The organism is Nitratireductor sp. PBL-C9 (genome assembly GCF_050877045.1).
GTDB classification, from domain to species: Bacteria; Pseudomonadota; Alphaproteobacteria; order Rhizobiales; family Rhizobiaceae; genus Nitratireductor; species Nitratireductor aquimarinus.
In genome coordinates this window covers 286,282-331,696 of the sequence record NZ_JBPAXW010000006.1, presented here as the reverse complement: position 1 = coordinate 331,696, position 45,415 = coordinate 286,282, and the positions used below count along the sequence as shown (strand labels likewise).

The 45,415-nt window shown below is 62.7% G+C and carries 48 protein-coding genes and 1 tRNA gene (1 of these 49 cut by a window edge); 23 read left to right on the top strand and 26 right to left on the bottom strand.

Annotated features, from left to right (window positions below; genetic code table 11):
* From ACRTG1_RS15125 to ACRTG1_RS15110, 4 genes are all read right to left on the bottom strand, one after another.
* On the bottom strand, positions 1–1,313 hold a 1,313-nt coding region (locus ACRTG1_RS15125), incomplete at its 3' end, for a pyruvate dehydrogenase complex dihydrolipoamide acetyltransferase (protein WP_432516494.1).
* 1 nt (position 1,314) lies between these two features.
* Positions 1,315–2,325, bottom strand: coding sequence for an alpha-ketoacid dehydrogenase subunit beta (locus ACRTG1_RS15120; RefSeq protein ID WP_113153517.1), 1,011 nt, complete (start codon positions 2,323–2,325; stop codon positions 1,315–1,317).
* The gene (locus ACRTG1_RS15115; RefSeq protein WP_113153518.1) at positions 2,325–3,359 is read right to left on the bottom strand and encodes a thiamine pyrophosphate-dependent dehydrogenase E1 component subunit alpha; all 1,035 of its coding nucleotides are present in this window, start codon (positions 3,357–3,359) and stop codon (positions 2,325–2,327) included. Before ACRTG1_RS15115 ends, ACRTG1_RS15120 begins: the two co-directional genes overlap by 1 nt.
* 111 nt (positions 3,360–3,470) lie before the next feature.
* Entirely contained in the window at positions 3,471–4,787 is a 1,317-nt protein-coding gene (locus ACRTG1_RS15110) for an NAD(P)H-dependent oxidoreductase (RefSeq protein WP_432516493.1), read from the bottom strand.
* A 339-nt stretch (positions 4,788–5,126) separates the two neighbouring features.
* On the opposite strand from ACRTG1_RS15110, the gene ACRTG1_RS15105 reads away from it, so the two are divergent.
* On the top strand, positions 5,127–5,372 hold the full coding sequence (locus ACRTG1_RS15105) for a hypothetical protein (RefSeq protein WP_113153520.1): 246 nt from the start codon (positions 5,127–5,129) through the stop codon (positions 5,370–5,372).
* Between the two features lie 83 nt (positions 5,373–5,455).
* On the opposite strand, the gene ACRTG1_RS15100 is transcribed toward ACRTG1_RS15105, so the two are convergent.
* Entirely contained in the window at positions 5,456–6,289 is an 834-nt protein-coding gene (locus ACRTG1_RS15100) for a lytic transglycosylase domain-containing protein (RefSeq protein ID WP_432516497.1), read from the bottom strand.
* Positions 6,290–6,469: 180 nt separating this feature from the next.
* Positions 6,470–6,545: transfer RNA gene (locus ACRTG1_RS15095), tRNA-Ala, on the bottom strand.
* 216 nt (positions 6,546–6,761) lie between these two features.
* Here ACRTG1_RS15095 and ACRTG1_RS15090 point away from each other — a divergent pair.
* From ACRTG1_RS15090 to ACRTG1_RS15080, 3 genes are all read left to right on the top strand, one after another.
* Positions 6,762–7,052, top strand: coding sequence for a YggT family protein (locus tag ACRTG1_RS15090; RefSeq protein ID WP_432516492.1), 291 nt, complete (start codon positions 6,762–6,764; stop codon positions 7,050–7,052).
* A gap of 3 nt (positions 7,053–7,055) precedes the next feature.
* The gene (locus ACRTG1_RS15085; RefSeq protein ID WP_113153521.1) at positions 7,056–7,382 is read left to right on the top strand and encodes a DUF167 family protein; all 327 of its coding nucleotides are present in this window, start codon (positions 7,056–7,058) and stop codon (positions 7,380–7,382) included.
* A 69-nt stretch (positions 7,383–7,451) separates the two neighbouring features.
* On the top strand, positions 7,452–8,066 hold the full coding sequence (locus ACRTG1_RS15080; RefSeq protein ID WP_206553258.1) for a hypothetical protein: 615 nt from the start codon (positions 7,452–7,454) through the stop codon (positions 8,064–8,066).
* A 115-nt stretch (positions 8,067–8,181) separates the two neighbouring features.
* Here ACRTG1_RS15080 and ppa read toward each other — a convergent pair whose 3' ends face one another.
* From ppa to ACRTG1_RS15055, 5 genes are all read right to left on the bottom strand, one after another.
* Positions 8,182–8,715 carry an inorganic diphosphatase gene (ppa, locus tag ACRTG1_RS15075; RefSeq protein WP_113153523.1) on the bottom strand — a complete coding sequence of 178 codons (534 nt, stop codon included), beginning with the start codon at positions 8,713–8,715 and terminating at the stop codon, positions 8,182–8,184.
* 204 nt (positions 8,716–8,919) lie between these two features.
* Positions 8,920–9,426 carry a GNAT family N-acetyltransferase gene (locus tag ACRTG1_RS15070; protein WP_206545645.1) on the bottom strand — a complete coding sequence of 169 codons (507 nt, stop codon included), beginning with the start codon at positions 9,424–9,426 and terminating at the stop codon, positions 8,920–8,922.
* Positions 9,427–9,513: 87 nt separating this feature from the next.
* Positions 9,514–10,158, bottom strand: a complete 645-nt coding sequence (locus ACRTG1_RS15065) for a TPM domain-containing protein (RefSeq protein WP_283800591.1) — start codon at positions 10,156–10,158, stop codon at positions 9,514–9,516.
* 1 nt (position 10,159) lies between these two features.
* The gene (locus ACRTG1_RS15060; RefSeq protein ID WP_299939322.1) at positions 10,160–10,999 is read right to left on the bottom strand and encodes a TPM domain-containing protein; all 840 of its coding nucleotides are present in this window, start codon (positions 10,997–10,999) and stop codon (positions 10,160–10,162) included.
* Between the two features lie 13 nt (positions 11,000–11,012).
* Positions 11,013–11,651, bottom strand: a complete 639-nt coding sequence (locus ACRTG1_RS15055) for a LemA family protein (RefSeq protein ID WP_113153527.1) — start codon at positions 11,649–11,651, stop codon at positions 11,013–11,015.
* Positions 11,652–11,835: 184 nt separating this feature from the next.
* On the opposite strand from ACRTG1_RS15055, the gene ACRTG1_RS15050 reads away from it, so the two are divergent.
* The 3 genes from ACRTG1_RS15050 (at position 11,836) to ACRTG1_RS15040 (ending at position 13,734) form a co-directional block, all read left to right on the top strand.
* Positions 11,836–12,129, top strand: coding sequence for a hypothetical protein (locus ACRTG1_RS15050; protein WP_222474045.1), 294 nt, complete (start codon positions 11,836–11,838; stop codon positions 12,127–12,129).
* An 8-nt stretch (positions 12,130–12,137) separates the two neighbouring features.
* Positions 12,138–13,016 (top strand): pyridoxal kinase PdxY, encoded by an 879-nt coding sequence (pdxY, locus tag ACRTG1_RS15045; RefSeq protein WP_206545641.1) that lies wholly within the window; start codon positions 12,138–12,140, stop codon positions 13,014–13,016.
* 73 nt (positions 13,017–13,089) lie between these two features.
* Positions 13,090–13,734, top strand: coding sequence for a carbonic anhydrase (locus ACRTG1_RS15040; RefSeq protein WP_113153529.1), 645 nt, complete (start codon positions 13,090–13,092; stop codon positions 13,732–13,734).
* A gap of 63 nt (positions 13,735–13,797) precedes the next feature.
* Here ACRTG1_RS15040 and ACRTG1_RS15035 read toward each other — a convergent pair whose 3' ends face one another.
* A complete protein-coding gene (locus ACRTG1_RS15035; RefSeq protein ID WP_432516491.1) occupies positions 13,798–15,063 on the bottom strand; it encodes a multidrug effflux MFS transporter in 1,266 nt (421 codons plus the stop codon).
* Entirely contained in the window at positions 15,060–15,539 is a 480-nt protein-coding gene (locus tag ACRTG1_RS15030) for a MarR family winged helix-turn-helix transcriptional regulator (protein WP_206548035.1), read from the bottom strand. The genes ACRTG1_RS15035 and ACRTG1_RS15030 overlap by 4 nt, the downstream gene beginning before the upstream one ends.
* 143 nt (positions 15,540–15,682) lie before the next feature.
* On the opposite strand from ACRTG1_RS15030, the gene ACRTG1_RS15025 reads away from it, so the two are divergent.
* The 7 genes from ACRTG1_RS15025 (at position 15,683) to ACRTG1_RS14995 (ending at position 24,966) form a co-directional block, all read left to right on the top strand.
* Positions 15,683–17,737: a M3 family metallopeptidase gene (locus ACRTG1_RS15025; protein WP_206545638.1), complete on the top strand. Its 2,055-nt coding sequence runs from the start codon at positions 15,683–15,685 to the stop codon at positions 17,735–17,737.
* Between the two features lie 138 nt (positions 17,738–17,875).
* Positions 17,876–19,444: an alkaline phosphatase D family protein gene (locus tag ACRTG1_RS15020; protein WP_432516490.1), complete on the top strand. Its 1,569-nt coding sequence runs from the start codon at positions 17,876–17,878 to the stop codon at positions 19,442–19,444.
* A 201-nt stretch (positions 19,445–19,645) separates the two neighbouring features.
* Entirely contained in the window at positions 19,646–20,575 is a 930-nt protein-coding gene (locus tag ACRTG1_RS15015; RefSeq protein ID WP_432516489.1) for an MBL fold metallo-hydrolase, read from the top strand.
* 243 nt (positions 20,576–20,818) lie between these two features.
* Positions 20,819–22,642 (top strand): translational GTPase TypA, encoded by a 1,824-nt coding sequence (gene typA / locus ACRTG1_RS15010; protein ID WP_113153534.1) that lies wholly within the window; start codon positions 20,819–20,821, stop codon positions 22,640–22,642.
* A 31-nt stretch (positions 22,643–22,673) separates the two neighbouring features.
* Positions 22,674–23,426, top strand: coding sequence for a class I SAM-dependent methyltransferase (locus ACRTG1_RS15005; protein ID WP_432516488.1), 753 nt, complete (start codon positions 22,674–22,676; stop codon positions 23,424–23,426).
* A gap of 312 nt (positions 23,427–23,738) precedes the next feature.
* A complete protein-coding gene (locus tag ACRTG1_RS15000) occupies positions 23,739–24,350 on the top strand; it encodes a LysE family translocator (RefSeq protein ID WP_113153535.1) in 612 nt (203 codons plus the stop codon).
* 4 nt (positions 24,351–24,354) lie between these two features.
* Entirely contained in the window at positions 24,355–24,966 is a 612-nt protein-coding gene (locus tag ACRTG1_RS14995) for a LysE family translocator (RefSeq protein ID WP_432516487.1), read from the top strand.
* A 68-nt stretch (positions 24,967–25,034) separates the two neighbouring features.
* Here ACRTG1_RS14995 and ACRTG1_RS14990 read toward each other — a convergent pair whose 3' ends face one another.
* The 6 genes from ACRTG1_RS14990 to ccmA form a co-directional block, all read right to left on the bottom strand.
* Positions 25,035–26,078 carry a DUF2332 domain-containing protein gene (locus ACRTG1_RS14990; RefSeq protein WP_432516486.1) on the bottom strand — a complete coding sequence of 348 codons (1,044 nt, stop codon included), beginning with the start codon at positions 26,076–26,078 and terminating at the stop codon, positions 25,035–25,037.
* Between the two features lie 102 nt (positions 26,079–26,180).
* The gene (locus ACRTG1_RS14985; RefSeq protein ID WP_113153538.1) at positions 26,181–26,765 is read right to left on the bottom strand and encodes a DsbE family thiol:disulfide interchange protein; all 585 of its coding nucleotides are present in this window, start codon (positions 26,763–26,765) and stop codon (positions 26,181–26,183) included.
* A complete protein-coding gene (gene ccmD, locus ACRTG1_RS14980; RefSeq protein WP_206545631.1) occupies positions 26,762–26,929 on the bottom strand; it encodes a heme exporter protein CcmD in 168 nt (55 codons plus the stop codon). The genes ACRTG1_RS14985 and ccmD overlap by 4 nt, the downstream gene beginning before the upstream one ends.
* Positions 26,926–27,714, bottom strand: a complete 789-nt coding sequence (locus ACRTG1_RS14975) for a heme ABC transporter permease (protein WP_113153540.1) — start codon at positions 27,712–27,714, stop codon at positions 26,926–26,928. Before ACRTG1_RS14975 ends, ccmD begins: the two co-directional genes overlap by 4 nt.
* Positions 27,715–27,757: 43 nt before the next feature.
* Positions 27,758–28,423, bottom strand: a complete 666-nt coding sequence (ccmB, locus tag ACRTG1_RS14970; protein ID WP_113153541.1) for a heme exporter protein CcmB — start codon at positions 28,421–28,423, stop codon at positions 27,758–27,760.
* A gap of 67 nt (positions 28,424–28,490) precedes the next feature.
* On the bottom strand, positions 28,491–29,102 hold the full coding sequence (gene ccmA, locus ACRTG1_RS14965; protein ID WP_432516496.1) for a heme ABC exporter ATP-binding protein CcmA: 612 nt from the start codon (positions 29,100–29,102) through the stop codon (positions 28,491–28,493).
* Positions 29,103–29,385: 283 nt separating this feature from the next.
* Here ccmA and acnA point away from each other — a divergent pair, with 283 nt between their 5' ends.
* The 3 genes from acnA (at position 29,386) to ACRTG1_RS14950 (ending at position 34,018) form a co-directional block, all read left to right on the top strand.
* The gene (gene acnA / locus ACRTG1_RS14960; RefSeq protein WP_206545629.1) at positions 29,386–32,079 is read left to right on the top strand and encodes an aconitate hydratase AcnA; all 2,694 of its coding nucleotides are present in this window, start codon (positions 29,386–29,388) and stop codon (positions 32,077–32,079) included.
* A gap of 163 nt (positions 32,080–32,242) precedes the next feature.
* Positions 32,243–33,007 carry a DUF1223 domain-containing protein gene (locus tag ACRTG1_RS14955; protein WP_113153543.1) on the top strand — a complete coding sequence of 255 codons (765 nt, stop codon included), beginning with the start codon at positions 32,243–32,245 and terminating at the stop codon, positions 33,005–33,007.
* Between the two features lie 627 nt (positions 33,008–33,634).
* A complete protein-coding gene (locus tag ACRTG1_RS14950) occupies positions 33,635–34,018 on the top strand; it encodes a DUF2794 domain-containing protein (RefSeq protein WP_113153544.1) in 384 nt (127 codons plus the stop codon).
* A gap of 122 nt (positions 34,019–34,140) precedes the next feature.
* Here the strand turns inward: ACRTG1_RS14950 and ACRTG1_RS14945 are convergent, their stop codons facing one another.
* The 4 genes from ACRTG1_RS14945 to ACRTG1_RS14930 form a co-directional block, all read right to left on the bottom strand.
* Positions 34,141–34,713 (bottom strand): GNAT family N-acetyltransferase, encoded by a 573-nt coding sequence (locus ACRTG1_RS14945; protein WP_432516485.1) that lies wholly within the window; start codon positions 34,711–34,713, stop codon positions 34,141–34,143.
* Between the two features lie 90 nt (positions 34,714–34,803).
* Entirely contained in the window at positions 34,804–35,544 is a 741-nt protein-coding gene (locus ACRTG1_RS14940; protein WP_113153546.1) for a Bax inhibitor-1/YccA family protein, read from the bottom strand.
* Between the two features lie 257 nt (positions 35,545–35,801).
* The gene (locus tag ACRTG1_RS14935) at positions 35,802–38,351 is read right to left on the bottom strand and encodes an ABC transporter permease (RefSeq protein WP_432516484.1); all 2,550 of its coding nucleotides are present in this window, start codon (positions 38,349–38,351) and stop codon (positions 35,802–35,804) included.
* Between the two features lie 11 nt (positions 38,352–38,362).
* Positions 38,363–39,064 carry an ABC transporter ATP-binding protein gene (locus ACRTG1_RS14930; RefSeq protein WP_113153547.1) on the bottom strand — a complete coding sequence of 234 codons (702 nt, stop codon included), beginning with the start codon at positions 39,062–39,064 and terminating at the stop codon, positions 38,363–38,365.
* A gap of 80 nt (positions 39,065–39,144) precedes the next feature.
* Between ACRTG1_RS14930 and ACRTG1_RS14925 the strand changes: the two genes are divergently transcribed.
* Positions 39,145–39,816, top strand: a complete 672-nt coding sequence (locus ACRTG1_RS14925) for an arylesterase (RefSeq protein ID WP_432516483.1) — start codon at positions 39,145–39,147, stop codon at positions 39,814–39,816.
* Positions 39,817–39,895: 79 nt separating this feature from the next.
* Positions 39,896–40,495, top strand: coding sequence for an RNA 2',3'-cyclic phosphodiesterase (gene thpR, locus ACRTG1_RS14920; RefSeq protein ID WP_432516482.1), 600 nt, complete (start codon positions 39,896–39,898; stop codon positions 40,493–40,495).
* On the opposite strand, the gene ACRTG1_RS14915 is transcribed toward thpR, so the two are convergent.
* On the bottom strand, positions 40,435–40,917 hold the full coding sequence (locus ACRTG1_RS14915) for a low molecular weight protein-tyrosine-phosphatase (protein WP_432516495.1): 483 nt from the start codon (positions 40,915–40,917) through the stop codon (positions 40,435–40,437). The genes thpR and ACRTG1_RS14915 overlap by 61 nt on opposite strands.
* Before the next feature lie 60 nt (positions 40,918–40,977).
* On the opposite strand from ACRTG1_RS14915, the gene ACRTG1_RS14910 reads away from it, so the two are divergent.
* From ACRTG1_RS14910 to rlmN, 4 genes are all read left to right on the top strand, one after another.
* Positions 40,978–41,274: a 4a-hydroxytetrahydrobiopterin dehydratase gene (locus ACRTG1_RS14910; protein ID WP_113153549.1), complete on the top strand. Its 297-nt coding sequence runs from the start codon at positions 40,978–40,980 to the stop codon at positions 41,272–41,274.
* 79 nt (positions 41,275–41,353) lie between these two features.
* Positions 41,354–41,734 carry a YkvA family protein gene (locus tag ACRTG1_RS14905; RefSeq protein WP_113153550.1) on the top strand — a complete coding sequence of 127 codons (381 nt, stop codon included), beginning with the start codon at positions 41,354–41,356 and terminating at the stop codon, positions 41,732–41,734.
* A 215-nt stretch (positions 41,735–41,949) separates the two neighbouring features.
* Positions 41,950–42,450, top strand: coding sequence for an invasion associated locus B family protein (locus ACRTG1_RS14900; protein WP_113153551.1), 501 nt, complete (start codon positions 41,950–41,952; stop codon positions 42,448–42,450).
* Between the two features lie 132 nt (positions 42,451–42,582).
* On the top strand, positions 42,583–43,803 hold the full coding sequence (gene rlmN / locus ACRTG1_RS14895) for a 23S rRNA (adenine(2503)-C(2))-methyltransferase RlmN (protein WP_432516481.1): 1,221 nt from the start codon (positions 42,583–42,585) through the stop codon (positions 43,801–43,803).
* Between the two features lie 75 nt (positions 43,804–43,878).
* Here the strand turns inward: rlmN and ACRTG1_RS14890 are convergent, their stop codons facing one another.
* A complete protein-coding gene (locus ACRTG1_RS14890) occupies positions 43,879–44,520 on the bottom strand; it encodes a LysE family translocator (protein ID WP_113153552.1) in 642 nt (213 codons plus the stop codon).
* Between the two features lie 105 nt (positions 44,521–44,625).
* A protein-coding gene (locus ACRTG1_RS14885; RefSeq protein WP_432516480.1) for an SIS domain-containing protein crosses the window boundary here: on the bottom strand, positions 44,626–45,415 show its 3' portion. It continues 242 nt past the right edge of the window; only the last 790 of its 1,032 coding nucleotides appear in the window; its start codon lies beyond the right edge, outside the window — the gene reads right to left on this strand; its stop codon occupies positions 44,626–44,628.

Here is a 45,415-nt window from a genome sequence, read left to right as displayed (position 1 = left end):
AGCATCGCCATCGGGTTTTCGATGACCTGCTTGAAGGCGGCGAGGAGTTCTGCGCCGAGCGCGCCGTCGACTGCACGGTGGTCGGTCGAAAGCGTCACCGACATCACGGTCGCCACCTTCACTTCGCCATCCTTCACCACGGCCCGCTGCTCGCCCGCGCCGACCGCAAGGATCGTCGCATGCGGCGGGTTGATGACGGCGGCGAAGTCCTTGATGCCGAACATGCCCAGATTGGACACGGCCGTGTTGCCGCCCTGGAACTCTTCCGTCTTCAGCTTGCGCGAACGCGCCCGCGCGGCCAGATCCTTCATCTCGTTGGAGATGGCAGACAGCGTCTTCTCGTCGGCGCGGCGCACGATCGGCGTGATCAGACCGCCGGGGATCGACACGGCAACGCCCACATCGGCGTTTTTGTGCTTCACCATGGCGTTCTCGGTCCACGACACATTTGCGTCCGGCACCATGGCCAGCGCCTTCGCGTGGGCCTTGATGACCATGTCGTTGACCGACAGTTTGTAGGCCGGCTTCTCGCCATCCCCGGTCTTCACCTTCGGCGCGGCATCGTTGAGCTGCTTGCGCAGCGCCAGAAGCGCGTCGATCTCGCAATCGAGCGTCAGGTAGAAATGCGGGATGGTGGACTTGGCCTCGACCAGACGACGGGCGATGGTCTTGCGCATGCTGTCATGCGGGACGAGCTCGTAGGAGCCTTCCTCGAACAGTTTCAGCACCTGATCGTCGGACATGGCCTGCGGCGCGGACGCAGCGGCGGAAGCTGCTGCTGCCGGTGCGGCTGCTGCTTTCGCACCGCCATCCTTGCCTGCTGCTTCCACATCGGCCTTGACGATCCGGCCCTTCGGCCCCGAACCGGCGATGGCGGACAGGTCGAGACCGGCTTCCTTCGCCAGACGGCGGGCAAGCGGAGAAGCGCGGACGCCGGAGGATGCCTCCGCAGTCGCTGCCGGAGCAGCGGCGACGGGTGCGGCGGCCTCAACGGGGGCTGGCGCTTCCGCCTTTGCAGGCGCTTCGGCTGCGGTTTCGGCGGGCGCAGAAGCCGGCGCATCGGCCACGGCCTCGCCTTCTTCATAGATCCACGCCACAACCTGACCGACCGGAATGTCGATGCCTTCCTTGCCGGTGATGTTGCGCACGATGCCGGCGGCAGGAGAATCGATCTCCATGGCCGCCTTGTCGGTCTCGATCTCGAACAGAAGATCGCCCTTCTTCACGGTCGCACCTTCCTCGACAAGCCAGGAAGAAATGCGGCCGGTCGACATGTCCATGTCGACCTTGGGCAGGATGACTTCAACAGCCATGTCAGCGCGCTCCCGTAACCAGATCGCGGGCCGCCTTGACGATGCCGTCGACCTGCGGAACCGTCGCCTTTTCCAGCTCCGGATTGTAGGGGATCGGCGTTTCCGCGCCGCCCAGACGGACGACCGGTGCGTCGAGATAATCGAAGGCCTCGCTCTCGGCGATCATCGCCGAAATCTCTGCGCCGACGCCGAGCGTCTTAACGCCCTCATAGACGCACATCAGGCGGGACGTCTTGCACACGCTGTCGATGATCGTCTGGCGATCCATCGGGCGGATGCTGCGCAGGTCGATGACCTCGACGTCGATGCCTTCTTCGGCAAGCTGCTTTGCAGCGTCGAGCGACTTGTGCACCATGATCGACGTGGCGACGATGGTGAGATCAGCGCCCTCGCGACGAACGGCAGCCTTGCCGATCGGCACGGTGTAATAGCCTTCCGGCACTTCGCCCTTCATCTTGTAGAGGAGCTTGTGCTCGTAGATCATCACCGGATCGGGATCCTCGATGGCCGCAAGCAGCATGCCCTTCACATCGTGCGGGGTGGACGGCTGGATGACCTTCAGACCGGGCACATGGCCGAGCCACGCTTCGAGGCTCTGGCTGTGCTGCGCGGCAGCGCCCGTGCCGGAACCGGCCGGGAAGCGCATGACGACCGGTACCGAAACGGCGCCGCCCAGCATGTAGCGCATCTTGGCGGCCTGGTTGACGATCTGCTCCATGGCGAGCGTCGCGAAATCGGAGAACTGGAACTCGAAGATCGGACGCATGCCGGTCACGGCTGCACCGACTGCGACGCCAGCGCCGCCCAGCTCCGAGATCGGCGTGTCCATCACGCGCTCGGGGCCGAAGCGTTCCACCAGATCGCCGGTGACCTGGAATGCGCCACCATAGACGCCGATGTCCTCGCCCATGAGGAACACGCGCTCATCGCGCTCCATGGCAATGGCCATGGCTTCCTGGATGGCCTGCGCGTAGCTCAGTTCACGCGTGGCTGTCTCGACTTGCGCGTCCATCAGGCCTGCTCCGTGTAGACGTATTTCTCAAGATTGGCGACTTCGGGCATCGGGCTTTCCTTGGCGAACTCGATGCCTGCTTCGATTTCCTTGCGGACCCCTTCGCGGATCGCTTCGATCCCGGCGGCGTCGATGACGCCGAACTCGACGAGCTCTGCCTCGAACGCCTCGATGGGATCACGCTCGGTCATCCACTCTTCGATCTCTTCCTTGGTGCGGTAGCGATTGCGGTCGCTCTTGGAGTGGCCGCGATAGCGATAGGTCTTGCACTCGATGAGCGTCGGTCCCTCGCCATTGCGTGCGCGCTCGGTCGCCTCGTGCATGGCCTCGGCCACATCCGACACGACATTGCCATTCACGATCACGCCCGGCATCGCATAGGCGGCGGCACGGTCGGCAATGTTGGGAACCGCCGTCGCGCGGGCAACGGAGGTGGACATGCCGTAGCCATTGTTCTCGCAGACGAAGACGACCGGGAGCTTCCAGATGGCGGCCATGTTGAGCGCCTCGTGGAACGCGCCCTCATTGTTTGCGCCGTCGCCGAAGAAGCAGACAACGACATTGCCGGTCTTCATCTTCTTGGCGGTCAGGGCAGCGCCAACGGCAATCGGGAGACCGCCGCCGACAATGCCGTTTGCGCCGAGGTTGCCCGTCGACACATCGGCGATGTGCATGGAGCCGCCACGGCCACGGCAATAGCCGGTGGTCTTGCCGAAGAACTCGGCGAACATGCGCGAGACATCCGCACCCTTGGCGATGCAGTGGCCGTGGCCACGGTGCGTGGAGGTGATCTGGTCTTCATCAGAAAGACCGAGGCAGATGCCGACAGCGCTTGCTTCCTGTCCGATGGACAGATGCATCGTGCCGTGGATCAGGCCACGCATGTAGCTTTCTTCTGCGCCTTCCTCGAACTGGCGGATCAGATACATCTTGCGCAGCGCATCGCGCAGCTTTTCCTGATCGAACTGCCTGTAGATGAAAGGCTGGTTGGCGCCATCGGTTTTCGAGGCGCTCTTTTTGGCCGTGGCCGACATTTTTACGCTCCTGTCTAGAGCATCGGACCGAAAAGCGGGAACCGGCTTCCGGTCCGATGTTCCATCAATAAATCAGATCGTCCGTGTGCGCCCGAACGGGCGTATGGCGATCTAGCCGTAAACGAGCTTGTCCTGACGCGCGCGCAGCTCGGCGATCTTGGAACCGACCGGCGGGGCAGCGTTGTCGGACGTGATCAGTTCACCCTTCTTGATGGGCTTGGTGACCGTGCCGCCCTGAAGCAGACCGCAGGGGATGGCCCTGGAGGCGCGGGCCTCGGGCACCGTCATGATCCATGCGCGGTAGCAATATTCACCGATTGCATCGAGCGTCTCGCCCGGCTGCATGTCCTTCTTGGCGACGGCGCAGACTTCCGCAACCGGCTTGTCCAGCGGCACCATGTCCGGCTTGCCGTAGAGAACGACGCGGGCGCAGGTGAGCGGCACTTCAAGCGAGGTGAGGTGATAGGGACGGTGGAAGGTGAAGTAAGGGCCCTTGCCCATCTTCAGGTCTTCCATGCGCTCCGAGATGCGCGGATGCGACATGTCGGCGACAACGAAGACTCCGGGCGCCACGCCCTTGCCGATGGAGTAATCCACCACGCCAACGCGCGACAGCACACCGCCATCCTTTTCCGGCACCAGTACGGAGGACAGCTCGTCCAGCGTCGCCTTGGGGCCATGCATGCCCGGCTTGTCCGGCACGAGACCGGTGGCGTTGGCGATGGCCGCCATCTCGACCATGGTTTTGGAACCGTCGACGAACTCGACCAGCATGCGCACATTCATGTTTCGGCGCGCTGCTTCCTCGGCATAGTCGTCCGGGATCGCATCGATGTTGAGCGGGTTGTTCTTGCCCTTGCCGGCGGCGACGATGGGATGCCCCATGGCCGAAACGAACTCGATCAGCTCCATGCAGGAGGACGGCTCGTCGCCAGCGCCCAGCGAATAGGTAACGCCCAGGCGGTCGGCTTCGCTCTTCAGATAAGCGCCGATGGTGACGTCAGCCTCGACATTCATCATGACGAGGTGCTTGCCGTGCTCCATGGCCCGGAGGCCGATTTCAGCACCGACAGCGGGAACACCGGTCGCGTCGATCACGACGTCGATGAGATCGTTCTCGAGAAGCAGATCGGCATTGTTGGTGACGGCCACTTTGCCGGCTTCCATCGCCGCGGTCATTGCGGATTGCGTGTCCGCTTCCTTGGCGTGCCCTTCTTCCTGATAGGCGATATCCACGGCGCGGCTTGCCGCAGGCAGATTCAGCTCCGAAATGGCGCCGATTTCAATGCCGGGCATATGTGCGACGCGGGTGACGATATCGGTACCCATTTCGCCCGACCCCACAAGGCCGATGCGGATCGGCTTGCCGGATTTGGCCCGATCCTCGAGATCCCGGGCAAGGCCGGTAAGCGCAACGTTGGCAGACATTTCTGACCACTCTCCCAGATGGCGTTTCCTCAGATTGAGGCTTATTGAACATATGTTTAGGTGTCAATACGAATGTCCATTGACGCGACAACAACGCCCGGCTCTCCCCAGAACCGTCAGCAGCAAAAGCCCGCACAGCAGACATGACGCCAGGGAAAGAGAAAATCGTAACATTCCAGCTTTTGTGAACGCTCTGTTTCAGTTTTCCGATCTGAACGAACGCAAATGGGCTCCCTAAATGAAGAACCAGCCAGGGAAGACGCCTCGGCTTCGAAGTAATAACACACTTCCCTGACGGAAATGTGAAACGCTTGTTGATAGCTAACTGGAGTAATGAAAATGAAAACTGCTCTCTCCGCTCTCGTTATTTCCACCTTTATTGCAGCTCCCGCATTCGCCATTGAGCCGATCAAGGGAAGCATCACCTATGACGGTCCTTCTCAGTCGACGCTGAGCAAAACGCCGGTCGGTTCTGTTCTTCAGCACCAGTTCAACGCGAACGGCAATGAATATCGCGAGATCTATGTTGTCGGTGACGACGGCCGTCCGGTGCTCGTAAATCGTACGATCGTAGACAACAGCTAATGTTCAAATGAATATTGCAAGAAAGGCCCGGACATCGATCCGGGCCTTCTCTGCATCACGGGGAACTCTACTTCGAAACGCGATTACCTGTTTCGCAATACAACACAGGGCAGCCCGCCACTGCGAAAACGGCGACAGACACGCACCGCATCCGGCCGACTGTCAGCGCCGATGCGGACCGCATAGATGCCGCGCCATCCGCGCGGCGAGCGCACCCGGGTAATGACCGGCTCGTAATCCTTCAGAAGCGCTGCATGCCGGCGCAACACCATCTGCCAAAGCCTTATCGCCACATCGCGGCGAAAATGCCCTGCCACCTGCACGCCCCAGGGCTGGGTGTGAACACTGGCCATCGCCATGACGGCGCGGGCGGAAACAGGCAGAGCAAGACAGGCCTCATCGAACGGCTTGTCGGGATGCAATGGCTGAACCTTTGCAGCGCGCGTGCGCTCGGAGAACGTATCGACCGGCTCCCCCAGGATCGCCATGACGTAATTCTCGGTTTCGAGCGGCAGGAAACCGCCCTTCGAGAGCCAGCGTGAGACACGCCCCTCTCCCGCATTGTAAGCGGCAGCAGCGAGACCAAGATTGCCGTACTTCTCTTTCAGCTCCGCCAGATAGGCAGCCGAGGCCGGTATCGCCTTTTCAATGTCGAACGCATCGTCGAGCCCGCGCATCGCCGCCGTGCCCGGCATGAACTGCGCCACGCCCTCCGCCCCCTTGGGACTGACGGCATTGGGATTGAAGCGACTTTCCTTCCAGAGGAGCCGGGCAAGGAAGGCGGGCTCCATGCGATTGTCCCGCGCCTCAGCCTCCACGATCCGGCAGATGGAGGCGATGAGCGTCGCCTTCTCCGTTTCATCCTTCTTCTGGTCGCCCTGTTCTGCGTGAACGGAAGAAAGGCCCGACAGAAGCATGACGAGCATGGCAATATGCAAGATCAGCCAGCGGGAACGGACATGCTGCATCGGGCACCCTTTCGCTCTCGCCGAAGCGTAGGGCCAGCCCCGACGACAGGCAAGCCGCAGGAGAGAAGCCGCAATGGCAAAAGAGCCGTTTGCCGCATCAAAAAGCCGTCGATCATTCCGAAGGAGGCATGGTGGAGCTGAGGGGAATCGAACCCCTGACCTCGTCATTGCGAACGACGCGCTCTCCCATCTGAGCTACAGCCCCGTTCCACCGATTGCACGCATTTAGGTATGCGGAAGCGGGCCTGTCAAGAAGTGCGCGCGCAAGAAGAGAGCGCATGGAAACTGCACCCTGCGCCGTGCAAAAATTCCCTCCAGACTTGCCGCATCCACCGCCAATGGCTACATGTCGCAAAATTGCCGGCATGCAATGCAGGAACCGCCTGTGCGTGCCGCGCTTAACACGGCCCAGGAGACCGGCATGCTCGCGCTTATCCAGACCATCATCATGGCGCTCGACATCTATTGGTGGCTGATCATCGCCTCCGCCATCTTTTCCTGGCTGTATGCCTTTAACGTGGTCAACCCGCGCAACCAGTTCGTCGGGTCCATCGGCAACTTTCTCTACCGCGTGACGGAGCCGGCGCTGCGCCCCATCCGCAAGATCCTTCCGGACCTCGGCGGCATCGACATTTCGCCGATCATCCTGCTTCTGGCGCTGTTCTTCATTCGCCAGTTCATCCTGACCACCGTCGCCCCGGCGCTTCTCTGATCCATGTCGGAACTGCCCGCCTTCTGCCGACAGGCCGATGACGGGCTGGTGCTGTTTGTGCGCCTGACGCCGAAATCGTCGCGCGACGCCATTGAAGGCCCGGCGGAAACGGCGGATGGTCGCTGCCATCTGAAAGCGCGGGTGCGCGCCGTGCCGGAAAACGGCAAGGCCAATGCCGCGCTTGAAAAACTGCTCGCCAAGCAGCTTCGCGTGCCCGCAGGCAGCGTTTCGGTGACCGGCGGAAGCACTTCGCGCCTCAAGACCGTGACAGTGGCGAACACCGACAAGGACGTGCTCGACCGGCTCTCAGGCTTCGCTGCAGAAAAATAAGGTTCCCCTGTCGAAACAGGCTATGCTCCGCCCCCAAGGGGGATGAGGGTGATGAAGAGGAGCCTGCCCATGAGAATGGCACTGACCAGACTTGCGATAGCGGGACTTGCGATGGCGGCGATGGCCGGCACGGCGCGAGCGGTCGACATTGAAAGCGCATATACAGAGCTGAACACCGAAAAGAACTGCGCGCCCTTTGCCGCGCCGGGCGGCGACGAACCGGGCGACTGGGTCAACCTCGTATGCTCGGGCTGGAAGGGCTATCCCGTTCTTGTCTACTACAGCGATGCACGGGAATCGCTGTTCTATGGCTTCCCGCCGGCCGGCGATCTGGCGCCTGAGTGGGAAAGCTTCTCCGCGTTCAATTCCACCGGCCCCACCATCGAATGGCGCATCATGAAGGATGGCGACCGCGAATGGCCCGTCGCGACGATCCATCGCTGGTTCGTGGATGACGATTTCGGCGACAAGATCGAAGTGCTGGTGGTGGAGAAGGTCGGGCAGCTTCTGGAACGGCAGGGCTGCGTCGTTGGCTATGTGGTTGCGACAGGCAACGAAAACGCCAATGAAAAAGCCCGCCGCATTGCTGATCGGCAGGCCTATGACTTTGCTTGCGGGGCCGACCAGCCGGTCGTTGACGCCGGCGAGGTGCCAGCCCCGATGAGCGCGGGTGGCGGCGGCTAGAACACGGGACCGAAAACTGGAATCGGCTTTCGGTCCGATGTTCAGGTGATCGTCTGGATCGCCCGTGGTGCGCCCTGATGGACGCAGGCCGATCCAGACGCCGCCAGCGCCATGCTTACTTGCTGGTCTTGGCCCGCTCGATGGCCTCGACGATCAGCCTGCGCGCTTCGCCGGCATCCAGCCAATCGCCGATCTTGACCCACTTGCCGGGCTCGAGATCCTTGTAGTGTTCGAAGAAGTGCTGGATCTGCTGGAGGGTGATCTCGGGCAGGTCCTTGTAGTTGTGCACGTTCTCGTAGCGGCGCGTCAGGTGAGCCGACGGCACGGCGATGATCTTCTCGTCCTGGCCGGAATTGTCTTCCATGACCAGAACGCCGATCGGGCGCACATTGATGACGCAGCCGGGAATGAGCTGGCGCGTGTTGCAGACCAGAACGTCGATGGGGTCGCCGTCATCCGACAGGGTGTGCGGCACGAAGCCGTAATTGCCCGGATAGGTCATCGGCGTGTAGAGGAAGCGGTCGACGACCAGCGTTCCCGAATTCTTGTCCATCTCGTATTTGATCGGCTGACCGCCGACCGGGACCTCGATGATGACGTTCACGTCTTCCGGCGGATTATCACCGGTGGAGATGGCGTCTATGCGCATGGAGAAGCAACCTTTGTTCTGGCAGGTGATGGCTGCCGGAGACCGGCGCGGCGACCGATAAGGTCCGCCGGACGAGGCAACCCGGAAATGGATGGCTGCCGCTTTATCGCGTCACAGGCCGCATGGCAATGCAGCGAATGGTGCAGTGCGAAATTTTGATGGTGCGCGCGCGGACCGGAAAGACATGCGCAGCAGGGTCGAAGCTCAGTCCCAGACGAAGGCCAGCTTGCGCAGCGCCCGGCTGTGAAACACCTCGACGCCCTCGGCAATGTCGCGCCCGCCGGCGCCGGCATAGAACGCCAGCGCTGCCTCATTGTCTTCCAGAGCCCACACGACAAGACCGTTCAGACCATGGGCCGACAGCATGTCGCGCGCGGCCTGGAAGAGCCGCGTGCCAAGACCGACGCCCTGATATTCAGGCCGCAGGTAGAGCTCGTAGATCTCGCCTTCCTGCGTCAGCTCACGGGCGCGGTTGCGCCCGAGCGTTGCGTAGCCGGCAATCTCTCCGCCGATCTCGATGACGAGAACGGTGGCGGACCGACGAATCGCATTGGCCCACCAGCGCGGACCACGACGACCGATCATGCGCCCCAGCGCCTGATAGGGGATGATGCCGGTATAGGCCCCGCGCCACGCGCTATCGTGGACTGCGGCCACCGCCTCGGCGTCTTCCGGCTCTGCTCGTCTGATGTCGATCGTCAGCGTGTTCATAGTTTCTTAACCATAGCTGCGTCGGGTCGACATGCGCAAGCATTAGAGCGCTCATCTTTGCGGTCGCGCACAGGCAGCCGAAAGCGCTCAGATTTCCGTCAAACGGTCTTCGATTTCATTGGGATTAAGCCGGCCGGCGGGGAAATGCTGTGCAAGCACCTCTCCGGCGTAGCCAACGGTTTCGACAAACCCGTCGGCCAGCGTGCCGCGGCGCGCGTGCTCCAGCATCATGGCGACGCCCTCGTTCCAGACACGCTGTTCGACACAGGCGTCGATCTCGCGGTCAGCCACGATTTCCACGTAGCGTTCCGCCAGCGAAACGAAAATCAGAACGCCGGTCCGCCCCTCGGTCACATGGATGTTGTGGGCGAAAAACTGGTTCTGCGCTTTCTCGTGGGCGCGCCGGTATTTCAGCGCCTTGGGCACAAGCGCTACGCGCAGCCCCCGAAAAGCGATCAGAAGAGCGCCGGCCGCGGCAAATGCCGCGAGCTGCGCAGCGGCGAAAACCACGGGATCGACGGAAATCCACCAATGCCTGAGCGCCAGCGCCAGAAACGGCCCGAGAATGAGGATTGCCAGCGCGACGATGAGGCCGGCGGGATAGAGGTAGGGATCGCTGGAACGCGCGAGCACGCAGTAGATTTCGCCCGCAGTGCTGCGCTCGGCATCACGGATCGCCTTTGCGATGCGGGCGTGTTCTTCGTCCGTCAGTGTCCTGATCTTTCGCAACATCCTACCAGCTCCCCGAAGCACCGCCGCCGCCGGACGAACCGCCGCCGCCGGAAAAGCCCCCGCCACTGCTGCCGCCGGAAGACCATCCGCCGGAGGAGCTGCGTCCGGAGCGCCCGCTGGACTTCTTGTAATTCACCTTCATGCCGAGCCACTCATACTGGCCCGGCCCGATCTTGCGCCCGAAGATGGGCGGCAGAAGCGCCATGGCGAAACCGCCGAAGAAGAAGGTGCCCCAGACGATGAAGAACAGGATCGTCGGCCAGGGAATGCTGTCATCTTGCTGCTGGCTGCGCCGGGCGCGGGCCTCGAGCTCCGCCGCATTGCCCTCCAGCACCATGATGATGTCATCCACCGCGCCATCGATGCCGGCGTCGTAATCGCCAGCGCGGAAGGCCGGCACCATGGTGTTTTCGATGATGAGTTTGGAGTGCAGGTCCGTCAGCGTGCCTTCGAGACCATAGCCGACCTCGATCCGCATCTTGCGGTCATCGAGCGCGACCAGAAGCAGGACGCCATTGTCCTCACCCGCCTGCCCCAGCCCCCATGCGCGGAAGAGACGGTTGGCGAAGGGCTCCAGCGCCTCGCCATCGAGGCTGCGAATGGTGGCGACGACAATCTGGTCGGAGGATTTCTGCTCGAAAGCTTCGAGTTTTCCGGTCAGGCGTGCCGTGGTTTCCGCATTGAGGATGCCGGCGTCATCGACCACCCGCCCGGTGAGCCGGGGCAGTTCCGCAGCGGCCAGCGCCGATGCCAGAAACAGAGCGACAAGGCCAGCCGCAAGGGCAAGCCAAAGGCGCTGGCGATCACGTGCGGCGGGAAACCGCCGGACTGCCTCCCCCATCGATCAGTCTCCGTCAGCCGCCGCTGTTCGTGCCGAAATTGACCGACGGCGCATCCATCTGCTCCTGCGAGATGGTGAAGGTCTCATAAGGCTCGTTGCCCGTGAACCAGAACATCGCCCACAGCATGGAGGGCAGTGTCTTCAGCGACGTGTTGTAGAGGCGAACCGCCTCGATATAGTCGCGCCGGGCGACGGCGATGCGGTTTTCCGTGCCCTCAAGCTGGGCCTGCAGCGCCAGGAAGTTCTGGCTCGCCTTCAGATCCGGATAGTTCTCGACGACAGCCAGAAGGCGCGACAGCGCGCCGGTCAGGCCGGCCTGGCTCTCCTGAAACGCCTTGAAGGCTTCCGGGTCGGTGAGCATGTCCGTCGACACCTGAACCTGGGTGGCCTTTGCGCGCGCCTCGACGAGGCCTTCCAGAACCTCGCGCTCGTGGGAGGCATAGCCCTTCACCGTTTCGACCAGGTTCGGGATGAGGTCGGCGCGGCGCTGATACTGGTTCAGCACTTCGCTCCAGGCGGCCTTGGCCTGTTCCTCACGGGTGGGGATGGTGTTGAACCCGCAGGCAGAAAGCAGCGGCAACATCACGAAGAGCGCCAGAAGAGAAAGAAGGCCGCGCTGAGAGACAGCGGCGAGCGGCTTGGCAATCGGCATGAAGGAGCGCCTCCGAAACATTGGTTCTGGGAACATTAGAGCATCGGACCGAAAAGTGGAAACCGGTTTTCGGTTATTCCGATGCTCCATCAATCGCTTAGATCGTCCTTTGTGCGCCGGAATGGGCGCACGGCGATCTAGAACATGGGCCACTGACAGGAAACCAATTCCGATCAGGCTGCCCATGCTGTACGGTTATCGCAAATCCACTGCAACGGGTTTTCAGATGGGGTCGGGAAACAAACAGGATCAGGAAGCCGAAGCGGAGTCGCGCCGGATTCTCGACCGGGTTGGCCGAGAGAGCGAAGGCAGCTCCATGATGACGCGCGTGCGCGATCACGTGGCGGCTACCGATGCAGAGCAGAACGACCCGATTGAACTCTGGGGCACCCGCATCGGCAGGGCCATCGCCGTGACCACGCTGACGGCCCTGATCCTCTGGCTCCTCCTCTACGTCTTCGGCATAATCGGCGGATAACGGACAGCATGACCAATCAGGACAACCGGGGCGAGGCGCGCGCCGTTATCGTCATTTCAAGCCATGTGGCGCGCGGCAGCGTTGGCAACAGGGCGGCCGTTTTCACGCTTGAGGCACTGGGCTTTCCGGTCTGGGCGGTGCCGACGGTCATTCTGCCCTGGCACCCCGGCCATGGGCCGGCGACGCGCATCGTGCCGGAAGCAGATCAGTTCGCGCGCTTCATTCACGATCTGGAAAACGCCCCCTGGCTGGGTGAAGTGTCGGCCGTGCTAACGGGTTATCTGGGCGGGCCGGAACAGGCGACGGCGATTGCCGGGCTGGTGAAAACCCTGAAGGCACATAACCCGCAGGCGCGCTATGTCTGCGACCCCGTTCTGGGCGACAAGGGCGGGCTTTACGTGCCGGAGGCGACGGCAACGGCGATCCGTGATCAGCTGCTGCCACTGGCCGACATCACCACGCCGAACCGCTATGAGCTGGCGTGGCTGACGGGGATGGAGATTTCCGGCACGGAAAGCGCCATTCGCGCGGCGCGGCAGGCCCCGCCGGCGGATGTGATGGTGACGTCAGCGCCGGCCAGCAGCCCCGACCGGCTCGCCAATCTTCTGGTGAGCGAGACGGACGTTCTGCGCGCCGTGCATGACAGCATTCCAAGCGCGCCGAACGGGACGGGCGATCTGACGGCAGCGCTCTATCTCGCCCGGCTGCTCGCAGGCGAGACGCGTGAAGAAGCGCTTGCAAAGACGACGGGCTCGGTTGTGGCGATCCTCAACAAGGCGGCAGAACGCGGCTCGAACGAACTGATGCTCGAAACCGACCGGCAGATCCTGACGCGCCCGGAAATGAGCATCGAGATCGAGCATGTGGCGGAAACCGCGGAGGCATGACGGCGGTCTGAGCCTGCGGGCAAACGCATAAACCGGATTGCCCGAAGAACGGTTTACCGTTATTCGGAATTCCATGACCCATCTGCCAGACCGTCTTATCGCCGGCTACCGCAACTTCATGGCGGGCCGTTACAGCTCCGAGAGCGATCGCTATCGCGCATTGGCCAAGGATGGCCAATCCCCGAAAACCATGGTCATCGCCTGCTGTGATTCACGCGCGGCGCCGGAAACGATTTTCGACTGCGGCCCCGGCGAGCTTTTCGTCGTGCGCAACGTGGCCAACCTCGTGCCGCCCTATGCGCCGGACGGGCAGCATCACGGCACGTCCGCAGCCCTGGAATTCGCGGTGCAGAGCCTCAAGGTGAAGCACATCGTCGTGATGGGGCATGGACGCTGCGGCGGCATTGGCGCGGCGCTGAACCGCTCGGCCGAGCCGCTTTCGCCCGGCGACTTCATCGGCAAATGGATGGGGCTGGTCAAGCCGGCCGCAGAAGCCCTGGCCGAGAACGAGATGATGACAAAGGCCGAGCGCCAGACAGCGCTTGAGCGCATCTCGATCCGCTACCAGGTGGAAAACCTGCGCAGCTTTCCCTGCGTCAAAATCCTCGAAGACAAGGGCAGGCTCACCCTGCACGGCGCGTGGTTCGACATTTCGAGCGGCGAGCTGTGGGTGATGGACCCCAAGACCGGCGATTTCGAACGGCCGGACTTCGAGTAGACCCGATGCTGTCAGGCGGGATCGCCTGACTTTTCACAAAAAGCGAAACGCGATGGCCCCGTATCAGACGGGGCCTGTCGGGCCATGGCGCAAAGCCGTTGCCAGCGTTGGCTCCGGCAGCCTGTTCCAGATGATCCATGAAACGATTGCCACCGTTCCGAGCGTCGGGATGATGATCACCATGGCCAGAACGGGATCGCCGATGAGTGCGGCGATGGTTCCGCCGGCGAGCCCTGTTGTCATCTGAAGAAAGCCCGTCAGCGACGATGCGGAGCCCGCAATGCGGGGGAATGGGGCAAGGCCTGCCGTCATCATGGCCGGCATCACGAAAGCGATGCCGAAGGCATAAACGCCGACCGGCCCCATCACGCCGATGAAGCTTGGCTCGAACAGGGTGAGCGCAAAAATCAGAAGCAGGCTGCCCGCCCCGATGGCCGTGAGGCCGATGGGCACGAGCCTGTAAGCGCCGAGCGACTTCATCAACTGCCGCGCGGCGACAGCGCCGACGAAATACATGCCCGATTGCGCCAGCATGCCGAGGCCAAACTCGGCGGGTGTCATGCCGACATTGTCCATCAGAATGAAAGGCAGAACGGTTGCCTGCGTATAGAGCGCGCCGACCGCACCGGCGATGACGAAGCTCGACAGCATGAAGTAGCCATTGCTCAGAAGCAGGCCATAGGAGTGGACCAGCGCCTTCGGGCTGATGCGAGAGAGATCGCGCTCGACGGTTTCGCGCATGCAAAAATGGATGATGAGCGCGATCACCAGCCCCGCCACCAGCATGAGAATGAAAATGGCGTGCCAGCCGGCTACCTGCATCGTCAGACCGCCGAGCGTCGGCGCAAAGGCCGGCCCCACGGCCAGGATGATGCCGACCAGGTTCATGATCCGGGCGGAACTTTCATTCGTGAAAAGATCGCGCACGATGGCGCGCGAAACGGCCACGCCGACGGCCGCGCCAAAGCCCTGTAGAAAGCGGGCGGCGATCAGCGTTTCAATGTTGGGTGAGATCAGCGCGATGAAGCTCGCCACCACATAGATCGCGATGAAGGCGAAGGTGACGGGCTTGCGCCCGAGGCCATCCGACAGGGGTCCGCAGAACAGCTGCGCCACTGCAAAGCCGGCAAAGTATAGCGAGATGGTCATCTTGACCGCCGCTTCGGTGGTGCCGAAAGCCTCGACGATCTCCGGCAGCGCAGGCGTGAAAAGCGCCATTGAAACGGGCCCGAGCGCCACCAGCAGCGCACCGATGATGCTGACCCGCCGTTCGCTCATCAGCGGCGGTGGCGGGGTTTCGGCATCCGGTGCTTCTGCGCGCATGTTCATAAAGGCTCCCCCTGCCGTGGCGCGGCAGGCTTTTGCGACAGGCCCGCCAGATTGGCCCGCACCACTTTCAGTTTCTCGAGCATTTCGTCCCACTCGGCTTCGCTGAGCGTGCCGGCAGCGCTGCGCCGCATCTCGGTGCCCACCCGGCCAATGGCCTCAAGCACCGCATCGGCCTTGTCCGTCAACTCGACGAGCTTTGCCCGACGGTCGGACGGGTCGTTCGCACGGCGCACGAGATCGCGCGCCTCAAGCCGGTCGAGATAGCCGCTCAGCGTCATCGCCTCGACGCCCATGCGCTCGGCGAGAACATTCTGGCGAACTGCGCCGGCGCGCGCGGCATGAACCAGCGTGCGCGCCTCACCGGGCGTCACGCCGATACCGGCATTGGAAATCGCCCGATCCATCGTGTTTCTGATCAGACGATAAACGTCTGCGATGAGGAAACCGAAGGACTCCGGATTCACGTGCTGCGTCATCAAAAAGACCCTTATTATAAGGCAAACTTAATATAAGCCATACATATAGTCAGCCCCTATCATCGTCAACTCCGGCCATTGCGCCGTCAGCCGCCAGCGCTTACATCGCAAGGGCTCTGTTCCTCCAACGAACCGGAAACGCCATGCAGAAATCCGCTCCCATCGATCTTGCAACGCACCCGCTGACGAACTGGACCGGGCCGCACGGCCTGCCGGATTTCACCGCATTCGACGATGCCGCGTTTGCGCCCGCTTTCGAGGTAGCCATCGCTGCCCATGAGGCGGAGATCGAGCAGATCGCCAACAATCCGGACGCGCCGGACATCGAAAACACGCTGGCGGCGATGGAACTCGCCGGTGAAGCGCTCTCGCGGGTCTCGGCCATCTTCTGGTGCCGCGCAGGCGCACACACCAATGAGACGATCCAGGCGCTGGAACGGGAGATCTCGCCGCGCATGGCCCGGCACATCTCGTCCGTTCTCATGAACGCGGCGCTGTTTGAGCGCATCGACCGGCTTTATCAGGCGCGCGACACGCTCGACCTTGATGCAGAGACCGACCGCGTTCTTGAAAAGGTCTGGAAGCGCTTTGTGCGCGGTGGCGCGCAGCTCGACGCAGACGACAAGGCGCGGCTTGCCGTGATCAATGAGGAACTGGCCGGGCTTGGCGCGAAATTTGGCCAGAACGTGCTTGCAGACGAAAGCGGCTGGTCACTGTTTCTGGAGGAAAACGACCTGGCCGGTCTCTCCGACGCGCTGAAGAGCGCGATGGCAGAAGCCGCCGAAGCGCGCGGCGAGCAGGGCCGCTATGCGGCAACGCTCTCACGCTCCATCGTGGAACCGTTCCTTGCCTCCTCCGAACGGCGCGACCTGCGCGAGAAGGTGTTCAACGCATTCGCCAAACGCGGCGAGAATGGCGGCGACACGGACAACGCCGACATTATTGCGAGCACGCTGAAGCTTCGCGCAGAAAAGGCGCGATTGCTCGGCTATGAAACCTATGCCGCGCTGAAGCTGGACGACACGATGGCGAAAACGCCGGAGGCCGTGCAGGAGCTTTTGCAGCCGGTCTGGCGAAAGGCGCGCGAGAAAGCCGCCGAAGACGAAAAGGAACTGGCGAGGCTGGCAGCCGAAGACGGCCAGAACCACGCCATCGCCCCCTGGGACTGGCGCTATTATGCGGAGAAGCGGCGCGCCGAGCGCTTTGCCTTCGATGAAAGCGCGCTGAAACCCTATCTCGCACTCGAAAACGTGATCGCCGCCTCCTTCGACGTCGCCAACCGGCTGTTCGGCCTGACCTTCGAGGAGCAGAAGGGCGTTCCGGCCTGGCATGAAGACGTGCGCACCTTCATCGTGCGCAATGCCGACGGCTCGCAACGCGGCCTTTTCCTGGCCGACTATTTCAATCGCCCGTCCAAGCGCTCCGGCGCATGGATGAGCGGGTTGCAGTCGGGCTATCGGCTGGGTGCCGGCAAGACGCCGATCATCTACAATGTGATGAACTTCGCAAAGCCGCCCAAGGGCACCCCTGCCCTTCTCTCGGTCGATGAAGCACGCACATTGTTTCACGAATTCGGCCATGCGCTGCACGGGCTTCTGAGCGACGTGACCTGGCCGTCGATTTCCGGCACCTCGGTCTCCCGCGACTTCGTGGAGCTGCCCTCGCAGCTCTATGAGCACTGGTTCACCGTGCCGGAGGTGCTGCAGAAATTCGCCCTGCACCACGAAACCGGCCAGCCCATGCCGCAGGAACTGCTTGAGAAGATGCGCGCGGCGCGCACCTTCGACGCCGGCTTTGCAACGGTGGAGTTCACCGCCTCGGCACTGATGGACATGGCGTTCCACAGCCAGGCCGAAGCACCCGAAGCGCCGCTGGACTTCGAGGCGGAAACGCTGAAGCAGATGGAAATGCCGGACGCCATCGTGATGCGCCACCGAACGCCGCATTTCCTGCATGTGTTTGCGGGCGATGGTTATTCAGCCGGCTATTATTCCTATATGTGGTCGGAAGTGCTCGACGCAGACGCCTTCCGCGCCTTCGAGGAAACGGGCGATCCGTTCGATCCGGAAACCGCGAAGAAACTGCTCCGGCACATCTATGCGGCCGGCGGGTCGGCTGATCCCGAAGAGCTTTACAAGGCGTTCCGCGGGCGCATGCCGACGCCGGAAGCCATGATGGAAAAGAAGGGGCTCGCCTAGGCCCGAGAACCTGACGATGACGGCCTGCCTGTGGGCCGTCATTCAATGGTCAGATAGATGTCACGCCGTCGATAACCGGTTGCCACACTAAACGGTGAAATTGCCTCCCACGACCCAACCAGATCGAGGGAGACTGTCATGAAGTCCTTTGGAGTGAGCACCCGCCGCAAATTCCTGATCGGAAGCGGCGCAACCGCACTTGCCACCACGCTTGGCGGGCTGGCCATGCCCGCCATTTCGCGCGCCTCGTCGCGCCCCGTCTTCACCCATGGCGTCCAGTCCGGCGACGTGGACACCACGACCGGCATGATCTGGACCCGCACGGATCGCCCGGCGCGGGTGGAGTTTGAAGTCTCGACCACCGAGAGCTTCGCCAACCCGACCCGGCTGCCGAGCCTCGACGCCCTGCCCGACAGCGATCTCGCCGTCAAAAGGCTGCTGGAGAACCTGACGCCCGATCAGGATATTTTCTACCGTATGACCGCCGTTGATCTCTCCGACGTTTCGGCGCGCTCGGAGCCGATTGTCGGACGCTTCCGCACCGCACCCTCCGCACGCCGCGACATCCGTTTCGCCTGGTCGGGCGACACCGCCGGCCAGGGCTGGGGCATCGATGAGACCGGCATGAAGACCTATGCCACCATGTCGAAGCACGAGCCCGACTTCTTCCTGCATTCCGGCGACACGATCTATGCCGATGGCCCGATCCAGGACGAGGTGGAGCTGAAGGACGGCTCCAAATGGGTCAACAAGGTGGTGATCGACGAGAAGCGCAAGGTCGCTGAAACGCTGGACGAGTTCCGCGGCCAGTGGAAGTACAACATGATGGATGACCATGTGCGTGCGCTGAACGCCGTGTGCCCGACCTTCTTCCAGTGGGATGACCATGAAGTGGTCAACAACTGGTCGGCCTCCAAGGACCTCACCGAAGACGACCGCTACACCGAGAAGTCGGTGGCGCTTCTGCAGGCGCGCGCTGCCCGCGCGTTCCACGAGATGTCGCCGATCCGCTTCACCCCGGCAGAGCCCGGCCGCGTCTACCGCAAGATCGCCTACGGGCCGATGCTGGACGTGTTCTTCCTCGACCTGCGCTCCTACCGCGGCCCCAACACCGCTTCCATACAGGATGAGCTGAGCGATGAGGCGCGCATTCTGGGCGATGCGCAGATGCAGTGGCTGAAGCGCGAACTGTCGAACTCGCGCGCCACCTGGAAGGTGATCGCCTGCGACATGCCGATCGGCCTTGTGGTGCGTGACGGCGAGAAGATCGAAGCGATTGCAAATGGCGACGATGGCGCTGCCAAAGGCCGCGAGCTGGAAATCGCCGAGCTGCTGCGCTTCATCAAGAATGCGGGCATCGAGAACACGGTGTGGCTGACTGCCGACGTGCACTACACGGCTGCCCACTACTACAATCCCGACAAGGCGCAGTTCCAGGACTTCAACCCGTTCTGGGAATTCGTGTCCGGCCCGCTGCACGCCGGCACGTTCGGCCCCAACGATCTGGACCAGACCTTCGGCCCGGAACTGAAATATGTGAAGGCGCCGAGCAAGGAGCAGGGCGTGAACCTGCCGCCTTCGGACGGCTTCCAGTTCTTCGGCCTGGTCGACATCGACGCCGACACACAGCAGCTGACGGTGCGCCTGATGGATCGCGATGACAACGAGCTCTACAAAATGACGCTCGATCCCGTGCGCTCGGCCTGACACTGAGCGCATGCACTCGAACCGGGGCCTTTGCGCCCCGGTTTTTTGTTTCGCGCGAGCGCATGTGCCACGCAAATGACTGGAGGTAATCCGGTTACTCTTAGAAAATCATGCCCAATTGGTCGCAGTCTGCGAAATTGCATCTTTCCGCAACGCACACTAACTAAACCCGGAAAGCTGTCGAAAACCGTGGAGAGCAAGATGCATCAGACAGGCGCGACCCAGGGAGCCGAGATGGCCGCAGACGCAGGTCCTGCCCGGCCAGACGTGACCGTCTTCTTCGACAGGCGCACCTTCTCGGCACAGTATGTCGTCGCAGATCCGGCGACCGGCAAATGCGCAATCATCGATCCCGTTCTCGATTTCGACGAGAAATCCGGCGCAACCTCCACGGAAAACGCCGGCCGGCTCCTCGCCTTCATCGAGGAGAAGGGGCTCGAGCTCGAGTGGATTCTCGACACCCATCCCCATGCCGATCATTTTTCAGCCGCGAGCTATCTGAAAACCAGAACCGGAAAGCCGATCGCCATCGGCGAGAAGGTGGTCGAGGTGCAGAAGCTCTGGAAAGGCATCTACAACTGGCCGGAGTTCCAGGCAGACGGATCGCAGTGGGACAGGCTTTTCGCTGACGGCGAGACTTTCACCATCGGCTCTTTGCCGGCAAAGGTCATGTTCTCGCCCGGTCACACGCTGGCCTCGATCACCTATGTGGTCGGCGATGCGGCCTTCGTGCACGACACGCTGTTCATGCCCGATTCCGGCACGGCGCGCTGCGACTTTCCCGGCGGCAGCGCGGAGCGGCTCTGGAAGTCCATTCAGGACATTCTCAGCCTGCCGGACGAGACCCGCATCTTCGTCGGCCATGACTATCAGCCGGGCGGACGCGAGCCGCGCTTCGAAAGCACGGTTGCCGAGCAGAAGGCCACCAACAGCCACATGTCGAAATGCGCGACAGAGGCGGAATTCGTTGCCGTGCGCGAGGCGCGCGACAGGACGCTGCCCATGCCGAAGCTCATTCTGCATGCGCTTCAGGTGAACATGAATGCGGGCCAGCTTCCCGCGCCGGAAGCCAATGGCGAGCGCTATCTGAAGTTTCCGCTCAACGCGCTTGAAGGCGCGTCCTGGGGCTAGAACGCCGTGCATCGTGCTTTCCGAAAATCGATCCCGATTTTCGGGCCGATGCGCTAGACAATTCCAGGAAAAGCGGGAACCGGTTTTCCGTCCGGAATTGCGCAAAAACAATGATTTGAGCGGTCCCGGGGTCGACAACGGGCACTGCGGACTTTCGCAATTGCGAAAAAACCTGTAAGAGCGCGGCAACGCAACAGGGCCGCGCCTTGCCTTTCGCGCGCCTACCGACCCCAAAGAGCACATATGAAACTGCGCAACATTGCGATTATCGCCCACGTTGACCATGGGAAAACGACACTCGTCGACGAGCTTATGAAGCAGTCCGGCGCGTTCCGCGAGAACCAGCGCGTCGCCGAACGCGTCATGGACTCCAACGAGATCGAAAAAGAACGCGGCATCACCATTCTCGCCAAGGCCACCTCGGTGGAATGGAACGACACCCGCATCAACATCGTCGATACGCCCGGACACGCCGACTTTGGTGGTGAGGTGGAGCGCATCCTCTCCATGGTGGATGGCGCAGTTCTTCTGGTGGACGCGGCCGAAGGCCCGATGCCGCAGACCAAGTTCGTTGTCGGCAAGGCGCTGAAGGTTGGCCTGAAGCCGATCGTCGCCATCAACAAGATCGACCGCCCGGACGCACGCGCCGACGAGGTGATCAACGAGGTGTTCGACCTGTTCGCAGCACTCGACGCCACCGACGAGCAGCTCGACTTCCCGATCCTTTACGGTTCGGGCCGCGACGGCTGGATGAACTACAGCCCGGAAGGTCCGAAGGATGAGGGCCTCACCCCGCTCTTCGATCTGGTGCTGAAGCATGTGCCGGAGCCAAGCACGGAGCCCGGTCCGTTCCGCATGATCGGCACGATCCTGGAAGCCAACCCGTTCCTCGGCCGCATCATCACCGGCCGCGTGGCAGCCGGCTCCATCAAGCCGAACCAGGCGGTGAAGGTGCTGCATCACGACGGCACGCTGCTTGAGACCGGCCGTATTTCCAAGATCCTCGCCTTCCGCGGGCTCGAGCGCCAGCCCATCGAGGAAGCGCAGGCAGGCGATATCGTCGCCATTGCCGGCCTCTCCAAGGGCACGGTGGCCGACACGTTCTGCGATCCCTCCGTCAACCAGCCGATGGAAGCACAGCCCATCGATCCGCCGACGGTGACCATGAGCTTCATCGTCAATGACTCGCCGCTTGCCGGCACCGAGGGCGACAAGGTGACGAGCCGCGTGATCCGCGACCGCCTCCTGAAGGAGGCCGAGGGCAATGTCGCGCTGAAGATCGAGGAAGCCGACGACAAGGATTCCTTCTACGTCTCCGGCCGTGGCGAGCTTCAGCTTGCCGTTCTGATCGAGACCATGCGCCGCGAGGGCTTCGAGCTTGCCGTTTCGCGTCCGCGCGTGGTGATGCAGAAGGACGAGAACGGCAATCTTCTCGAGCCAATCGAAGAAGTCGTGATCGACGTGGACGAGGAGCATTCCGGCATCGTCGTGCAGAAGATGTCGGAGCGCAAAGCCGAGATGATCGAGCTGCGCCCCTCCGGCGGCGACCGCCAGCGCCTTGTCTTCCACGCACCGACGCGCGGCCTGATCGGCTACCAGTCGGAGCTCCTGACCGACACGCGCGGCACGGCCATCATGAACCGGCTGTTCCACGATTATCAGCCCTACAAGGGCGAGATCGGCGGCCGCATCAACGGCGTGCTCATCTCCAACGATGACGGCGAGGCGGCAGCCTACGCGCTGTTCAACCTGGAAGACCGCGGCCCGATGGTGATCGACGCCGGCGTGAAGGTCTATCAGGGCATGATCATCGGCATTCACTCCCGCGACAACGATCTGGAAGTGAACGTGCTGAAGGGCAAGAAGCTCACCAACGTCCGCGCCTCCGGCAAGGACGAAGCCGTGAAGCTGACCCCGCCGATCCGCATGACGCTGGAGCGCGCGCTTTCCTGGATTCAGGACGATGAGCTGGTGGAAGTGACGCCGAAGTCGATCCGCCTGCGCAAGCTCTACCTAGACCCGCACGAGCGCAAGCGCTTCGAGAAAAGCCGCGCCGGCGCGGCTTGAGGTCTGACTGCTTTCCGGCCAGGTTGTTCACATGAGCAACCTGGCCGAAACACTTTATGCCGACCCTGATGTCGCGCAGTTCTATGATTATCGCGGGGCAGCGCGCCCCGACCTCGCATTCTGCAGGAAACTCGCCAGCGATGCCCACTCGGTTCTCGATCTTGGCTGCGGAACAGGCGAGCTGGCCACTCAGCTGGCCGACAACCATCGTTTTGTAGGAATTGATCCCGCAGGGGCAATGCTCGACATTGCACGCGGTCGCCGTAATGATCCGTTGGTGGAGTGGATCGAGGGCGATGCCCGCACAATCCGGCTGGCCGAACGTTTCGATCTGATTGTCCTGACCGGCCATACGTTTCAGGTTTTCCTTACCGAGGCCGATCAGCGAGCGGTCATTGAGACCATCGCCAAACACCTGAAACCCGGTGGCCGCTTTATCTTCGACAGTCGCAATCCGGACTTCCCGGGTGGGAAAACCCGCACGAAGGAAGAGACACTGCGCCGTTTCACACATCCCAAGCATGGTGAGGTCGAGGCGTGGAACGAGTCCGTTTTCGATGATGAGACACAGATACTCAGCTATCGAAACAGCTACCGGGTGCTGAAGAGTGGCGAGGTCCACACGGCAACGGCGCGCATTCGCTATACGCCGAAGAACACTCTTGCGGCACTGCTGGATGACTGCGGGCTAACGGTCGACCGCTGGCTTGGGGACTGGACCGGCAGGCCGCTCGAGCCAGCGTCGAGAGAGATCATCCCGCTTGGGCGCAACACGGCATCGTAGCCCGTTGAGGGCGCTGCGGGATGGTCCGGGCTCAACGCCGCGCCGGGCACCCTCGCCCTTCGACAGGCTCAGGATGAGGGTTACTGCGGTGTCGGGTGCCAATCCAGCGGCTAATGCATCCGGCGGATCAGTGTTTGGCAGACGTCCCAATAACCCTCATCCTGAGCCTGTCGAAGGGCGAGGGTGCCTGGCGCGGACTGAGACGCCGCCTATCCCTTACACCACCTCCCATGGCAGCAGCCTTTCGCAGCCGGGTTGACAGCACCCGAACATCCCGCGCTAATCGCCACAAGGTTGTGGAGGACGTTTCAGATGGATCCGGCATTCCTGCTCACGGCGCTTGTCGTTGTGCTGATTCCCGGCACCGGCGTGATTTACACGCTGGCGATTGCGCTTGGTCGAGGCAGCCCCGCTTCGGTTTCGGCGGCATTCGGGTGCACGCTCGGCATCCTGCCGCACATCGCAGCCGCAATTCTCGGCATCGCCGCGCTGCTGCATGCCAGCGCCATGCTTTTCCAGATCGTCAAATTCGCCGGCGTGCTCTACCTGCTCTGGATGGCATGGGGCGCGCTGAAGGAAAACGGCATGCTTGATGCAGAGCCAGACCGCACGGCGATTGCACATCGCGCCATCATCCGGCGCGGTTTTCTCATCAACATTCTGAATCCGAAACTGTCGATCTTCTTTCTGGCGTTCCTGCCCCAGTTCATCCCTGCTGAAAGCACCCTTCCCGCGCTCGACATGGCGTGGCTCGGCTTTGTCTTCATGGTCATGACGTTCGTGGTCTTCGTGCTCTATGGGCAGATGGCGTCGCTGGTGCGCGGCAGGGTTCTGTCGAGCCCGACGATCATGAAATGGCTGCGCCGCTCCTTCGCGGCAGCCTTTGCGGCGCTGGGACTGCGCCTCGCCCTTTCGACAAGGTAGACAGATGGAACTCTCCGCTCTCGTCATCTTCGCCGGCGCGCTTCTGGTTGCTGCCGGCACGCCCGGCCCCAGCATCGCCGCCCTCGTGGCCCGTGTGATCACGCGCGGCTGGGGCGATGTCCTGCCCTTCATGGTGGCGATGTGGATCGGCGAAGCGGTGTGGCTTTCCTTCGCGATTTTCGGCCTCGCGGTTCTCGCCGAAAGCTTCCACCTGGCGTTCTCGGTCATCAAATATGCGGGCGCGGCCTATCTGCTTTATCTCGCATGGAAGATGTGGACCGCGCCGGTGACGAACCCGGACGACGCCGTACCCGACGCGCAATCGGGCGGGCGGCTGTTCTTCGCCGGTCTGGCGGTCACGCTTGGCAACCCCAAGATCATGATGTTCTACGTCTCGCTGCTGCCCACGATCATTGATCTGGCTTCGGTGACCCTGATGGGCTGGGCAGAGCTGACACTGACCATGCTGCTCGTGCTGCTGGTGGTGGACGCGGGCTGGATCGTCGCGGCGGCGCAGGCCCGAAAGCTGCTCAGGAGCCCGCGCGCCATGCGCATCGCCAACCGTACAAGCGCATCGCTGATGGCAAGTGCAGCAGCAGCCATCGCGGCGCGGTAGGGCGTTCGGCGCTCAGACATTCAGGGCCGCGTTTCCCTGCAACGGTGAACCGTTCTAGGGTCAGGACCCTAGACGTCAGCGCCAATCCACTCGATCCAGCGGCCATGGAAGTCGCAGCGCGCCAGATCGCGGCGCGTTCCTTCCGGCCACAGGGTGAGCGAAACGCGCGCGAAGGGCTCCTTCATGTCGGACGGCTCCATGCGCAGCCAGGCGATGGGCGCCCCGCCGGCGTGCCCCGCTTTTTCCAGCGCGCCCTCGATGCGGGACTGCGTTTCGAACGGCAGATATTGCCACATGATCGAGTGAAACAGCACCAGCACCCGGTCGGGTTTGCGCATGGCAAGCGCCGCCTCGACAAAATCGGCCGCATCCGCCTTTTCCAGCGAGAGAGAAGCGCCATCCGCAAGGCTGATCGCCGCGACCAGACGTTCGAGCCGCGCCGCCTGATCGGCCCAGACATAGGAGGTGAGGCGCAGGCGCTCGCTCTCCAGCGAAACATCGATGGGGGCGATGTCACTGCCCCCGCGCGAGGCGATTTCGAGCCTGCCGGAAAGGTCGGGCGCAGCGCCCCGCATTTCCGGCGCGAGCTTTATCGGTGAGGCGGCATCGCCCCAGATGCTCTCGCCGTAACAATAGTGGAACCGGTCGAACAGAAGGTTCAATCCCGCGCTCGATCCGATCTCACGAAGGTCAAGCGGAAGGCCGGTTTCGCGGGCAATCGTGAGGAAGCCCGGCAGGAGCATGGCCGAGCGGGCGATCTCATTGGTCTGCGGCGCGCTGTCCAGAGTGGCGCAGAGCCGTGCATCATGGCGTGCAATGGTGCCGGCGACAGCCGCGCCAACGGCATCACGCGAGGCCGTTCCGGGTGGATAGACGCCGGCTAACTCCGCGTCCTCTCCCGCCAGAACCAGCGCATGAAGCCCGCCGCAAAGCCGCAGCGCCAGCGCATCTTCGCCGGGCGCTCCGGACCAGTCGAGCACGCGCGCGCCGGTTCTCGTGTTGCGATCCAGAATTTCAGGCAGGAGCCGGCACAGCTGGGCGGTGAAGGGGGAGCCCATACGGTCGCAGGCCTCGGCCTGCTTTTCGAAATGTGCGCTGATCCGGCTTTCCATGCAGTTCTCCTTCAAAGTTTGAAGGAGAGGCTAGCATGCGTCGTCCGAGAGTTTTGTTGCAGCGCAGCATTTTTTCTGGACCAGCCAACTGGCACAGAAAAATCAGCCTGCCGGGCGCTCCGCCAGAAGCTTTTCGATCTCGGGCATCAGGTCGTTCTGCACGCTTTCGGGCGTGAAGGGGCCGACATGCTTGTAGCGGATCCTGCCTTCCGGCCCGACGAGAAAGGTTTCCGGCACGCCATAGACACCCCAGTCGATGGCCGCGCGGCCATTCTGGTCCACGCCGATTGCATCATAGGGATTGCCGAGATCACCGAGAAAGCGGCGGGCGTTTTCCGGCTTGTCCTTGTAGTTCAAACCGGCGATGACGAAACGCCCGTCTCTGGCCAGCTCCATCAACAGCGGATGCTCCTGCCGGCAGGGCAGGCACCAGGAGCCCCAGACATTCACCAGCGTGATCTTGCCTGCAAAGGCGTTAGAGGAAAGTCCCGGCAGGGACATGCCCTCAAGCGGCGGCAGATCCGTCTGCGGCGCATCGCGGCCGATCAGCGCCGAAGGCACGAGCGAGGTGTCCCGCCCGGAAAAAAGCTGCATGAGGAAAACGGCGGCCAGCGCCAGGAAGACCAGAAGCGGCAGCAGAAACAGCAACCGCCGCGAACGGTTGGACTTTTCGCCGGTAACGCTCATTTCTTCTCTGCCTTGCGCTCGGAACGGCGGCGAACGCCGCGCTCTTCGAGTTCCCTGAGTTCGCGCTTGCGGCCTGCCTGATCGATCAGGATCCAGAGGCAGAGCCCCGCAATCACCAGTGCCGAAATACCATAAGCGGCGAACACATAACCTGCGTGGGTCATCGCGCTGCCCTTTCTGCCGCGCGCGCCGAAAGCCTGCGCATGGCGATCACACGCCGACGCCAGATCTCCGCACGCATGGCCATCAGGTGAAGCGTGAGAAGCACGAGCGTGAAACCAAGCGCGCAGACGAGCAGCGGCCAAAGAAGCGACGTGTGGATGGTGGGACCATCGAGACGGAACACGGATGCCGGCTGATGCAGCGTGTTCCACCAGTCCACCGAGAACTTGATGATCGGGATGTTGACGAAGCCGACAAGCGTGAGGATCGCGGCGGCCCGCGCCGAACGGCCGGGATCGTCCATCGCCCGCGTCAGGGCGATGATGCCGAGATACATCAGGAACAGGATGAAAACGGAGGTTAGCCGCGCGTCCCAGACCCACCACGTGCCCCACATGGGCTTGCCCCAGACGGAGCCGGTGAACAGCGCCAGCGCAGTGAAGGCCGCGCCGATGGGAGCGGCGGACTTGAGCGCCACATCCGCGAGCGGATGCTTCCACACAAGCGTGCCAAGCGCGGACGCCGCCATGAGCGAGTAGCAGAACATGGCGAGCCAGGCGAATGGCACATGGATGTACATGATCCGCACCGTGATGCCCTGCTGATAATCCTCGGGCGCGGTGAAGGCCATGTAGAAGCCTGCCGCAAGCACCGCCAGCGCCGTGCCGCCAAGCCAGGGCACGAGCGTGTCTGCCAGCGCGAGAAAGCGCGTGGGATTGGCGAGCGCCGTCAGGCGACCGGAGAGCGTGGAGGCTTGCGGGGTGGCGTTTGTCATGCCTGAACCCATAGCGTCGAGTGTCCTGTTCCGCAATCGAATCGATTGCCGCACATCAATCGCCGCCCCACCGCAGTGCGAGCGAGGCGGCCAGCGGCCCGATGACCGCAAAAAACAGCATCAGCGCGGCAAGAATGAGGAAGGGCGGCAAAAACGGGTCCGGATCGGCAACCGCGCCGCGCGCCGCCGCCACGCCGAAGATCAGAACCGGGATGGTGAGCGGCAGAACCAGAACCGAGACCAGAAGCCCGCCCCGTGGCAGCGCCACGGCAAGGGCCGCGCCCACCGCGCCGATGAAGGTGATGGCGGGCGTGCCGACGGCCAGCGTCGCGGTCGCGGCCAGAATGCCCACCGGTTCGACATTCATGAAGAGGCCGAGCAGCGGCGTCACCACCACCAGCGGCAGGACGTTCACCGTCCAGTGCGCGAGGCACTTCACGAACACGGTCAGCGCCGTCATGTGGCGGTTGTCGGCGAGAAGCATGAGATCAAGCGAGCCGTCTTCGCGATCAGCCTGGAACAGGCGCTCAAGCCCGAGCAGGCCCGCAAGCAGCGCGCCGATCCACAGGATGGCCGGGCCGATCCGCGCCAGAAGGTTGAGGTCCGGTCCCACGCCGAAGGGGATGACGGCTACCACGGCGAGGAAGAAAAGGACACCGGTGAGCGCCCCGTTTCCGGTGCGCACGCCGATCTGCAGCTCGCGGCGGAAAAGCGCTAGCATGACTGGAAAAGCTCCTGACCGGGTGTGGGGCCGAGAGCGCCTGACAGCCGCGCGGCGTCAAACGTCCTCATGCCTGAACCTGCCCCATGCGCAATTCGCGCGCGCCGGTCAAGCCGAGCGGCAGATGGGTGGCGGCCACGATCAGCCCGCCATCTTCCAGATGCACGCCCATCAGTTCGGCAAATTGGGCTTCAGACGCCTTGTCGAGGCCGGAAGTGGGTTCATCCAGAAGCCAGACCGGCCGGTAGCTGACGAGAAGCCGGGCAATGGAGGCGCGCCGGCGCTGGCCGGTGGAGAGATAGCCGAAGGGCAGATGGCCGATATCACCGAGCCCGACCATTTCCAGCGCTTCGAAGGGCGAAAGATGCGGATGCCCCAGAAAGTCCTGCCAGAAGCGCAGATTCTCTTCGACGCCAAGTTCCGCCTTCATGGCATTGCGGTGACCGAGATAGTGGCAGGCCGCACCGGCATCGGGAAATTCGTCGCCACCGCAGGAAAACGACACCGCGCCCTCCGCCATGGGCAAAAGGCCGCAGAGCACCCGGAGTAATGTCGACTTTCCCGCGCCGTTCGGCCCGGTCACCGTCAGCGCCTCGCCGGCTTCGAGTACGAAGGATATGCCGGAGAACACGGTTTCACCGCCCCGCTCGCCACTCACGTTTTCGGCGACGAGCCGCATCATGTCTTCATCCTTCAGCAAGGGTGTATTCCTGATTTTTTCACGACGCGGCAGATTTGCCGTTTCCCACTCTAGAACTCTTCTACAAAATTCTCTATATCCGCCTCAACCACGCCAGCGGTCGGCGTGTAACTCTTTGTGCCGATACCCCGCGCGCGCGCCGCCTTGAACGGCCGGGACGCTTGGGGGCGGACAGCGGAAATGACCGTACCCGCACCTTTTGCGCGTGATGCCTCGAGGAGTCCGTTCCCGTTTCGGATAGCAGAACAGGATAGGATCGCCCGTGACCAAATCACTTGACAGTTTCAATTGCCGCCGCACCCTCCAGGTTGGGGATGCAGAGTATGTTTATTTCGACCTCAAAGAGGCCGAAAAGAACGGTCTTGAAGGCATTTCTCGCCTGCCCTTCTCGATGAAGGTGCTGCTCGAGAACCTGCTGCGCAACGAGGACGGACGCTCGGTCACCAAGTCCGACATCGAAGCAGTCGCAGCATGGCTCGACGACCGCGGCACGGCCGGCCACGAGATCGCCTACCGCCCGGCCCGCGTGCTGATGCAGGACTTCACCGGCGTTCCCGCCGTGGTCGATCTGGCAGCCATGCGCGACGCCATGGTGTCGCTCGGCGGCGACCCGCAGAAGATCAACCCGCTGGTGCCCGTCGATCTGGTCATCGACCACTCGGTCATCGTCGACGAGTTCGGTACGCCGAAGGCATTCGACCGCAACGTGGAACTCGAGTATGCGCGCAATGGCGAGCGTTACCGCTTCCTCAAATGGGGTCAGAACGCGTTCAAGAACTTCCGCGTCGTTCCGCCCGGCACCGGCATCTGCCACCAGGTGAACCTCGAATATCTCGGCCAGACCGTCTGGACGAAGGAAGAGGACGGCAAGACGATTGCCTATCCGGACACCTGCGTGGGCACCGATTCGCACACCACGATGATCAACGGCCTGGGCGTCCTCGGCTGGGGCGTGGGCGGCATCGAGGCAGAGGCGGCCATGCTCGGCCAGCCGGTCTCCATGCTCCTGCCGGAAGTCATCGGCTTCAAGCTGACCGGCAAGCTGAAAGAAGGCGTGACGGCAACCGACCTGGTGCTGACCGTCGTGCAGATGCTCCGCAAGAAGGGCGTTGTCGGCAAGTTCGTCGAGTTCTTCGGCGAAGGCCTCGACCACCTCACGCTGGCGGACGCCGCAACCATCGGCAATATGGGCCCGGAATACGGCGCGACCTGCGGCTTCTTCCCGGTTGATTCGGAAACGCTGAACTACCTCAACGTCTCCGGCCGCTCCAAGGAGCGTATCGCGCTCGTGGAAGCATACTCCAAGGCGCAGGGCATGTTCCGCGAGACGGGCACCGAGCATCCGGTGTTCACCGACACGCTCGAGCTCGACCTCGGCGAAGTCGTGCCGTCCATGGCCGGCCCGAAGCGTCCGGAAGGCCGCATTCCGCTCGAGAACATCGCATCCGGCTTCGCCGAATCGCTCGAGAAGGAATACAAGAAAGACCCGTCCACGCTGGAACAGCGCTGGCAGGTTGAAGGCGAGGATTACGACCTCGGCCATGGTGACGTGGCGATTGCCGCCATCACCTCCTGCACCAACACCTCGAACCCGAGCGTGCTGATCGGCGCCGGCCTTCTGGCCCGCAACGCCAACCGCCTGGGCCTCAAGCAGAAGCCCTGGGTGAAGACGTCGCTCGCCCCCGGCTCGCAGGTGGTTGCCGAGTATCTGGAGAATGCCGGCCTGCAGAAGGAGCTCGACCAGATCGGCTTCAACCTCGTCGGCTTCGGCTGCACGACCTGCATCGGCAACTCCGGCCCGCTTCCGGCCCCGGTCTCCAAGACCATCAACGACAAGGGCCTGATCGCTGCTGGCGTTCTCTCCGGCAACCGCAACTTCGAAGGCCGTATTTCGCCTGACGTGCAGGCCAACTACCTGGCCTCGCCGCCGCTGGTCGTCGCCTATGCGCTCGCCGGCTCGGTGACCAAGGACCTGACGAAGGAACCGATCGGTCAGGACAAGGACGGCAATGACGTCTTCCTGAAGGACATCTGGCCCTCCAACCAGGAGATCCAGGAGTTCATCCAGAAGAACGTTACCCGCGACCTGTTCGAGAAGAAGTACGCAGAGGTCTTCAAGGGCGACGAGAACTGGCAGGCCGTGCAGGTGCCGGAAGGCGAGACCTACGCATGGGACGACACGTCGACCTATGTTCAGAACCCGCCCTACTTCGCCGGCATGACCAAGTCGACCGGCAAGGTGACGGACATCGAGGGTGCGCGTATTCTCGGCCTGTTCGGCGACAAGATCACCACCGACCACATCTCGCCGGCCGGTTCCATCAAGGCACAGTCGCCCGCCGGCAAGTACCTGATGGACAATGGCGTGGGCGTTGTCGACTTCAACCAGTACGGCACGCGTCGCGGCAACCATGAAGTCATGATGCGCGGCACCTTCGCCAACATCCGCATCCGCAACCACATGCTGGGCGAGAACGGCACCGAGGGCGGCTACACGATCCACTATCCTTCCAAGGAAGAGATGTCGATCTATGACGCAGCCATGGAATACCGCAAGGAAGGTGTTCCGCTGGTGGTGTTCGCCGGTGGCGAATACGGCAATGGCTCCTCGCGCGACTGGGCTGCCAAGGGCACGAACCTGCTCGGCGTCCGCGCCGTGATCGCAGAGAGCTACGAGCGCATCCACCGCTCCAACCTGGTGGGCATGGGCGTCATCCCGTTCGTCTTCGCTGAAGAGACGAGCTGGGAGAAGCTTGGCCTGAAGGGCGACGAGACGGTGAGCATCGAGGGTCTTGAGACGCTCAAGCCCCGCGCCAAGGTCAACGCCAAGGTCACCTTTGCCGATGGTTCGGTGAAAGAGGTTCCGCTGCTCTGCCGCATCGATACGCTCGACGAGCTCGAGTACTTCAAGAATGGCGGCATCCTGCAGTACGTGCTGCGCGACCTGGCTGCATAATCCAGGTCTGCCACCTGCCTGAGACAGACCGTCGGCGGAAACGCCGGCGGTCTTTTTTGTTTCCGGCTGCATTTCCTCACCGGAACGTGACTTCTTGTTGAGCCCGCCCGCCACCTATAGTGCCTGAAAACAGGATCGGGTTCAGTTTCCGAACGGAGTACAGATGACTTGGCTCACCACGCGCCGCCAGCTGCTGGCGGCGGTTGCAGGCTTCTACGCCCTTACCGGCATTGCCGGCGCCCAGGAGATGGCGCGCCCGGTCGGTGTGGTCGAGCTGTTCACCAGTCAGGGCTGCAGCTCCTGCCCGCCAGCGGATGCGCTGCTCAGCGAACTGGCGGAAAGGGATGACGTGATCTCCCTCGCCTATCACGTCGATTACTGGGACTATCTGGGCTGGCGCGATGCGCTTGGCAGCGCCGCGAACACCGCGCGGCAGAAGAACTACGCGCGCTCTCTCCAGAAAGCCTCCGTCTACACGCCACAGATGATCGTGAATGGCCGCACCGACATGAACGGTGCGGACCGGAGCAGGGTCACCGCATCGCTCGACAGCATGGCCGGCACGCCGGACGGGCTACAGGTGGATCTGTCGCTTCAGGACAGGGGCGACACCATTCTCGTCGAAGTCGGCGCATTTCGCGGCGACGCGGGCAACGAGCTGCTCGACGCGCATCTGGTCTTTGTCGACTTTGCGCCACGCGCGACGGTGGAGATACGCGCCGGAGAGAACCGGGGCCGCACCATCGAATATCGCAACGCGGTGAACCAGATCCAGACAATCGGCATGTGGGACGGAACGGCCAAGAGCTTCGAAATGCCCAAGAGCGAGCTGGTGAAGAAAGGCAATGGCTGCGCGCTGCTTCTCCAGCGCGTCGACAGGGAAGGAAGGCCGGGCGCCATCCTCGGCGCTGTCGCAATCACCCCGTGAACCAAAAGCATGGGCACCCCATGAACCAAGCATGGGCACCCCGTAAGCCAATCCCGTAAGTCAAAAAACCCGGTGGTCCCAAAAGAAAAACCGGTGCTGAATCATTCAGCACCGGTTTTGATCTTTTGGGACCGTTGCCCGGCTCGGAGATCCGAGTTGGTTCGATCCGGTCATGACCCCGAGGGCGGGGGGGCTTGGGGTTTTCGGGATCCGTGTCCGGACCGAACCGTCTCAGGCAACGGTCGGATCGTCGCGGCACAATGGGGCGTGAGCTTGGACAAAATGTGTCGAGAAAAAGGCACGTCATCACCAATTCCGACAAACGGTCCCGATTTGTGACTACCGGCTAACGATAGTGGCTTGCAGGTTCACAAAACATGCGTCGGCAAAATGTCGGGGATGATCTAACCACTCCGAATATAGCACGGCATCAAGAAAGGTTAACAGGCTTTTCCAACCTATCCCGCGCGGCCTGAGCATCGGACCGAGACAGTGGAGACCGGTTTTTCGGTTGCCCCGATGCCTCTGGTCAGTCTGGATCGTAAGCCGGGAAGGAATGCAGGGCTTGCATTTCCGGCTATGGCGGGCGAACCTTTCGTGTCACCAAATCGTCATGAGGTTTAGCCAATGAGCGATTACGGCAGCGCCGGGGAGGATAGGGACAGCTCCGGGATACTGATCCCGCTGCATGAAGAGCGCCGTGCGCGCTCCAGCCTTCCCGTAACCTTCGACCGGCGCGAACTGGACCAGATTCTTCGCATCTACGGGCGCATGGTCGCCGCCGGGGAGTGGCGCGATTATGCAATCGACCACCTGAAGGACCGGGCCATCTTCTCCGTTTTCCGGCGCACCAGTGAAGTGCCCCTTTTCCAGATCGTGAAAGACCCCAAGCTCACGCGCAAGCAGGGCGCATACAGTGTGGTTGCGGCCACCGGCGCGATCCTGAAGCGCGGGCACGAACTGACGCGGGTGCTCGCCGTGTTCGACAAGAAGCTCAAGCTGGTCACCTGAGCAAAGCCGGCTGGAGCATCGCTGGTCTGGATCGCCTTTGTGCGTCCGCCCGGACGCATGGCCGTCTGCCCCCCCGGTCTGCCACCCCTTGGTCTGCCCCCTTGGGTCAGCCCCCCCTTGGGTCAGCCCACAGTCTCACCGCGAAACAGCCGCTCGGGGAGCGATTGAGGATCGGGTGGCGTGTTCGTTCCCCCATTCAGCGTGCGCTGCATGAACACCGTGTCGAGCCAGCGGCCATGCTTGAACCCACTGCCGCGCAGCACCCCTGCATCCTCGAACCCCATGGCCCGGTGCAGCTTGACCGAAGCGCTGGTTTCCGAGCCATCGCCAATGACCGCAACGATCTGGCGGAACCCGCACTGCGTGCATGCCTCGACCAGCGCTTCGAGCAGAGTGCGGCCGATACCGCGCCCCTGCGCCTGCGGGTCGAGATAGACGGAATCCTCCACCATGAAGCGATAGGCGCGGCGCGGGCGAAACGGCCCCGCATAGGCATAGCCAAGCAGCACGCCCTCCTCCTCCGCCACCAGATAGGGATAGCCGCTGCCGAGGAGCGCGCTCATGCGCTCACGCATCCCGGCCTCGCCCGGCGGATCAAGCTCGTAGCTGGCCGTGCCTTCGTTCACGGCATGGGCGTAGATGCGGGTGATGGCGGGCGCGTCATCGAGACTGGCGGGGCGGATGGTGAGCGGCATGGAGCAAAAACGCCTTTTGGGAAACCGGATCAAAGAAAAGGGCGGCCCGAGAGCCGCCCTTTCGTATCGTCGTTCAAAGTCCTGCGCCCGCTACTCGCGATTGCCGAGGAACTGCAGCATGAACATGAACAGGTTGATGAAGTCGAGGTAGAGACGCAGGGCGCCCATGATTGCCTTGCGGCCGGACACGGTGGCGTCGTCGCCCTCGTAGTACATCTCCTTGATCTGCTGGGTGTCGTAAGCCGTGAGGCCGGCGAACACCAGCACACCGATCACCGAGATGGCGAACTGCAGCGCGGACGAGCCGAGGAAGATGTTCACGATCGAGGCAATGATGATGCCGATCAGACCCATGAACAGGAACGAGCCCATGCCCGAGAGGTCACGCTTGGTCGTGTAACCCCAGAGCGACAGCGCGCCGAACGATGCGGCGGTGATGAAGAAGGTGCGGACGATGCTCTCACCCGTGTAGACGAGAAAGATCGTCGACAGGGAAAGACCCACGAGGCCCGAATAGACCCAGAATGTCGTCTGCGCAGCCGCGACACTCATGTTCTGAATGCGGAAGCTGAGGAAGAACACCAGCGCGAGCGGTGCGAGGATGACAACCCAGCGAAAGGCGCTGGCGTAGATGAGCTGGCCGAATGCGGTCAGCTGGCCATCCGCGATGGCGAGATTGAATGCACCAAAGGCTGCAAGACCGGTGATGGCCAGGCCAAGCGCCATAAGGTTGTAGACGCGAATCATGTAGGCGCGCAGGCCCTCGTCGATGGCCGCGTCCGCGCGTACGCCGGGCGTTGCGCGGGCCTGATAGTTACGAAGGTCAGCCATAATTATCCCTTTCTGGCTTTAATCCCGTCGGGTGACGGCCATACGACCGTGCGCCGCTGGCGGGATACCAGCATGCGTAATGCAAATATGATGTCAGTTTAAGCTGACGACAAGACCTGAAACGCCCAGAAATGCAGATGCGGCAACACTTCGCGGGCAAAAAAAGCGCTTCCCCGGCGGCACGGTTAACGCTTTTTCATGCCTGAGGCTGTCGGAGACGGCCCCAAGGCCGCCCCGCTGTTTCAGAGTCTCTCGCTTTAGAGATTGCGCAGAACCGGAGCCGCCTTGTGCCCAAGCACCCGCCAGGTGCCGACCAGGCCGAAGCCGACGGTCAGGACGAGCGCGACCGCAATGGTGGTCAAAGCCACCTCCGGCAGGAAGCTCGATGGCAGGCCCATGACCTGCGCAACAACGAACCATGCCGCGACACCGCCGGCAAGCAGCGCGAACACCGCTGTCGCCAGACCGATCAGCAGATATTCGAGCGAGAAGGCCGCGATCAGCGTGCGCCGTGTCGCACCCAGCGTCTTCAGCACCACCGCATCATGCACCCGCGCCCGGTTTCCGGCCGCCAGCGCACCCGAAAGCACCAGAACCGAGGCGATCAGCGCCACGGCGGCGGCGGCGCGAATGGCGGTCGCCAGCTGCTCGACCAGCCGGTTCACCACATCGAGCGCATCCTTGACCCGCACCGTGGTCACGGTCGGGAAGCTGCGCGTGACAGCGTTGAGGATCTGTGATTCGTCGGCCTGCGTTGCCTCGGCATCCGTCAGCGTGGCGAGCCATGCATGCGGCGCACCGGCAAACGTGTTGGGCGAGAACACCATCACGAAATTGATGGCGAGCGATTCCCACTCGACCGCGCGGAAATTGGCGATCCGCGCCGTGACATCGCGACCCAGCACGTTGACGGTGATCGTATCGCCGATCTTGAGCCCGAGCTCGCCGCCCTCCTCCGCCGTGAAGGAAACCAGCGGCTCGCCTTCATAATCGGCCGGCCACCATTCGCCCTGGGTCAGGGTGGAATTTTCCGGTGCGTTGCGGGCATAGGTGATGCCGCGATCGCCGCGCAGCACCCAGCCGCCCTCCGGCGGGATCTCCATGTCGCGCACATTGACGCCATTGAGCGCCGTGATGCGGCCACGCAGCATGGGCACCTGGATCAGCTTGCCGTCGGGCGCCTGCTCGTTCACCAGATCGGCGAAGGCTTCCACCTCACCACTCTGGATATCGACGAAGAAGAAGTTCGGCGCGACCTCCGGCAGATTGCCGGTAATTTGCCGGCGCAGATTGCCGTCGATCAGCGCCAGCGTGGCGAGCAGCGTCAGGCCAAGCCCCAGCGAGAGAACGACCGAGGGCGTGAGCGCGCCGGGGCGATGGATGTTGCCAAGCGCCAGACGCAAGGGGGTGGACGCAACACGCGGACTGCGGCGCGCCAGCCACTCGATGCCGAGCGCCACCACGCGCAGCACGATGAAGGCAAACACCGTCGCACCGACGAACACCGCCGCCATGCGCCGGTCATCGGAGAACCAGATGGCGAAACCGGCGAGCGAGGCAGCGATGGCCATGGACAGGAGGATGTAGACGGGGCGCGGCCAGCCACGACCATCGACACCCATTTCGCGGAACAGCGCCGTCGCCGGCACATCGCGCGCACGACCAAGCGGCATCAGCGCGAAGACCAGCGTGATCATGACGCCGAACAGCGCCGCCACGGCCAGTGCTGCCGGATAGAACCCGCCCGTGGCCGGCACCGGCAACACGCTGGAAAGCACGGCCGATGCACCGAACGGCATCAGCGCGCCGATCACCAGACCGGCAAGAATGCCGATCCCGGCGATCATCAGGATCTGCACCAGATAGACCGTGAAGACGAACGCGCCCGATGCGCCGAGGCTCTTGAAGGTGGCGATGACGGCGCGCTTGCTGTCGAGATAGGCGCGCACGGCATTGGCCACGCCAACACCACCGACCACCAGCGCCGTCAGGCCCACCAGGGTGAGGAACTGCGAGAACCGCTCAATGTTGCGGGAAAGCGAGGGCGCGGCATTGCTGCGTGTGCGGATGCTCCAGCCGGCCTCGGGGAACTCTGCACCGGCCTGCGCCTGCGCGGCCTCCAGCGCACCGGCATCGGTGTCGCCGACAAGCCGCACCTTGTAGACATGCTCGACCAGACTGCCGGGCTGGATGAGGCCCGTCGCTTCCAGCGCATCAAGCGAGATCATCAGCCGTGGCGCGAAACCGAAACCGTCCGAGACAGCATCGGGCTCGGTGGTCAAAACGGCCCGCAGCTCGATCGGCTGGCCGCCGAGCATAATGCGGTCGCCGGGCGCAATGCCGAGACGTTCAAACAGCAATGCCGGAGCGGCAGCGCCGAATGCACCATCCACTGCGGCAAAGAGATCGTCATGCGAAAGCTGCGGCTCGGTCACGCGCTCGCCATAGAGCGGGTATAGGCCGTCCACCGCCTTGACCTCGACCAGCGTTTGATCGGAACCGTCGGGCAAACGGGCCATGGAGCGCATGTTTGCGCTTTCGGAAACATCGCCGAAACCGGTGAGGAACGCGCGCTCATCTTCACCCGCGCGGCGCTGGTTCAGCTCGAAGCGCAGATCGGCGGCGAGCAGAGACTGCCCCTCCGTCTCCACCGCCCCGGTGATCGCGCGGGCGACCGAATTGACGCCGCCAATCGCGCCGACACCCAGCGCGATACAGGCAAGGAAGATGAAGAAGCCGGACAGGCCGCCGCGCATTTCACGCAGGGAAAAACGGAAGGCAAGGCGCAGGGTTCGGCCAAAACTCATGTCGCCGGCCCTCATGCCATTGCAGCCTTTTCGGCCTCGGCTGCTGGCTCGATGCGGCCCGAGCGCATCGCCACCTGGCGTTCGCAGCGGGCGGCAAGGGCCGGGTCATGCGTGACGAGCACCAGCGATGTGCCGCGTTCGCTCGCCTTGGCAAACAGCATGTCGGCAATCTGCCGGCCCGTCGCCTGGTCAAGATTGCCCGTGGGTTCGTCGGCAATCAGGATGGCAGGTCCGGGGGCCAGCGCACGCGCAATCGCCACGCGCTGCTGTTCGCCGCCGGAGAGCTCGCCGGGATAATGCGTAAGGCGCTGCGAGAGACCGACAGCGGCCAGCTCTTCCTCCGCCGCGCCGAACGGGTCGGGATGGCCCGCCAGTTCCAGCGGCACGGCCACATTTTCGAGCGCCGTCATGTTGGGAATGAGGTGGAAGGACTGGAAGACGATGCCGATGGAGCGGCCGCGAAAGGCGGCGATGGCGTCTTCACTGAGCCCGTTGATCTGCGTTCCGCCCACACGCACCGTGCCGCCATCAATGCGCTCCAGCCCGGCGATGACCATCAGAAGCGTTGATTTTCCAGAGCCGGACGGGCCGACGATGGCGGTCGAGCGGCCACGCTCCACCGACAGGCTGACCCCTTTGAGAACATGGACCGAGGAAGCGCCCTCACCCAGCGTCAGCGACACATTCTCAAGTTCGATCACGGCTTCTGTCACGGAAAAGATATCCTATATTGGGAAAAAATGGCGCTGGGATCGTACAATTGCACGGTTTCGGCAAATATGGGTTATCCCGCATGGCATTCAAATTTTTTCGATCTTTCGGCCAGTTCACAAAAATTTCATCGGCCACAGCGGCTGTGACGCTCGCGCTTGTCACGGCTCCCGCAGCGCTTGCAAACCAGGTCGAAATCGTCGGTTTCGGCGACAGCCTCATGGCCGGCTACAACCTTGCGCCGGGGGAATCCTTTCCCGAACAGCTCGAGGATGCGCTGAAGGCGGAAGGCTATGCGGTGAAGGTGGCCAATGCCGGCGTTTCCGGCGACACGAGCAGCGGCGGGCTTTCGCGGCTCGAATGGTCCATCCCCGAGAGCACCGACATCGTGATCCTGGAACTCGGCGCAAACGACATGCTGCGCGGCATCCCGCCGGCCTCGACGGAAGAGAACCTCGACCGGATGATCGCCAAGCTGGATGAGCGCGGCCAGCGGGTTGTTCTGGCGGGCATGATGGCCGCGCCCAATCTGGGCGAGGACTACGCGTCCGCCTTCAACCCGATCTTCAAACGGCTGGCCGAGAAGCATGACGTAACGCTTATCCCCTTCTTTCTCGACGGCGTGGCGGCGGAACAGTCACTGCTTCTGGAAGACGGAATGCACCCGAACCCACAAGGGGTTAGGCGCATGGTCGAACGCATGCTGCCAACCATTCGCGATGTGATCGAAGCGCATCAGGAAGACGACGCCTAAAAAGCGCGGCAAAAACCGCTTGCCGAGACTGGCGATCAGTGATTCGCTGATGGCGACAGTTCGATTCGAGGAGGTTGCCATGCCGCGACTTTTCACCGCCCTCGAGATCCCGCGTGACGCGGCTTTGTCGTTGTCACTCCTGCGCGGGGGTCTTCCAGGAGCTCGCTGGATCGACGTCGAAAACTATCACCTGACATTGCGTTTCTTCGGCGATGTGGAAGGCCATACGGCCGACGAGATCGCCAATGCGCTAGATCGGGTTCGGCGTCCCTCTTTCACCATGAAGCTCTCCGGCGTCGGCGCCTTCGGACAGAAGAAGCCGCACTCCATCTGGGCCGGCGTTTCCGCCTCGCCGGATCTCTACGCCCTGCAGGGCGAGATAGAGAGCATCTGCCGGCGACTGCGACTGCCGCCCGATCCCCGCAAATTCACGCCGCATGTGACGCTCGCCCGCCTCAAGAACGCCAATCCGCATGAGGTGGCGCACTATCTTTCGGCGCGCGGCAATTTCGCTTCGGTGCCGTTCACCGTGGGGCGTTTCGTGCTGATGTCGTCACGCGCTTCCGTCGGCGGCGGCCCCTATGTGATCGAAGAGGCCTGGCCGCTGGTCGGCGCGGACTATGACCGTCGGTCGAGCCTGGACAACAGCGCTTCCGAGGCTTCGCGGATCGTCTGGTAGACGGACGCGAAACCGTCATCGCCCCCGTAATAGGGGTCGGGAATGTCGATCATGCGCCCGCCCGCATAATCGAGAAAGAGATGAACCCTGTCCGCCGCTCCGGCAGGCGCGCGCTCGCGCAGGGTGCGGACATTGCTGCGGTCCATGCCGAGCAGCAGGTCGAAGCGGTCGAAATCCTCCGCCACCACCTGACGCGCCCGCTGGCTGGTGATGTCGACGCCGAAATCACGGGCAATCGCCACCGAGCGCGGATCGGGCGCATTGCCCGCATGCCAGGCGCCGGTGCCGGCCGAATCGATGAGAAACGCATCCTCCCTGCCCTTTTCCGCAACGACGCTGCGAAACACGCCTTCGGCAAGCGGCGAACGGCAGATATTGCCGAGGCAGACAAAGAGGATCGATGTGCGGGGCTTTGCGTTCATGCTCATGGCGCTATCATCCGGAAGTGACACTCCACACAGGCGATACCATGGAGAGACGCGATGACAAGACCAAAGCTCGATCCGACGGCACTGGAAGAGGCCCTTGAAAAGCTCGAGGGCTGGGAACTGGCCGAGGATGGCGCGTCAATCCAGAAGCGGTTCGTCTTTGCGGATTTCTCCGAGGCCTTTGCCTTCATGACCCGCGCGGCGCTGGCGGCGGAGAAGCTCAATCACCATCCCGACTGGTCGAACGTGTACAAAACCGTGGACGTGGTGCTTTCCACCCATGACGCCGACGGGCTGACCGAGCTGGACCTGAAGCTTGCCGCCGCCATGAACCGTTTTGCCCGGACTTGAGGCGTTTTAGGGCGGCTCAAAACGGGCAAACATTGAATTTCGCCACGCATCTCCCACATTTCTGCAATCAGGAGACGCTATGGACGACGTGAAAATCGGCGAAATTCTCGAACCGGTCGAGCCGCGCGAAAACCGCAGGCGCGAAGAGCGTGTGCGCGCAAAATTCTGGCGCACGATGAAGAAGGCCGCCCGCCAGGTGCCCTTCATGGAAGAGATTGTCGCCGGCTATTACTGCGCGCTCGATCAGGACACGCCACCGCGTGTGCGCGGCATCCTGCTGGCGGCGCTCGCCTATTTCGTGTTGCCGCTGGACGTGGTGCCGGATTTCCTGCTCGGCTTCGGTTTCACCGATGACGTGGCGGTTCTCGCCGCTGCGCTCAACGCCGTGCGCCGTCATATTACGCCGGCTCACACTTATGCCGCGCGGAAGGCGCTCTCCGAGACCGGGTTCGACGCATAACCAGTCAAAATCTTGCCTCTTTCATTCGTTTCAACCGATAACGAAGGGGTGTTCGGCAGTTGTCGCACCAATTGTGTGATGACGGATCGGGGTTTAGCGCATGCAGAATTCGTCAATTCGCTTCACGCTTTGGTAACCCAGATTAAGTAAAAATGAAGTGATCTAGAGAGAGGCTACCCGGCCTCGAAACACTGGCAAAAAAGACGGTCAAGACGATGCGCGTACTGATTTCGACACTGATGCTCATTTGCGGAATGGCGGCAGCGAGCCCTGCACTGGCCCAGGCTACGGCGGTGGGGCAGCATCGCGATTGGGGCGTTTACAGCTACCAGTCCGGCAACGGCAAGGTGTGTTACGCCATGAGCGTGCCGAAAGCGAAGCAGCCGGCCAGCCTGGACCATGGCGACATTTTCTTCTTTGTGAGCCAGAAGCCCGGCCAGAACGTTGCCTCCGAGCCCCAGTTCATTGCCGCCTACAATTTCCAGACGGGCTCCAAGGTGATTGTCACCGTCGGCAACAAGAGCTTCACCATGTTCACCAAGGGCCAGTCGGCCTGGCTCGAGAATGCAGCGGAAGAGCCGCAGCTCATCGCGGCCATGAAGGGTGGCTCCGACATGAAGGTCGCGGCCAAGTCCGGTCGTGGCAACGACACCAGCTACACCTTCTCGCTGAGCGGTGTGACGGCTGCGATCAACGCCACGCAGAACTGCAAATAGCATCCTGCAAAACGAGGCTGCCGACCACCAGAGGTGACGGCAGCCTTCAGGCGTGCTATGAGCGCGGCAAATGAAGGGCAGCCCCGTCATTCGGAGAGCGCTGCCCGCAACCGTTTCAAGAACGCCATGGCAATGACACTCGATCTATCGACGCCCGAGGGGCGCGCTGAGCTGCGCCCCGCCGCAACCGCCGAAAAGCAGCCGCTGATCGGCCTTTCGCGCGAACAACTCGCTGAAGCGCTTCTCCCGCTCGGCGTGCCGGAAAGGCAGGCGCGCATGCGCGTGCGCCAGCTCTGGCACTGGCTTTATGTGCGCGGCGTGTCGGACTTCTCGCAGATGTTCAACATCTCGAAGGACCTGCGCACCAAGCTCGATGAGCACTTCACCATTGCGCGCCCGGAGATCATCGAAGAGCAGATCTCGCAGGACGGCACCCGCAAATGGCTGATGCGCTTTCCGCCGCGCGGCGCAGGGCGCCCGGTGGATGTGGAAACGGTCTACATTCCCGAAGAAGGCCGCGGCACGCTGTGCGTTTCCAGCCAGGTGGGCTGCACGCTGACCTGTTCCTTCTGCCACACCGGCACCCAGAAGCTGGTGCGCAACCTGACGCCGGGCGAAATTCTCGACCAGCTTCTGGTGGCGCGCGACAGGCTCGGCGATTTCCCCGAAGCCGATACGCCCGATGGCGCGATCGTGCCGGCCGAAGGCCGCAAGGTCACCAACATCGTCATGATGGGCATGGGCGAGCCGCTCTACAATTTCGAGAATGTGAAACAGGCCCTGCTGATCGCCTCCGATGGCGAAGGCCTGTCGCTCTCCAAGCGCCGCATCACGCTTTCCACCTCAGGCGTGGTTCCCGAGATTTACCGCACCGGCGAAGAGATCGGCGTGATGCTCGCAATCTCGCTGCATGCGATCCGCGACGAGCTGCGCAACGAGCTGGTGCCGATCAACAAGAAGTATCCGCTCAAGGAGCTGCTCGACGCCTGCCGCGCCTATCCCGGCCTGTCGAACGCACGCCGCATCACCTTCGAATATGTGATGCTGAAGGGCGTCAACGATTCGCTCGACGATGCGCGCGAGCTCGTGCGGCTGTTGAAGGGCATTCCTGCCAAGATCAACCTGATCCCCTTCAACCCATGGCCGGGCAGCGATTACGAATGCTCCGACTGGGAGCAGATCGAAGAGTTCGCGGATCTGGTCAACAAGGCCGGCTACGCCTCCCCCATTCGCACCCCGCGCGGTCGTGACATCCTCGCGGCCTGCGGCCAGCTCAAATCCGCTTCCGAGCGCATGAAGAAAGCCGACCGGCTGAAGCTTGAAGCGATGATGATCGCCGGCCACGGCGAGTAGGACCAAACCACCTTCAAACAAAAACGCCGGCGCGCGATCTGCGAGCCGGCGTTTTTGTTTGTCTGGTTTCCCCGATCAGCGGGCCTGCGCGGTCAGGATCTTCAGCGCAAAGGCCGAGAAGACGCCGGCAAAGAGATAATCGACCACGCGGGTGACGCGCGGGCTCTTTTTCAGGAACTTCGAAAAACTGTCTGCCGCAATCACCATCGGCGCAACGATGGGGAGCGCAAGCGGGATGAACAGCAGCCCCAGAAAGAACAGCTTGCCCGGCGCATCCGGATCGTTGGCCGAAACGAACTGCGGCAGGAAGGTCATGAAGAACAGGATGATCTTCGGGTTCAGGAGATTGATGCCGAGCCCCGTGGCCCAGTTCTTCAGGAGCGAACGGCCCGAACCGCCCTTGTTGTCCGGCGTGAAGGCCGAGCCCTTGCGGATTGCCTGAACGGCAAGCCAGATCAGATAGCCAGCGCCAAACACCTTGAGCGCAAGGAACGCCTCCGGCGAGGCGACGATCAACGCCGAGAGCCCCAGCGCCACGAGCGCCGTATGGATCATGATGCCGGTCATGGCGCCGAACATGCAGGCAAAGCCCGCTGCACGGCCCTGGCTGAGCGCACGACCGACAAAAAGGGTCATGTCCGGCCCCGGCGTGATGGAGATCACAAAGGTGGCCAGCGCGAACTGAACAATGGTGGCGAAATCCGGGATGAAGGTCATGGGAAGCTTCCGGCACGGGTTGAAGTGCCGGAAGCTAACGCATCGGCCCGAAAATCGGAACCGATTTTCGGAAAGCACGATGCGCAGATTCAACAGGGTAGAGCGTCAGATGGTCTGGGTGACCTTGTTGAGCTTGTCGGGCGTGTCCGGGTTGAGGCCACGCTCGCGCGCAACGCGCTCGATCAGGCGGTAATAGCCAACCAGCGAAACCAGCGGGTCGATATGACCGTGGCCGGTGGTCGGCGTCTTGATCGTGCGCTCACCCACATCGCGCGAGGAGAAGCTCGCAATCTGCGCGCCGAAGCCACGCAGTTTCTCAAGCGACTGCTCGCTGGAGGCCAGCGCCTCGTCCTCGGGCACGAAGGCGAGGATCGGGAAACCCTTGTCGACCAGCTGCATCGGCCCGTGCATGAGCTCTGCCAGCGAGAACGCTTCGGCGTGAAGCTGCGCGGTTTCCTTTGCCTTGAGTGCTGCTTCCAGTGCGATGGCGAAGCCCGGACCACGGCCAGCCGTGTAGACAGAGCCGGCATCGGCGAGAAGCGGCAGGGCCGGTTCCCAGTTCACGTCGCAGGCAGCAGCCAGCGCCTCGGGCAGCCGGTCGAGCGCCCCCTTGAGCGCGACGCTGCCGGACGCGACCTGCGCAACACCGGCAAGCGCTGCAGCAGAAGCGATGAAGCTCTTGGTGGCCGCGACGCTGCGCTCCGGTCCGGCATGGATCGGCAGAACGATGTCGGCGGCGTTTGCGAGCGGGCTGTCGGCCACATTGACCACGGCCAGCGTGACTGCGCCACCCTTCTTGGCCGATGCCTGCGCCGCCACGATATCGGGGCTGCCGCCGGACTGGGAAATGGTGATGTGAAGCGCGCGGTCGAGCTTCAGCGATGCATCATAGACC

Excerpts from the sequence above, each read along its gene's own strand:
- ACRTG1_RS15120 (WP_113153517.1), bottom strand. The coding sequence starts at position 2,325 with ATGGACGCGCAAGTCGAGACAGCCACGCGTGAACTGAGCTACGCGCAG.
- ACRTG1_RS15115 (WP_113153518.1), bottom strand. The coding sequence starts at position 3,359 with ATGTCGGCCACGGCCAAAAAGAGCGCCTCGAAAACCGATGGCGCCAAC.
- ACRTG1_RS15110 (WP_432516493.1), bottom strand. The coding sequence starts at position 4,787 with ATGTCTGCCAACGTTGCGCTTACCGGCCTTGCCCGGGATCTCGAGGAT.
- ACRTG1_RS15105 (WP_113153520.1), top strand. The coding sequence starts at position 5,127 with ATGAAAACTGCTCTCTCCGCTCTCGTTATTTCCACCTTTATTGCAGCT.
- ACRTG1_RS15100 (WP_432516497.1), bottom strand. The coding sequence starts at position 6,289 with ATGCTTCTGTCGGGCCTTTCTTCCGTTCACGCAGAACAGGGCGACCAG.
- ACRTG1_RS15090 (WP_432516492.1), top strand. The coding sequence starts at position 6,762 with ATGCTCGCGCTTATCCAGACCATCATCATGGCGCTCGACATCTATTGG.
- ACRTG1_RS15085 (WP_113153521.1), top strand. The coding sequence starts at position 7,056 with ATGTCGGAACTGCCCGCCTTCTGCCGACAGGCCGATGACGGGCTGGTG.
- ACRTG1_RS15080 (WP_206553258.1), top strand. The coding sequence starts at position 7,452 with ATGAGAATGGCACTGACCAGACTTGCGATAGCGGGACTTGCGATGGCG.
- ppa (WP_113153523.1), bottom strand. The coding sequence starts at position 8,715 with ATGCGCATAGACGCCATCTCCACCGGTGATAATCCGCCGGAAGACGTG.
- ACRTG1_RS15070 (WP_206545645.1), bottom strand. The coding sequence starts at position 9,426 with ATGAACACGCTGACGATCGACATCAGACGAGCAGAGCCGGAAGACGCC.
- ACRTG1_RS15065 (WP_283800591.1), bottom strand. The coding sequence starts at position 10,158 with ATGTTGCGAAAGATCAGGACACTGACGGACGAAGAACACGCCCGCATC.
- ACRTG1_RS15060 (WP_299939322.1), bottom strand. The coding sequence starts at position 10,999 with ATGGGGGAGGCAGTCCGGCGGTTTCCCGCCGCACGTGATCGCCAGCGC.
- ACRTG1_RS15055 (WP_113153527.1), bottom strand. The coding sequence starts at position 11,651 with ATGCCGATTGCCAAGCCGCTCGCCGCTGTCTCTCAGCGCGGCCTTCTT.
- ACRTG1_RS15050 (WP_222474045.1), top strand. The coding sequence starts at position 11,836 with ATGCTGTACGGTTATCGCAAATCCACTGCAACGGGTTTTCAGATGGGG.
- pdxY (WP_206545641.1), top strand. The coding sequence starts at position 12,138 with ATGACCAATCAGGACAACCGGGGCGAGGCGCGCGCCGTTATCGTCATT.
- ACRTG1_RS15040 (WP_113153529.1), top strand. The coding sequence starts at position 13,090 with ATGACCCATCTGCCAGACCGTCTTATCGCCGGCTACCGCAACTTCATG.
- ACRTG1_RS15035 (WP_432516491.1), bottom strand. The coding sequence starts at position 15,063 with ATGAACATGCGCGCAGAAGCACCGGATGCCGAAACCCCGCCACCGCCG.
- ACRTG1_RS15030 (WP_206548035.1), bottom strand. The coding sequence starts at position 15,539 with ATGACGCAGCACGTGAATCCGGAGTCCTTCGGTTTCCTCATCGCAGAC.
- ACRTG1_RS15025 (WP_206545638.1), top strand. The coding sequence starts at position 15,683 with ATGCAGAAATCCGCTCCCATCGATCTTGCAACGCACCCGCTGACGAAC.
- ACRTG1_RS15020 (WP_432516490.1), top strand. The coding sequence starts at position 17,876 with ATGAAGTCCTTTGGAGTGAGCACCCGCCGCAAATTCCTGATCGGAAGC.
- ACRTG1_RS15015 (WP_432516489.1), top strand. The coding sequence starts at position 19,646 with ATGCATCAGACAGGCGCGACCCAGGGAGCCGAGATGGCCGCAGACGCA.
- typA (WP_113153534.1), top strand. The coding sequence starts at position 20,819 with ATGAAACTGCGCAACATTGCGATTATCGCCCACGTTGACCATGGGAAA.
- ACRTG1_RS15005 (WP_432516488.1), top strand. The coding sequence starts at position 22,674 with ATGAGCAACCTGGCCGAAACACTTTATGCCGACCCTGATGTCGCGCAG.
- ACRTG1_RS15000 (WP_113153535.1), top strand. The coding sequence starts at position 23,739 with ATGGATCCGGCATTCCTGCTCACGGCGCTTGTCGTTGTGCTGATTCCC.
- ACRTG1_RS14995 (WP_432516487.1), top strand. The coding sequence starts at position 24,355 with ATGGAACTCTCCGCTCTCGTCATCTTCGCCGGCGCGCTTCTGGTTGCT.
- ACRTG1_RS14990 (WP_432516486.1), bottom strand. The coding sequence starts at position 26,078 with ATGGAAAGCCGGATCAGCGCACATTTCGAAAAGCAGGCCGAGGCCTGC.
- ACRTG1_RS14985 (WP_113153538.1), bottom strand. The coding sequence starts at position 26,765 with ATGAGCGTTACCGGCGAAAAGTCCAACCGTTCGCGGCGGTTGCTGTTT.
- ccmD (WP_206545631.1), bottom strand. The coding sequence starts at position 26,929 with ATGACCCACGCAGGTTATGTGTTCGCCGCTTATGGTATTTCGGCACTG.
- ACRTG1_RS14975 (WP_113153540.1), bottom strand. The coding sequence starts at position 27,714 with ATGGGTTCAGGCATGACAAACGCCACCCCGCAAGCCTCCACGCTCTCC.
- ccmB (WP_113153541.1), bottom strand. The coding sequence starts at position 28,423 with ATGCTAGCGCTTTTCCGCCGCGAGCTGCAGATCGGCGTGCGCACCGGA.
- ccmA (WP_432516496.1), bottom strand. The coding sequence starts at position 29,102 with ATGCGGCTCGTCGCCGAAAACGTGAGTGGCGAGCGGGGCGGTGAAACC.
- ACRTG1_RS14955 (WP_113153543.1), top strand. The coding sequence starts at position 32,243 with ATGACTTGGCTCACCACGCGCCGCCAGCTGCTGGCGGCGGTTGCAGGC.
- ACRTG1_RS14950 (WP_113153544.1), top strand. The coding sequence starts at position 33,635 with ATGAGCGATTACGGCAGCGCCGGGGAGGATAGGGACAGCTCCGGGATA.
- ACRTG1_RS14945 (WP_432516485.1), bottom strand. The coding sequence starts at position 34,713 with ATGCCGCTCACCATCCGCCCCGCCAGTCTCGATGACGCGCCCGCCATC.
- ACRTG1_RS14940 (WP_113153546.1), bottom strand. The coding sequence starts at position 35,544 with ATGGCTGACCTTCGTAACTATCAGGCCCGCGCAACGCCCGGCGTACGC.
- ACRTG1_RS14935 (WP_432516484.1), bottom strand. The coding sequence starts at position 38,351 with ATGAGTTTTGGCCGAACCCTGCGCCTTGCCTTCCGTTTTTCCCTGCGT.
- ACRTG1_RS14925 (WP_432516483.1), top strand. The coding sequence starts at position 39,145 with ATGGCATTCAAATTTTTTCGATCTTTCGGCCAGTTCACAAAAATTTCA.
- thpR (WP_432516482.1), top strand. The coding sequence starts at position 39,896 with ATGCCGCGACTTTTCACCGCCCTCGAGATCCCGCGTGACGCGGCTTTG.
- ACRTG1_RS14915 (WP_432516495.1), bottom strand. The coding sequence starts at position 40,917 with ATGAACGCAAAGCCCCGCACATCGATCCTCTTTGTCTGCCTCGGCAAT.
- ACRTG1_RS14910 (WP_113153549.1), top strand. The coding sequence starts at position 40,978 with ATGACAAGACCAAAGCTCGATCCGACGGCACTGGAAGAGGCCCTTGAA.
- ACRTG1_RS14905 (WP_113153550.1), top strand. The coding sequence starts at position 41,354 with ATGGACGACGTGAAAATCGGCGAAATTCTCGAACCGGTCGAGCCGCGC.
- ACRTG1_RS14900 (WP_113153551.1), top strand. The coding sequence starts at position 41,950 with ATGCGCGTACTGATTTCGACACTGATGCTCATTTGCGGAATGGCGGCA.
- rlmN (WP_432516481.1), top strand. The coding sequence starts at position 42,583 with ATGACACTCGATCTATCGACGCCCGAGGGGCGCGCTGAGCTGCGCCCC.
- ACRTG1_RS14890 (WP_113153552.1), bottom strand. The coding sequence starts at position 44,520 with ATGACCTTCATCCCGGATTTCGCCACCATTGTTCAGTTCGCGCTGGCC.